Below are 57671 nucleotides of genomic sequence, written 5' to 3'. Positions count from 1 at the left end.
AACGGTTCGGCATATTTCCATACGTTCTCGACACCGATCATAAAATGGACAACCACGATGGCGTTCTTTTAATGGTGGAACCCTTCCTGGAATCGTATATAGGGGTTCACCTCGTTTGGCACGGTCTGGTATGGAGCGGATAAGCCCTTTCGTATAAGGGTGAAGTGGCTGTTGGACCAGACGAGAAATCGGCCCCGCTTCAACAAGTTGTCCTGCGTATAGGACAAGGACGCGATCACATACTTGACTTAAAACACCCCAATCATGCGAGATAAATAGCATTGACGCTTTTTTCTCTTGTTTCAACTCACGAAACAACTGAAGAATTTGTGATTGTATCGTCACATCCAAGGCAGTCGTCGGCTCATCAGCAATAATTAAGTCTGGTTCACCAATTAGAGCCATCGCAATGACAATCCGTTGTCTCATACCTCCTGATAATTGATGTGGATATGAATGGTACAACGCTTCCGCTCGTGGCAAACCAACCTGCTTCATTAATTGAATCGTCTGTTCTTTGATCGCTTTCCGTGATTGTTTCGTATGTTTAATCAAAACTTCAGAAATTTGTCTTCCCACTGGATAAAGTGGGTTTAAAGCCGTCATTGGTTCTTGAAAAATCATTGAAATTGCTCTTCCGCGAATGCTTTGCCATTCCCTTTCAGAAAGATCGACAAGATTACGCTGGTGACGAAAGCGAATCGAGCCATTCGTGACAGAGGCATTGTCTGGCAACATACCCATGATAGCTAGAGAAGTAAGTGTTTTACCACAACCAGATTCACCTACGATTCCGACCACTTCATTTGGGTAAACCGTAAAAGATAGTGAATCAATCGCTTTATATTGACCGTCCGGAAAAGTAAATGAGACATCTAAATCCTGAATATGTAAAATCGGCTCTACCATCACACGTACCTCCTAGCTCTTTTTATCTTGCTGATCACGTATACCATCACCTAGTAAATTAAAACCGAGTACCATTAATGTAATCATTGTTCCAGTGATAATGACATACCATGGAGCAGTAGCAATATAAGGTTGGGCTTCTTTTAGCATCCGACCCCAACTCGGATCTGGCGGTTGCACACCTAATCCTAAATAACTTAAACCAGCTTCTGCTAAAATCGTTCCCGAAAAACTTAATGTCGCTGCAACAAGAATCGGTGACATCACATTCGGTAAAATATGTTGAAAAATAACATGGGTCGATCCAGCACCCTTCGCTTTACTTGCTTTGACATAATCGAACTGTTTTGTTTGCATAAAACTACTACGAATAATTCGCGCAAATGTTGGAATACTCATGATGCCAAGTGCAAAGATTGTATTTTTCATCCCAGGTTCAAAAACTGTAATAAGCATGATGGCTAATAAAATGCCCGGAAAAGCCATTAAAGCATCAATAAAACGCATGCATAACTCATCAATCCAGCCACCAAAATAACCCGCACATGCCCCGATCATAAAGCCAAAAAATAAGCCAACTGAAACAGATGATAAACCGATGATAAAAGCAGTCTGTGATCCTTGCATGATTCGACTTAATATATCTCTTCCGAAATTATCCGTACCGAATGGATGCTCCAAAGATGGTTTAATGAGTCGAGCGTCGGTTTGCATCATATTCGGATCATATGGTGTATAAAATAGACTTGTAATCATTATGACAAACATCAGTAGGACTAAGCTGATACCAATCAGAAAGGGGATGCTTCTTTTATTCTTCATCTCCATCACCCCTTCAGTCGAATGCGTGGATCAATTACATTATAGAGCAAGTCCACCATAAAATTAATAAAAACAACAAGTACAGCAATATACAACACCATGGACTGAACGAGTGGGAAATCTCTTGAAGAAATCGATTGAATTAATAGACTACCTAATCCTGGAAGACTAAAGACATTTTCAATGATGATACTTCCCCCTAATGTATCAGCAATAATCATGCCGATAATCGTTAAAATCGGAATAAATGCGTTTCGTAAAATATGTCGATAAACAATCCATCGTTCACTTAATCCCTTACATTTTGCTGTACGGACATAATCCATTTTTGTTTGATCAAGTATCGTATTTCGTAAATAACGAATCATTATCGCGATATTAGATAATGCTAACGCTAATGAAGGTAAAAAGAATGACCTTAACGCTCCAAAAAAATCCTCCGACCACGGAACATAACTATACGATGGAAATAATTTAAACGTGACCGAGAACAAGAGAATAAGTATGAAGCCAAACCAAAAAGATGGAATCGCAATTCCTAGTTGAGTAAGCATTGATAAAATGGTCGACACCCATTTTCCATCTGTTCGAGCGATAAAAATCCCTAGAGGAATTCCAATTAAAGCCGTTAAAACAATCGAAACGAAAGCGAGTGAAAACGTGACTGGAATTCGGTCTAATAATATATCCAATACAGGCTGTTGATACTTGAGAGACTGACCTAAATCACCAGATAAAAGACCCGATATCCAGCTTATATACTGTTCCCACAATGATTGATCTAAACCGAGTTCTTTTTCTAGTTGAGCAATTTGCTGTTCATCGGCATCCAGCCCGAGAATAATTTGGGCTGGATTGCCTGGAAGTACTTGAAAAACACTAAAGACAATGAGAGACACAAGGGTAATGGTGACAATAAACGTAAATACTTTATAGCTGAAATATCGCAATGGGAATTCCCCTTCATTTACTCTTTAAAAAGAAGATCTTCTAAATTGAATTTTTGTATCGGATACATTTTAAATCCTTCAAGGTTCTCTCTCATTGCAATCGTTCGATCAGGGTCCATAATAAATACCGCTGCAGCTTCTTCTGTTAAGATTGTTTGTGCTTCTTTATATAACGTCGCCATTTCAGCCTCATCGGTTTCTGCAATCGCTTGTTTAATTAACGCATCGAATTGATCATTTTTAAAGTTCATAAAGTTTTTATGGTAATCACTAACATAGCGACCGAGCACTTCAAATGGGTCGAGTTTTCCAGTAAAACCAACAATCGTAGTTTCGTATTTTCTGTTATTATAAACATCTTCCAACCATGTACTAAATTCAATTTGTTTAATTTCTGTTTGAATATTAATTTGATTTAGTTGTTCAACAATCACTTGTGCCGTATCAACATGAAATTGATAGTCGGATGGAACGGTTAATTCCATTGTAAACCCATCTTCATAACCAGCTTCTTTTAGTAAGGCCTTTGCCTTTTCAACATCAGGATTGTAATAATCCTCTAAACCTTCTTCATAATAAAGTGCCATCGCCGGACTCATATTCGAACCTAATTTCGTCCCTTTTCCTTCTGCTACTGTTTCAATGATGACATCTTTATCAATGGCATAATTTATCGCCTGACGTACACGGACATCATTTAGTGGTTTGACTTCATGATTCATCGCCATTAACTGAACCATGTTCTGTGGACCGCTTACCGTTTCAACGGAATCACCTAATTGATTAAGCCCTTGTGCCGTGACACCAGGAATAACATCGATATCCCCCGCTTGCATTGCTAAAATAGAAGATTCTTGGTCTGGCATGATTTTAAACTGAACTTCATCAATTTTAGGCATTTTATCTTTTTGGTAATAATCCTCATTCTTAACTAAAATAAGTTCTTGACCAACTTTGTACTCTTTAAATTTAAATGGACCTGTCCCAATTGGTTCCGTACTTTGTTCCTCATAGTCTTGCGGTACGATAGCAGCAATGTTTCGCGCTAAAAAGGCAGAATCTCTTTCCTTTAATGTGACCACAACTTCATAATCCGATGTTGCCTCGACTGTCTCGACAATTTCAAATTTAGAAGAATGGGGCTCATTTCCATTTAATCCCGCTAACTTCGAATACGAATAAACGACATCTTCAGCTGTTAATTCAGAACCATCGTGAAAAAGGACCCCCTCATTTAACTGGAATGTATATGTTAACCCATCATCAGAGATCTTATATTCTTTAGCAAGTGCTGGAATTAACTGACCTGATTCATCTGTATCAAGTAGTCCATCAAATACATTATCCATCATGGATGACGTATCTGTTGCAGCCGATAAATAAGGATCTAAATTATCCACTTCCGTACTCATCGCTATTCGAACCGTACCGCCCTTTTTGGCCACCTCTTCTTTTGAACCTGTTTTAGATTTAGAATCATTAGAGCAACCTACCATAACAAGAGAAGCAAACACAGTGAGTAAGATAATGTTTACAATATTTCTCATTGATCAAATCCCCCTATTATTATAATGTAATGGTTAGACCTTCTTTTGCATAAGTGATTTTTTTCTTATAAAACAGCCTAACTTCTTCTCTTAAACGATTTAAGTGACCGTAATGCGGAAAGTGAGTTAAAACAACGTGTTTCACATTTGCTTGCTGTGCTATTTTTCCGACTTCATTACTTGCAAGATGCCCTTTAATAAGACCCTGTTGTTTCATATATAAACTGCATTCAATAAGCAATACATCTACTCCTTTAGCAAATTGAATGAGAGTGTCGGTATAACCTGTATCCCCTGAGTAAACAAGTGTTTGTCCCGTTCGGTTCGTAACTTTCATAGAACAACATGGAATATCGTGCACATTTTCCGAAAAAGTAACCGATAATGAACCAACTTGAATTCTATCAGTTACGTGAAGTTGTTGTATATTCAATGCTTCTGGAAAAGTAAATGGTAATGTCCTTAACTCATCAGTATAAATATAAACATCTAACGGCGTCTTTCTATTTCCTAATTGTCTTTGGACTAACATCGCATATTCTAAACAATAAATATCAGCTATATGGTCTGCATGTGTGTGACTAATAAACACCGCATCTAACTCGTTAAGTTGTACATAGTTTTGTAAACGTGACAATGCACCACTGCCGCAATCTAATACAATACGTGTATCTTCATCTTGTACTAAATAACAAGATGTCGCTTCGTTAGCACGGGGGAATGCACCCCAAAAACCGACCGTAGTTAATTTCACGTATTAACATCCCCTTATTGTTCATTCATTGAAAACGCTTAAAATATTTATTTGTCAAACATTCGTTTATTTGTGAATAGCTCTATAATAAAATGTACAACTTATTTAATTTCCCCCTATCATTCGGATTAAGCGCTTTTGATGAAATAAGAGCAAAGATATAAAATAAAATGCATATAACGTTATTATATATTGTTTTTGTTGTTTTTGTGTAAATCTCCTATATAGTCTCTGTTAAGAATAATCATTCATATATAATAAAGTATGATAACGAACGATATCCATAAAGACCTCTAATGCCTTTGTCTGAAAAGGTGATTTCGTAATCATTGAAAAAACACGTCTAAATGGTAAACCTTGTACTGGAATGATTTTTAAGTCACCATACTTTAGCTCTTTCTGTACAGCCCATTTTGATAATAATGTCAAACCTAGTCCTGCTTCAACAGCGTGTTTAATGGACTGTGTGCTACTAAAATAAACATGGTGTTTTGGTTTCACACCTATTTGTTCTAACATCATTAATGTTGCCTCACGTGTTCCTGATCCAGGTTCCCTTATGACCCAAATTTCATCTTGTAGATCCTTTTTTGTAATGGTTCTACCGGACTTGGCGAATCGATGGCTCGATGAAGAAACAATATACATATCGTCTTTAGCAAATTTCTCTTCTTGGAGTGATTGATCTTTAAAACGACCTTCAACAATTCCAACATCTAATTGATGACGATTAACCAAATCAGCAATTGTCGCTGTATTACCGATCATAATCGACGGTTCAATATCGGGATATGCTCCTTTTAATTGAGCAATAAGTTTTGGCAACACATATTCCCCAAATGTATAGCTAGCACCAATCGATAACAAGCCTTTTGTTTGATGAATTAAATCATCAATCAGATGTTGCATATTCGTATATAAGCCAAGAATTTCCTTTGCATGATGGTAAACGATATCACCTGCTTTATTTAGACGAACATATTTATTCGTCCTCTCCAATAATCGCGTTCCTATATCATTTTCAAATTGACGAATATATTGACTAACTGCTGGTTGTGTCATATGCAATTTTTCTGCTGCGCGGGTAAAGTTCTGTTCTTCAACAACAGTAACAAATACTTCTAATCGCTGATCCACACTTTCACTCTTCCTTATTTTTCTTTATTATATCATTTTACTTATTGTTATTATAACAATGATTTATTTCATTTATCTATAAAACTCCTTTATCGTATGAATGGGAGGATGGCATCAATGACACACAAAGAACAAATAAAAAAACACCCTTTATCATCAGCAACTAGTAGGTGGATAGGTGGTGTTTTGTTTACATTTTTAATTGCCCTTTTAGGCTATTTACTAACCTATATCCCTGGATTCTCTTATGTTGGTCAACTTGCATCAGCTATAATCATTGCTTTTATTTATAATCTTTTATTCGGATATCCAGAACGACTCCGAACGGGCATTACCTTTTCTTCAAAAGTACTTCTCAGACTGGCAATTATTTTGTATGGATTGCGATTAAATATTCATACTGTGCTTGGCGAAGGAGTTGGATTACTCGCTAAAGATGCGTTAGTCATTGCTTTTAGTATTTTTGTTATGATGTTTTTATCTAAACGATTAAAGGCCGATCCAACCATTTCATTACTTGCCGGTGTCGGTACAGGTGTGTGTGGAGCAGCTGCGATTGCAGCCATTGCACCTATAATTCAAGCAAAAGATAATGATACAGCTATAAGTGTTGGCATGATTGCTCTTATTGGGACATTGTTCTCGATTATTTATGTTATAATCCGACCATTTTTATCTTTATCGTCGGTCGATTATGGTATTTGGTCAGGCCTAAGTTTGCATGAATTAGCACATGTTGCTTTAGCGGCAGAACGAGCTGGGCAAGATGCTTTAGCGATGGCTCTCTTAGCAAAACTCGGACGCGTGTTTCTGCTCATCCCGCTTTCGATTATTATAATGATGCTGATAAAACGTAAAAAACAATCCCAATCTACTGATGCACAGATTACTTTTCCATTGTTTTTACTTGGGTTTATCATGATGAGTTTATTAGGAAGTTATGTTTTGGGTCATTCGATTCCTGTCAGTGATTCAATGATGAGCTTTATATATTCTGTCACAACATGGCTTTTAACAGCTGCCATGGTTGGATTAGGTTTAGGTGTTAACATGAGAGATTTACGCCATAAGGCCCTTCGCCCATTAATGGCAATGATTGTAACGAGCATTCTCTTATCAGGTTTAACGTATCTTATCGTATTTCCTTAATATTTTTGATAAGGGCTGTCTAAAGAAGACTAGTCAAAAAACATAAGGGCATGGCACCAAACAGAAGAAAACGATATTTTAGTATCAGAAACAACATATACAAATGGCATTAACATTTCAAAATTTACAGATGAAGTAAAAGGCTGGTTTCCTTCTAACACAGTAGAAGAGTTAAATATTAATGGACAAGTTGCTATTTTACATCAATCAGAATCAGGAATTTGCGAGTTACAAATCATTACAGAGAAAAAATTATTTACAGTTGCTGGGGCAGATCGAGAAACCGTTTTAAATATTGCAAAAAAGATAAACTATTAATTTTATCATCTTCCTTATAAAACAAACATAATTTGGAAAAAAAGATTGATTTAACTAAGTTGTTGAGTAAGAACATAAGTGTAAAAAATTAATAAACACATACGTTTAATAAATGCCCCTTGCAAAAAATCCTATGACATTATATAATATAAATCGATTGCATTAAATCAGATATGGGGCATTAGCTCAGTTGGGAGAGTGCCTGCATGGCATGCAGGAGGTCATCGGTTCAAGCCCGATATGCTCCATCTTAGAAGAACGCTTATACATTAATGTGTATAGGCGTTTTTTTATTTTCTCATTTGTTACTAGGAGTGTTCATTTTGAATCAAAAGCTCATGTTATAAACATCTAATAATGATTAAAAAATAGGACTTTATTCTCTTGAGTTATTTAAAATTTTAGTATATTATACAATTATCGTTCTACTTTTGATAATTCCGCCATACATATTTATTTTGAGGAGAAATATCCCCCTAACACTTGATTGCAAATGTTGTCTTGTTATTTACTTAAATGATATACATGATTCAAAAACATTTGGTATATCAATTTTCATCCTTAATATAAATAATGGTAGAGTGTAATAAAGAAGGAGGTCATCATAATGATTATTTGTTCCAATTGTAATCATCAACAACAAGCTGGATCAAATTGTGAAAATTGTGGTCAGCCGATTCAGGGAATAAGTCACACCCAAGAACAACATACACAAGCCCCGAATGAGAATACCCACACCAACAAACCTAACGAAGTTGCAGCAACAGTCACCAATCAAAAAACAGACTCATCTTCTAATGAAACATTAGATAATATTAAGAAGGGCCTAGGATCCTATTGGAAGTTCTTTGTAGAACTACTAAAAAATCCAACGAAATCCCTTCAACTACATGACAAACATCTCGTATTTAGTATTGTAAGTATCTCCCTTTTTGTTCTAACTCTTTCATTAGGATATTACTTTACAATGAATACGACTATGGGAGGACTTTTTGGAGAATTAGAAGACATGCTAGGAAGCTTTGGCGGCTATGATTATGGATATTCTGGAGCTGGAGAGTTTTTTAATATTGTCCTTAAAATGATTCTCGTTGGTGCTATCGCATTTGGTATCTCTTATGGAAGTTTACTCATCGTATTTAAGGTCGCTAAACTGGAATTAAATCCTAAACAGTTGTTTATCCAGTTTAGTAGTTTATCGATACCGTTTCTCGTGTTAAATATTGTTGTTATTCTTCTAGGTGCTTTATCTGTAGGTATGCTTGCTAATTCATTATTAGGCGGAACCGTGCAATTATATTTATCATTAGTACCTGCCTTATTAGTTTACGACAAACTAACCAGTCATCCGCAACGAATCTATTATGGTGTTGGAACAGCGTTTTTAATTGGTACCATTAACATTCTTATCAATAGTTTGTTACTTAGTCAATTAGGATTATCGACAAGCCTTTTCTAAAATATTAAAAAAACCACCATCCTTTAAAAAGAATGGTGGTTTTTTTCTTTGACGGATATCATGTTAAATTCTAAGCATCGATTTCTTTCTTTTTAAAGACAACAATGGTGATAAATGCAGTAACAAGAAACCAAATTGTCATGATACCTAGATGCGGCCATACATCTGCTAAACCAGACCCCGCTTGTACTTTTGAAGCTAAGTCAATGAGTTGCATGTTCGGTAGGTATTCCGCTACGCTTAAAAATGGATATTTATCAATAAGTGATTCGATCAAAGAGCCGAATCCAAACAAGAACACGACAGGCATAATAATCACAGATGCTTCTACAACGGTCCTTGCTAATAAACCAAACAATGTCCCTAATGCGAGATAAAATAAAGTAGAAACAATCATTCCAACAGCAACTAAGACAATATTTTCCGGATTGTACTCCATAAATAAGCAGGATACAATAATCGTCACTGCAGTTAATGAGAAAGCAACTAAACTTTTTCCACTAAAAATTTCCACAACTGTGGCAGGTGATAACATCAATCCACGTAATGTGTTCTTCTCTTTCTCCTCAGCAATTATGGCACATTGAATAAATGTAGCTGTCATTGTAAAAGCAAGATTAATAACAAGATAATAGGCATCTATGGAAAGTTCATCAGCCATTCTTCCATATATCGCTGCCAACACTAACGGCATTAGAATCGATGTGGAAACATACATATTCTTCGATAAATCCTTCAAATCCTTATTAAATATAGCCATCACACGCTTCATTGAAAAAGTCATACAAGTTCCCTCCCTGTCATTTCAACAAAAATATCTCCTAATGTTGGTTCATTCGTATGGATAGACACTACTTGATCCGCCTGCATATAATCATATAATGTCTGTGCTCCTTCAGGCCCTCCTGGTAATAATAGCTCGCGTCCATCCTTTAGTAAGACTTGTAAGGAAGCATCTGAAAACTGATGACGCAGTTTTTTTGGTTCGTCAAGTAGCTGGATTTTACCTTTATGCAGAAATGCTACACGATCACATAATATCTCCGCTTCATGCATATCATGAGTTGTTAAAAAGATGGTTGTACCTTTCTTCGTCAACTCACGAAGGCCATCATGAATATGCTTAGAATTTGCTGGATCTAGTGCGGATGTTGGTTCATCTAAAAACAGTAGCTCTGGTTCATGTAAGAATGCTCTTGCTAACTGTACCCTTTGTTTCATCCCTTTAGACAGTTTTGAAACAACCTTTTTCTGCTCATTCCCTAAGTTCACCATTTCTAACACTTCATTTATTCGTTTTGCAGGTACATCATAAAGGTCACAAAATAATTTTAAGTTATCATAAATCGATAAACGATCATAAAGGCCACTATTATCTGTTACAACACCAAATTTCTTCCGATATTGTGGTTTATTTAATAGAGCAGCAGGCTGATCAAATACATATGCTTCTCCTGAAGTAGCTATTAATTGCCCGGTTAGAATTTTAATCGTTGTCGTTTTTCCGGAACCACTTGGTCCTAAAAATCCAAATGTTTCCCCTTTGTTTACTTCAAAATGAACATCTTCTAATGCGGGTTGATTGCCAAAAATTTTTGCTAATGACTTCACTTTAATCATTTGTTCCACCATTTTTCCTCCTCGTGATTTCCATCTGCTTGTAAATCTAGAATAGAGGAAAAACGTTGATTTGGCAGCATGTTTTCCATGAATGGAGCATTTTCCAGGATGATTGGAGCTTATTTTAGGCCCAACATTTCTTTTAATTGAGCCATTTTTGCCTTTGATAACGGTATAGAAGATTTCGCTTGATCATCTAAAATTAAATTAAAACTATTTCTCGTCCACGTGATCACTTCACGAACTTTTTGCAAATTAATAATGTATGAACGATGACATCGGAAAAAACCAAAATATTTTAACCGTTCCTCTAATTCATTTAACGTAAACGTCGTTGGAAAAGCTTCTCCTTTTATAAATAAATGTGCCTGTCCATCTTTACTCTCTATATAATCAATTTCAGGAGGGTCAAATAAAACAATTTTGTCATTCACTTTTGTCGGAATCTTATTAAATTCAAATGCTTGTTCAAGACTTTCTTCTGGTTCAGTTACTTCTTTTTCTGTTTCTTCAGTTTCATCCTTACCTATTTCTATTTGATGGAGACCATTCTCATCTAAACGATACACGTTATCTGCCACCGTGATGGCATTTTCCATATTCCCAGTCAAAATTATAATTGCCTTTTGATTTTGTTTTAATGTGTCAGTGATGGTAGAGAAAACACGCTTCGTCTCTAAGTCAACATTTAAATCAGCTTCTTCAAATATATAAAGTGCGGCATCTTGAAGCAACATCCGCGCAAATTGAATGCGTCTTCGTTCAGAAAAAGTTAATTTACTAATCTTTTTATACTTTTTCTCTTCTAACTGGGTCAATTGTAAAATATAATCAAACGTTTGTTTAGATTGATAAAGATCTCGATAAAACTTCATACAATCAATTACAGTCAACCGTTCATAGATCCCTTCATCAAAAAAACAAACAGCAATTTGTGATAAATAATGACGTTTATTTGCCACTATACTTTCATGATTGACAAAAATCTTCCCAGGTGCAACCGAAGTTTTGCCAATCAACATTTTTATTAGCGCATGACGGACATTTAAACTTGAATAAATGGCTGTGATATGTTGCTTATATATTTTTAGATCAAATGGAGGAAACAATGTTGTATCCTTATCATGTTTCGCTACATTTTCAATCGATAATACTTCCATAAAATCACCTTTCTAATGAAACTTTTCTCTTATTTCATCTTACTTGAATATACATCACTTTGTAATAAATATCTTGATTAACTTTTTGTTAAACGATGTCTAATAAAGGCTGAATGATGTATTTTTGACGTTCAATTAAGTTTTTATTTCGTCTATATCACTCACTGTTTTATACCCTTACACTGATACATTTGTTAATTAAGCATAGATATATGAAAATAAGAAAATGACAAAAGCGCTTTCATATGGTACGCTAAAAGTAATTGAATAAAAATATTAAATGCTACTAGGGGTGCCCTAATATTTGGGGGCTGAGAGGAAAACCGTTGTTTTCTAACTCTTATGGACCTGATCTGGTTAATACCAGCGGAGGGAAGTAGTCAGACAGCCTATGTCTATCTATTTCGACATTCGTATTATATCAGCCAGGTTCATGACGATGAATCCTGGCTTTTTTGTTATTCACAATGAAAGGAGTGATATTATGCATCAGCGTACAAGATTAATTACAATGATGGCGATTTTGATAGCTATTGGCGTTCTAGGTTCGCAATTTCTTTGGTTTCCGGCAGGGATTGCTAAAGCATACCCTGTTCAACATGCCGTAAACGTGATAGCAGCAGTTATGTTAGGTCCTATACCAGCAATAACAATTGCCTTTATGATTGGCCTTATCAGAAATTTATTTGGTCTTGGGACATTACTTGCCTTTCCAGGCGGTATGATTGGGGCACTGCTAGCAGGGTATTTCTATCAAAAAACAAACAAAATAAGCTGGGCTGCTTTCGGTGAAGCATTCGGTACAGGTATCATTGCTTCACTGTTTGCTATTCCGTTTGCCAAATTATTTATGGGAGCGGCTTTTGGAGCACTCTTCTTTTTCCCATCTTTCTTAACGAGTAGTATATCTGGAGCGTTGATTGGTTTATTTATTGTTTCACGTATGAAATCTACTCAGCAATTGAAATCATTTCATTTAAAATAACATTATCTTAGGAGGCATCAATCTATGAAACAAGTTAAATGTGCATTGACGATCGCTGGGACAGATCCAAGTGGTGGAGCAGGCATTCACGCCGATTTAAAAACATTCCAAGAACTTAAAGCATATGGGATGTCAGTGATCACATCTGTTGTGGCACAAAATACAACCGGAGTTCAAGCCGTTCACCATATTCCATTAGATATGATTGAAAAACAACTCGATTCAGTTATTAATGATATGCCAATCCACGCCTTCAAAACAGGTATGATTGCTCATATTGATATGATGCAAGTCATTAAGAAAAAGATAGAGTCGCTAAATGTACCATATGTCATGGACCCTGTCATGGTTGCGGCTAGTGGTGATCCATTAATTGCTAGAGAATCACAGCAATATTTACGAGATGAATTATTACCATTAACTTATGTTGTTACACCTAATATACCAGAAGCAGAAGTGATAACAGGAATGGCCATTCAAACTGAAGATGATATGAAACAAGCAGCAAAGTTGATTGTAAACACATATGGTGCACATGCAGCTCTCGTTAAGGGAGGACATTTTTCCGGTGATGCAACGGATTTCTTATATGATGGTGAACAAATCCATCGATTGACGACGAAGCGAATCGATACGAAAAATTCACACGGCACAGGCTGTACGTTATCAGCCGCCATTACCGCTTATTTAGCGCAAGGAGAAAATCTTGTCAATGCAGTTATCAAAGCGAAAGATTATATTACACAAGCTATTCGATATTCCTTTGATTTAGGAAGTGGAAGTGGCCCAACGAATCACTGGGCACCAAGAATGAATGAGGTGACACAAATTGAATCCAAAAATCATTGACAAAGTACGTGAAAAAAATCCATTAGTTCATAATCTCATTAATTATGTCGTTATGAATTTTGCGGCTAACGGCATTCTTGCTTTTGGTGGGAGTCCTGTCATGGCTATGGCTGAAAAAGAAGCTGAAGATATGGCTAAATCAGCCGGTGCTGTACTCCTTAATGTTGGTACATTATCAAGTGAAGATATATCTAGTATGATCCTCGCTGGACGGACTGCTAATAAGCACCATATTCCAGTTGTCCTCGATCCAGTCGGCGTAGCGGCTACACCCTATCGAAGTCATGTGATTACAAATATGTTAAAGAAAGTTAAACCAACAGTCATTAAAGGTAATGCCGGAGAAATTGCTCATCTTGTTGATATTCCCTGGGAAGTCAAAGGGGTCGATTCAGTTGGCGATGGGGATTTAGAAGAAGTCGCTATAAAAGCTGCACAAAAATATCAAACAAATATTGTGATTACAGGTGAGACAGATGTTATTTGTACTGGCAAAAAAGTCATTCAAAATACAACAGGACATCCTTATTTAGCACAAGTAACTGGGGGCGGATGTTTATTAGGCTCAATTATTGCTTGTTGTCTAGCGACAGATGATGCTATTGAAGATCAATTAGCCACGGCTGTTACATTTTACGGATTAGCAGCTGAATATGCTGCTTCCCAAAAAGCTGTCACTGGGCCTGGAACGTTTAAAGCGCACTTTATTGATGCACTCTCATTTCCGGTACAGAAATTGAAAGGATGATAATTGATGATATTAAAACAATGTCTACGTAAATATTTCATCATGGGGAGTCAGGATTGTGGCAAACGAAAGCCAGAAAATATTTTAATTGAAGCGATTAATAGTGGTATCACCATTTTTCAATATCGTGAAAAAGGTAAAGGAAGCTTATCGGAAAAAGAACAATTAGAACTAGGTAAACGATTGCGCGATATTTGCTTACAACATGACATTCCTTTTATCGTCAATGATAACGTAACACTAGTCGAACCACTTAATGCAGATGGCGTTCATGTCGGACAAAATGATACACCTGTTAGTATCGTCCGTGACATGTTTCCAGACAAAATAATCGGTCTATCCATATCAAATCAAGCTGAACTTGAACAGAGTTCCTTGGAATATGTTGATTATGTTGGAGCTGGGCCTGTTTTTCAAACAATGACAAAGCCCGATAAAACTCCTGTAGGCCTTAAATGGATTGAAACACTTCGGCATCAGCATCCAGAATTACCTTTCGTTGGAATCGGTGGTATTACGTCTAGTAATGCAACAAAGGTATTACAAGCTGGAGCCGATGGTGTTGCCGTCATTTCAGCAATTACTAAAGCAAATGACATTAAATCTGTCATTAATAAATTGTAATTTTCATGAAAACGTATATGTCAAACTAAGACATATACGTTTTTTCATTGTTTTGCGTTATATTTTGATGAATATTCGAAAAAATATACCTTGTAGTGATAATAGGTGGCGTATACGACCGTTTATGAACGTATACATGAGATTAGTACGTCATCCACCATTTGTAAGTAAAAATGGCTCATTATACGATTAATATAGGCCACAATTAAGGAGGTCTCGAGATCTATATTCTATTTTTCTGTGCACCGTATGAATAGCAATCCTATACATTTTTTTCAACTAAACAAAATCATGGAGGTTATCATTTTATGAAGAGTTTTAACAAATTGTTATTCATGGTGCTTTCTATTAGTCTTACAATTTTTATTGGAGCATGTAGTTCTGAAAGTGAACAAAACAAAGAAATGATTGTTTTTGCTGATAATGGTTGGGACAGTTTAAAATTCCATAATGAAGTAGCAGGCTTTATTATCGAACATGGTTATGGTTACCCGACCGAGAACCGTACAGGTTCAACAGCAGCCGTCCTAACTGGTATTGAAAAAGAAGAAATAGATGTGCATATGGAAATATGGACAACAAATCTAGGTGATATGTATGATGATCGCATTGAGAGCGGCGATTTTATAAAGCTTTCAGTGAACTTTGATGATAATTTTCAAGGATTATACGTTCCAACATATGTCATTGAAGGCGATGCTGAGCGTGGTATTGAACCAATGGCACCCGACCTTAAATATATTACTGACCTACCTGATTACTGGGGGATATTTCAAGATCCTGAAGATAAAGGAAAGGGGCGAATTATTGGCTCAATTTCCGGTTGGACAGTCGATGAAATACTATATGATGGATTAAAAGAATATGGAGTGGATGAAACATATAACTATTTTCGCCCCGGTTCAGAATCAGGAATAAATATTTCTTTAGCTGATGCTTACGAAAATGGTGAACCGTGGATCGGCTATAATTACGAACCTAATTGGGTGATGGGGAAATATGATATGACTCCAATTATAGAAAAAGATGACAATGGACCCCTAGCAAGTATTGGTCCACAGGATATCGATATTATCTCAAATAAAAGTTTACCCGAACGTGCGCCCGAAGTCGTCGAATTTCTAAAAAACTATCAAACATCTAGTGAAATCGCTAATGACGCGCTCCGTTATATACAAGATGAAAAGGCTTCTGCTGAAGAAGCGGCGATCAAATTTTTAGAAGAACGGGAAGATGTGTGGTTAGATTGGGTTCCTAAGGATATTGCTGAAAAAGTAATAGAGGCACTCTAAACATGCTGCTTTATGACCAATACCGGGAATAGCGCCCATTTCTCCGCAAATGAGTCCCTTCCTAGACGCTTTACCCATATATTAAAGCGAGAGACTCATGAGGAGGGCGTAAAACATGAATCATTATTTTAACCAACCACCATATGAAATGAATGACGATGAAAGGACATTTCCAGGATTTGGTCCCCCAGGAAGACCACCTATGTTCCCTGGTGGTGGGCCACCATTTTTTGGACCAGGAGGACCACCATCCTTTGGACCAGGAGGGCCACCACAAGCAGGAGGACCGCCGAGTACACCACCACCGTCATTTCAGCCTGAACAACCACAGTTTCAACTATTTGCCGTTGATCCTGGAGCCATTCAACGGTGCTTGTTCCGCTTCACCTTTATTTGGTTAGACAATGGGCGTTCATTCTGGTACTTCCCTACCTTCGTAGGACGTCGTTCAGTCGCAGGATTTCGTTGGTCGGGCTTTAGGTGGGTTTATTTTGGTATTGATTTAAACCGTATTGATTCATTCCAATGTTTTTAAAGTAAAATGTGCTCGGTTTCATACGATACCGAGCACATTTTCATTCATAATTATTCAATTTTTTTTAACTGGAGAACGTATTACATATTCATTCATACCTATAGTGAATGTCCGTATTTATAAAATTATTCATTGATAATTTGATCAACGGTTGCTTCAACTTCTTGGCGTGTCATCTTCTCATGACCACTTTTTAATGCTTTGAGTGTCTTTTTCGCTAATGCAAGTGGGATTTTACAGAAAAGGAGAATGTTTTTCGTTTGAATATCTTTCATATACATATCTGCTTTTTTTAGATTTTCCCCAGCATATTGAAACATGTCTTCCTTTGTCCAATTATCAGGGAAAAACTGAACGCCACGCTCGGCATCTTCATCAATATTACGTAAGACGTTCACTGCTTGTAGGCCTCTTCCATAGCCAATCGCAAGATCACGATTCGTTTGTGTACCGTCATATCGTTTCCAAATATCAGATAACATGACTCCAACTAAACCCGCAACATAATACGTATATTCATCCAAATCTTCTGCTGTTTGCACATGCCAGTCTTTCTGTACCCATTTTGCCATTCCAGTTGCCATTTCACTTGTGTATGCTTTAACAAGATCGACCATATCTTCAGGGCAAAAGTCAAGCCAATCACCTAGCCTTATCGTGACTTCTGGCAACATTTCAGCATGTGGGGCTATTAAGGATTCATATGCTTTTTTATTAAATGATGGTTCTGCTAATAACCGGCTTATTTCTCGTAATAATTGCTGTTTCGTCATAGTTTCTAATTGCACGTGATCTTCAATTTCGTCTATGGCGCGCATGCATAAATAAGCAGATCCAACTGTTTTCCTTAGTTTTGTTTTCAATAATTTTATTGGGATATAAAACGTTCGGCTTGTCTCTTTTAAAACACGCATTGCATCTCGATTTAATTGCTTTGCTTCCATCACCAATGAGGTTCCTCCTTTAATATATAACGAGGTATCTCAAGTATAACAGAAGTGAAAAGGTTTTTCTTATACAATCCATTACATGCACTTACATTTTAATTGTTTATTGTATTAGACTACAGAAACGCATTATGATAATGTTACATAACGGACGTATTAATCAAGCAGTCTGTGGATGGGAACTTTGGAAGTGAAAAACCCTTTCTACTTACCGATATCTTTCGGACTATTTGTCTCATCTCAACACCTGACATAGCGTTCATTGATTTTAGAAATAGTATACAGAAAGGAATGAGACAATGGATAAACGTGTTTACTTCTTAATGATTGTATCGTTCATCATTGGTATGGTTGAATTGATTATCGGTGGAATCTTAGACTTAATTGCTACTGATTTACAAGTAAGTTTAGGAAAAGCCGGTTTTTTAATTACTATATTTTCATTAATTTTTGCTATTGCGGGGCCTATTTTACTCATCGTTACTGCAAATATTGAGCGAAAGCGGTTAACACTCATTTCTTTATACATCTTTTTGATTGGAAATATTGTTACGGTCGTTAGTTCTTCCTACTCAATCGTTTTTCTTGGAAGAGTGATTACAGCAACAAGTGGTGCATTATTAATCATTTTATGTTTAGTTATGGCTCCACGATTAGTCGAAGAAAAGTATCGTGGGCGTGCAATTGGCCTTGTATCGATGGGAGTAAGTGCTTCTCTCGTATTAGGTGTGCCGCTTGGAATGACTCTTGGGCATTCACTCGGTTGGCGAGCCCCTTTTGTATTAGTATGCCTTTTAACAGCATTATCAATTATCGGTGTGCATTTCTTTATGAATCGCGTACAACCAAAGCCGTCCATTCCGCTAAAACAACAACTCGCTACTTTAAAAAACAAAAAAATCCTATTCGCTCACTTTACAACATTTTTATTCTTAGCAGGACATACAACCATTTATGCCTATTTAAATCCATTTCTACAGGAGACAATGGGTATAGGAGGTAATTGGATTAGTATCATATACTTTATCTTTGGAATAGCAGCTGTAAGTGGTGGTGGTTTGGGAGGAACATTATCTGATCTGTTCGGAACAAAAAAGACTATTTTATCCGTTATTGTTATCTTTGCAGCAGCTATCTTTTTAATTCCAGCTTCAACATCTTGGATGCCCGTTTTTCTAGTCATTTTAATTACTTGGGGAGTCATGAGTTGGGCCATTTCGCCAGCAATGCAAAGTTACTTGATTGAAACATCACCCGAAACATCAGATATACAACAAAGTCTGAATAACTCTTCACTGCATTTCGGAATTGCTTTCGGTTCCTTTATTGGCGGAGTCGTAATAGAGAACACTTCAGTGGTACACAATGCGACTGTCGGTGGCATTTTAGTTATTGTTTCGCTCTTAACTGCGATTATTTCCATGTCAACTCAAGCAGCACTTAACAAATAACATTCGCTCTTTTAATCGCTAGCAATTTCTTTTATAATGAAAGGAATATGGTATTAATTTGGAGGGATTCCGATGAAATATTCTAGTCGCTTTATGAAATTTATTGGTGGCCGTGATTTAGTGTTTGGGCTCATTATTTTGATCCTAATCGGAATCACAATTTTCGTCTATCAACACGTTTCTTTTATTTTTAACCCGATTGTAACCATTTTCTCAACATTATTGCCACCGATAATTTTAGCGTTTATCGCATATTACCTGTTAAATCCAATCGTTAATCTTCTGGAACGTTTACGGATTAAACGAATTTGGGGGATCATTATTTTGATTCTTGGAATAAGTGGTATTTTAACGGGGATTATCTTAATTACAGCACCCATTATCGAAACACAGATAAAAGATTTAATTAAGTTCTTTCCTGCTTATTTAAAACAAATGGGTGAAGGAATCCAATCGTGGCTACAATCATCTATATTCGGGGTTTACTATGATGAAGGATATAAATGGGTCGTTGACAACTTAAGTGACTTACCAAGCCAAATTGGGGCCTATATTGGCGGTGCTTATGAAGGCGTTCGCAACTTTGCGACCACCGTTACGAATGTTATTGTCGCTTTAGTCACATTTCCAATTATTTTATTCTTTTTATTAAAAGATGGTACACGATTTAAAAGCTATTGTTTACAATTATTACCACCAAAATTTAGAAACGATGCTAATTACATCTTGAAAAACATGGACGAACAAGTCGGTTCTTATATTCAAGGTCAGATCATTGTCGCCTCTTGTATCGGAATTCTGCTTTATATAGGTTACTTAATTATTGGTTTAGATTATGCAATTATCCTAGCGCTTATTGCTGCTGTGACAAGCGTTGTTCCTTACTTAGGTCCAACAATCGCCATTTCACCAGCAATTATCATTGCTCTTGTTCATTCACCGTTTATGTTATTAAAGCTAGCCATTGTTTGGATAGCTGTACAGTTTTTAGAAGGTAATTTCATTTCACCGAATATCATGGGAAAAACAATGAAAATTCATCCCCTTACAATCATTATTGTTTTATTAGTAGCTGGAAATTTATTTGGCTTAATTGGGGTCATTTTAGGTATTCCAGGGTATGCGATTTTAAAAGTCGTCGTGCAATACTTATACGAAAAATTCAAACGGCGTTATAACCGTTTTTACGGTGAAGAATACGGTGCCTATGATATTGAACAACATAATAATAAATCAGAGTAAGACTAAAAAAACGAGACTAAGACATAACTACCATTAAATAATACTTATAGATTGGTACATCAGATTTTGTTCACTAGAATGAAAGCCAGTATTTGGAAGATGGTTTGTATAGTTTGTTATAAAGAAAAATAATAATCCACTCCTTTTCTTTAGGGGTGGATCTCTTTTTTAATAATATCAAAGTTATCATTACGCCTCGAAGCGCGAACTCCCAATACGATATAACTTTAATTAACATCAACTTACATGACATTGAGCACTCCAATGGGAGATAACTTCAACTAATATCAATGACTTACATACCATTGAGCGCTCCAATGGGAGATAACTTCAACTAACATCAATGGCTTACATGACATTGAGCGCTCCAATGGGAGATAACTTCAACTAACATCAATGACTTACATGACATTGAGCGCTCCAATGGGAGATAACTTCAACTAACATCAATGACTTACATACCATTGAGCGCTCCAATGGGAGATAACTTCAACTAACATCAATGACTTACATGACATTGAGCACTCCAATGATATTACATAAAAAATGACACGATAAAAACTACAAATCTTCAGTACATTGCCAGAGATTCCTCAAAGTCAATTGAGAAATCTATCATTATAAAAGGTATCAAGAAAAAAACAGCTTGTGCCCTTTTGAATACAGAGCTTAAACTGCTTAAATCAATTTTTATTATCTCCTCTGTGTATTCCTTTGTCTACTTAACGAGGGAAAGTCCAGTTCATTTTGTCCCGCCCCGTTTCTTTATTTCTATAACTTGACTAGGGTTTATTCACGACTTTTTCAATCACTGTCATGAGGTGATCAGGTTTATGAAACTCGATCGGTGAGAAACTTTTGTCAAATTGAATATTTTCTGCTTCAATAATCAAAACGTAGCGTCCATTCACTTTTGCCAAATGAATGGTATCACCGAAGTCAGCTAGTAAGGCCTTTAAAGACACATGATCTAATTTCATTTTCAGTTCCACTTCAGGAGCATGTTCTGTAATTTGCGATGTTGCTTCAACGATTTGCTCTGTTGAAAGACGTTCTTGTAATTCTCGTTTTGGTGTCACCGCCCACTCTTCTAACTCCTCTTCCAATGCCACCTTTTCATCATTCGTTTCTGGATATACTTCTTCAATATGTTCTTGCACGATATCAACAACTTGTTTTCTAACAATTTCAGGAAGTGATTTCTCATATGCGACATATGGTAAAAAGTCCTCAAAATATCGCGCATGTGAAGCCTGATGCACTTTTACTTCAGCTTCATCAAGCATCCCCTCTTCTGGCATATACGGGTATTGAATTGATTTCATATTTTTCGTCGTAATGGCCATCTCTACCTGATGGATTAATGTTGACGCATCGGTAATGGTTGCTACTTTCGGTTCGAAGTCACATTTAATAATAAACAGGAAAGGATCATCGAAATACTTCGCTAATTTAGCCGTGGCCACGATCAATGCGCCACCACGTACAGCACTCGTTTCAGCATACATTTCTGCTATTTGATGTGTCTTTTCTTGGAAAATCTCTTTATTTTCGGCATATCTTAAGTGATGAAATATATTATAATTGGGGTTGGAAGTTAAATCATGTCCCTCTTCGACAATAAATCTACCAATTTTTGTAGGGCTGTTTTCGGATTTTGCGTGACGTTCTACTTTACGTTTAGCAATTTTAGTAAATTCACCATCCAAAAAGTTTTGTAACTGGCTCTCGTCATAATCTGTTTGATCCAATGTTTGATAATGTGATACACGTTTTGATTCATCTTCTATTTCTATAACATAAAAAGACAAATATTGTATATTAAACTCCATTTCATTCACCTTCTATCCTTTTAAAGTATAGAAAAGAGGTCCCTATCAGTCAATCATTGTAAACTAAATGTGAAACAGTGAAAACTTCTGAATTTTAGACTTTTTCACCTTTTTACTGTATAATAGTTAATAATTCCATTTTGGCTTCATGCGTTACATCATCTCTAAAGCGATTCTCTCTCATATAACAAAATTGTCTGAATTGAAGGAGTGTGACGTATTTGTCAAGACCAAAGCTATGGACGAGGGACTTTCTTGGAATCTCGTTATCAAGCTTTTTTTTATTTTTGCCATTTTATATTTTAATGATTACATTACCAATCTATACGTTAGAAGATTTAGATGGTAACAAAACACAGGTCGGTTTAATAGTTACCTTATTTTTAATTGCGGCTGTTATTATACGGCCATTTACAGGGAAGTTGTTGGATGCTTTTGGAAAGCGTGAAATGCTCTACTTTTCGCTCGGTCTTTATCTCGCTGCTAATTTAGGTTATCTAATCGTTGGTCATTTTACAACCTTATTATTTCTCCGTGCCATTCACGGTATCGGCTTTGGAATCGCCACAATCGCTTTAGGTACCATTGTAGCTGATATTATTCCGAAAGAAAGGCGTGGTGAAGGAATGGGTTATTACTCATTATTTATGAACCTCGCCATGGTTGTAGGGCCTTTTCTCGGATTGACAATGATTCAATTCACTTCATTTAACATATTATTTCTTGTCACATCCCTATTCTCATTATGCGCCTTCATCTCTGCACTCGTCCCAAAGTTGCCGCAGAAAACAACTAAAGCACACGTTAAAACAAGACTAAAACTAGATGACTTGTTCGAAAGAAAGGTATTATCAATCACTATAATGGCTGGACTCCTCTCTTTCACTTATGCTAGTTTACTGTCATTTTTATCCCTTTATGCGATTGAATTACAAATGGAGAAAACGGCAAGCTTTTTCTTTGTTGCCTATGCCGTCTTACTCATATTATCGCGTCCGTTTACAGGTAGATGGTTTGACCAGTACGGTGAGAATGTGATTCTTTACCCTGCTATTTTCATTTACGGACTAGGGATGCTCTTGTTAAGCCAGACTACACATTCTTTCACCTTTCTATTAGCAGGTGGATTAATCGGTCTTGGGTATGGGACAATCGTTCCATCGATTCAAACGATGGCGATTAACAATGTAGCACCACATCGTCGTGGGATTGCTACAGGGACTTTCTTTACCTTTCTTGATACAGGGATTGGTACGGGTTCATTCATATTAGGAATTGTTGCCCAGTTATCGGGATTGCGCCATCTCTATCTCTATTCTAGCATCATGGTTTTCCTGTGCATTGGCATCTACTACATCGTTCATGGTAGGAAACATAAGCGGGTTAAAAATAATTGATATTATTATATTTTCCTAGTCTAAAATTTATCTCGTCCTCGAGTCCTATATCTCTGTTAATAATGGTAATATATATGTTATGATATGAGCAGAAATATATCGATAAGAGAGGGTCCTTATGGCAAATAAACAAGCACTTATCAAATTTACAACAAATCGAAATATCCATCCCCATTATTACGATTATGCGACCGCTGTCCAACATGTTAAAGATATCTTAAAACATAAGATTGGTGCAGAGTTAAACCTCTATCATGCTGGGGAAGATGTGCATACATTGTTCGAAACGATGCATGACATTATTAGCGAAAATGAAATTGAGGTCGAGATACTATCAAGTGTATATGACAATGTTAGTGCCAACGCCATTAAATATACAGTAGAGAAAAACTATCACGTGATTCCATCCATATCAAACAATATATTTTATTTCGCAACATATGATGTTGCCATGGTAAGAATGCCAATCTATCAAAATCACGAAGACTTTGAGGAAGACTTCATATTTGCCAAAAATGATGAAAGTGTTATTCGCTTTATTAATGAGATGATTGAAAAGCAACGCCAATCCATGATGGAAGGCATTACGGTTTTCACCGACACGGATGAAGGAGTTGTACGTCATCGTGAAAAAATTACCCAACAAATCCCTCGTGAAGAGGTTTTACTTAGTGACAGTATTAAAAGGGATATCTTTCGGGCCATTGATGAATTCTTCCTAAAGAGTGGTGTATTCTTTAAGCAATACAATATCCCATATAAACGAGGCATACTACTTTATGGGAATCCAGGAAACGGTAAAACAACACTTGTTAAATCAATTGCTGGAAGTGTCACGGCACCAATTGTTTACTGGCAAATTACCGAAAACACATCTAGCTATTCGATTCAAGAAGTATTTGAAACCGTAACTAAAATGGCGCCAATGGTACTTGTCATCGAAGATATTGAATCCATGCCTGATTATGCACGTTCTGCCTTTCTTAATGCCTTAGATGGAGCGACATCGAAAGAAGGAATTTTTCTTATTGGTACAACGAACTATCCCGAACGCATTGACCCAGCACTTATTAATCGAGCTGGTAGATTTGACCGTGCTTATGAAATTAAACAACCTGATGAATCGTTGCGCCGTCTCTATTTAGAGAAAAAGGGCTTGAAACAGTTCCTTGATGAAGAGTGCTTCCTATACTTGGTAGGAAAAACGGAAGGACTATCCATCGCGCAGCTCAATGAAGTATATATGTCTATTGCTCTTCAGTGGCACTATGAGGAACCGATTGATGTCGATCAGATTGTTGACGATTTATTAGAAAACCACAGACGGACGATTAAGCAAGAATGGGATTCTGATGACTATATAGGAAAGGTCGGCTTTTGAGACTCATCCGAACTTGAATGATGTTAAAACTAAACATCATTCAAGTTCTTTTTTGTCTTTGAGATTGATCATATTTGGTTTAAGATTGTTTGAATATGTTATTTATGAACAAACGTTCACAAAATGTTAATAATTAGACACGTTTTATAGCCCTTAAGAGTCATGGAAGGAGTAAAACTCCATGCTATGATGAATTTGTACCCAATTCGCGAATGGTAAAGGGGATCTAGATGAGGAAATTCCTGGCAATTTTTATTACTTTATTATTTATCGGATTTAACCAAACGATTGCAGCTAAAACAGAACCAATTCCACTACAACCATTGATTGATCAAACAAAACCTGGTGCCATATTAAACTTACCGCCAGGAGAATATATTGGTGGAACCGTCGTTAATAAACCGATTCATATTAAGGGGAACGATCAAGTCGTTATTCTATCGAGTAATAAAGGGCCCGTTCTTCAAGTCAATGCAGATCAAGTTATATTAGAAAATCTTTCTATTATTGATCAAAGAAGTGCTAGTGATGAAACGGTTTATATCGCGGGAGATCATAATGAATTAAAACAACTAAATATAGAAACAAATGGCATCGGAATTCAACTATTTGAAGCCAATCATAACAAATTGCATCATATTCATGTTACTGGAAACAAAAAAGTCTCATTGGCACAACGTGGGAATGGCATTGATTTATGGGATTCGGATAATAATACAATTCATTCATCACAGATTGCTGATGTCCAAGATGGGATTTATCTCGAAAAGAGTAGAAAAAATGAGATCTACGATAATATCGTAACCCATTCTCGTTATGGCTATCATTTAATGTTTACTAACAAGACAAATCTTTCGAGAAATGAATCCTATTACAATATAAGTGGCATGATGGTTATGGGGACGAGTGGAACGATTGTAAAACATAACCAATTAAAACATAATCTAAAAAGCGTGCAATCATTAGGGCTTCTTCTCTTTGATGTTGAAGATGCTCAAGTTTCTCATAATGTTATATCTAATAATAAGGTCGGTCTATTTATTGAAAGCGCACATCAAAATAACATCACATTAAATGAATTAAAGCAGAATTTTATCGGTGTTCAGTTTTTAAAATCAACTGAAAATAACGTGACAGAAAATGCCTTTCTAGCCAATGTAATTCAAGGCCAAGCCGAAAGAAGTTCCGACAACCATACGGAATCTAATTTTTGGGGAGATCATGTCGGACTTGATACAGATGGGGATGGCTTTAGTAATTTATCTTATCAAGTTGACCCATTCTATCTGACATTAACAAAAGAGTACCCGCCTTTTCAAATTTACTTTCAGGCACCGGGGATGCAGTTTTTAGAGCAGTTATTTCATGCGCCTACTGACCAATGGTTATCTGATGGTTCACCCTTAATGGAGAACCCGATTCAATCTGATACCAAAGCAAAGACATATTCTTTTTATGTCCTATGCTTTAGTATAATACTATTCATTTTTAGTACAACAATCATATATATGGGGGCAAAAAGAAGATGAAAAGATCTCGATTATTTTTAATGATTTTACTCGCATTAACATTAGTGATTTCTGCTTGTGGTTCAAAGGAATACAATGCAGAGGATATTGATGAGGAAACAGATACTTGTGATGTATGTAGTATGGTTGTTCCAGATAATCAACATGCGACACAAATTGTTCTTGAAGATGGTAAAGTGTTAAAATTCGACGATATTGGTTGCCTACACAACTGGAAAGATGAAAATGGTGAAGATGATATCGGTGCAGAATTTGTGCGCGACTACAATACTGAAGAATGGATTGAGTTAAAAGACGCTACATTTACTTATCATGAGGAATTTGAAACACCGATGGCATACGGGGTGTACAGTTTTAAAGATAAAAGTGATGCAGAAAAGGTAATTGAAGAGGAAGGTAAAGGCGAATTATTGACGGCAGATGACTTAGCCAAACATAAATGGGAAATGAATATGGATATGATGGAACATGGTGATCACGATGAGCACGAAGATCATGATGAACATGGTGACCATGACGAAGAAGATGGCAAATAAGAAGGTAATTAAATATCACGATCATTTACCCCTATGTTAACATAGGGGTAAATCCATTAGAATAGAAGGACTGGTGAATGGTGCATATTTTAACGATTGCAAAACGTGAAATCAAGCTCGGTTTTCGTAATTCCTGGACATATTCTTTTCTCATTTTATTTACATTATTTACAATCGCTATCTTACTACTACAGTCTGGAGTCCAGTCAACAGAAGGATATACAGACATAACCGGAACGATGATGAATATGACCCTTTACTTACTCCCTTTACTAACACTTCTCTTAGGAAGTGTCTCGGTTGCTGTAGAAAAAGAAAATGGACATTGGGAATTATTATCTACATACGCCTTAACGAGAATGTCTTTTTTATGGGGAAAATGGATCGGCCTTTCCGTTATTTTATTAACCGTGCTTGCGTTTAGTTTCGGAGTAGCAGGATGTATTACTTTCCTATTTGGGAAAAGTCTATCATTAGGCACACTCGTATTCTTTTGGATCTTCTCAAGTATCCTAACCATTATATACCTAGGTATTTCTATAGCGATCGGTGCATTGGCTAAAAGTCGCTGGCAAGCATTAATTGGCAGTATAGGTGTTTGGTTTATAACTATCGTCATTTGGCCACTCTTATTAATTAGTATATTAAGTTTACTGCCTTATTCAATGTTATATACCATTCTTGAGGTCAGTACATTTCTTAACCCTGCTGAGCTCGTTCGTATCTTTTCAATGATGAAGATCGGCGCGGGGTCTGTTTTTGGACCGGAATATAACCAATGGGTCACTTGGGCGAACGGGCCGTTTGGAACACCTGTATTTATTGGTGTCGTTATTATTTGGATTATCATGACAATTGGTTTCAGTGCATTTATTTGGGAAAGAAGGGATCAACGTGAGTAATGACTTGCTTCATGTCGAACAAGTAGAGAAAACAATTCAAGGAAAAAGTATTTTACAGCCTCTTTCTTTCACACTGAAAAAGGGTCGTGCGCTTGCACTTTGTGGTGGGAATGGTGCAGGAAAAAGTACATTGATTCGTATGATTGTAGGTCTTACTCAATTGACAAATGGCTCCATAACCCTAAACGGTATGACAAAAAAATCACATCCAAAACAATACGTGAAGTCAATCGGCTATATGCCAGATGACTTTCAGTTTCAACAAGCCGTGACAGCTAAAGAAACGATTCAATTTTATGCTGCATTAAAAGGTGTTGATCAAAGTCGAATCGAAAAAATTATGAAACAAGTTGGATTAACAGAACATCTTGCTAAATCAATGGGAGCATTTTCAAAAGGTATGCGACAACGCATGCTTCTTGCACAGGCATTGCTTACCGAACCGCCACTCATTGTGCTTGATGAGCCGACAAATGGCCTTGATCCCTATTGGGTCAAATCATTTGGAAGCATGATCTTAGATGCTAAGGAACGTGGTCAATCGGTTGTATTTTCGACACATGATTTACATGTTGCTGAAGAGGTGGCTGATGACATCATCTTTTTATATGACGGCGAAGTGATTAGTTCTGGTCCTATTGAGGATTATCAAGAAACAGGACTTTATGCCACGTTCCAAGATTTAATACTTCAATCCCAATAACCATCACTCTACCTTTTTGGTAGAATGATGGTTATTTTTTCCCCTTAACATAGCCTTTTTCATAAGCATATTTTGCCAATTGTACACGATTATTTAAGTGTAGTTTTTGGAATAAGTTTTTTAGGTGGTTTTTTACCGTATACTCGGAAATTTCTAGCCCAATGGCAATATCCTTATTTGTGTAACCTTGTGCAACCCATGTTAATATTTCTCGTTCTCTATTTGAAAGGGTATCACCTTCAACTTCGTAACGTTCCTGATGACTGGTAAACTCTTGGAGCATTTGCTCAGCTAAACGTTTAGATACAGGAGCTTGGTCTCTAGCAACTGCTTTTAAATAGTTAACCCATGATTCATTGTTAACGGTTTTCAATAAGTAACCTTGTGCTCCACTTTTAATCGCTTCAAATAAATGGGTAAAATCATCGGAAACCGTTACAACTACAATTTTAACATATGGGTAATGACTCTTAATCAGGTGTGTCACTTCTAAACCACTCATTCCTGGTAGATGAATATCCATCAAGATGAGATCTGGCATAAGCTCCGCTACAAATTCAATTGCCTCTTCACCCGTTTGAGCTTCTCCTACAATATTGAACACGGCATCTGTTTTTAATATTTCGCGAATACCTTGTCTTGCCATCGGATGGTCATCAACAATGAGGACGCGAATTTGCTCTCCCATTTTACTCACCCCCTTGATTTAAGCCCGGAAAATGAGAGCTGTCTTATTTCCTAATCGTTTTAAATCCATTGTCCAATTGATTCGCTTGCAACGGTCATGCATCATCTGAAGACCATAGCCACCTTGTTTATCTACATCATCTTTTTTAAAACCTTTTCCGTTATCGCGAATAATGAGTGACTTCTCTTCTGAATTAACGATGAACGTCACTTCAACTTCTGTCGCTTGAGCGTGTTTATGGATATTCATTAATGCCTCACCAATACAGGAGGTGAGTTCGATTTTTTCACGTGTTGATAAATAGTCTTCTTTGATTACAATATGCTTTGTAACAGGGATAGACGTATCTTTTTCAAATTTATGAATCTGTTTGTGAACAGTTTCGACCCACGGTTCTTCTAATGCCTGTGTTGGTACTTTTAAATGATGAATCCCTTGTCTAACGTAGTCATGAATATGATGGATCGTTTGTTTTAACTCTTCAAACATAACCTGATCATCATCCTTTACATCAAGTTGATCGAGTTGTTGAATCTTAATAGATAATAGAAATAATGATTGCGCCAATCCATCATGAAGTTCACTAGCAATTCTTTCGCGCTCTTCTAGCATCGCCTTTTCAGCGCGCTCAGCCCTTAATTGTTCTTGAATGCACTCCATTTTTTTAAAAAAACGTGTTAGTAATGTAAAGGTGACAAACAGAACGATAATAGGTGTTAACCAATTTCCTAATTCCATCGAAATATAAGGTAGTAAATATTCATGACGAATGTATTCCCATAAACCAACTGTTACAGTTGGAATAATTAATATAAGTGCCTTTATTTGTTTGTATGTTAATTTACTGTCTCCTCTTTTTTCGTCCACTGAATTTTCTCTCCTTATTAATATAATGTTCTAATTTCATTATAATCGATAGAAGTGAATTTAGCAGACATACAAATAAAAAAGCACCCTTTCCATTTCATGTCAGGCTGCTTTCTTAACAATATGTTGTTATTTTCCTAATGTCCATACGTTCATAACCTTCTCAATTAGTCTGTTATCTTTTTCTTCCATTCGGTAAAGGCAATACATTAATGTCAGAAATGAGGGGGCTGCAAATGGAGAGTCAATATGTTGTAATACATTGATTTGTACATCATATGAGCCCTTATCATAACGAATGACGGCGAACGGTTCATCTTGCAACTTACATGTCAGCTCTTCCTGCAAATTACCTTCCGCAACTTCGAAAGAATTACCGTTTATATGACCCTTTACACGGAAAGTTAAGGACATCTTCTGTTCTTGAAAACAAAACATCTCGGAATTTTTATGATCCTGAAAAAGATATTGAGTTACTTTTAAGCCTAAACCGGTTTGCTTTTTCATTCCGACAGATGAAATCATTTCACCTGCTACATTTTGAAAGGTGTAGATGCTATTTTTCGCTATCTCATGATGTAATAAATCAATCGGGTCATGTGTCCGGATAATATATCCAATTAAATGACCATCTTGATTAAAAACGGATAAATTATCACTCTTCCTAAAAAAGAGCTTGTCCTTAAATAAATAAGATTGATGTGTGTCATTTTGCTCGGTACGTTTGAGTTTGTCTATAAATCGCTTCATCATAATCTCCCCCATGAGCGTCCTAGTATTATATACGATTATTCACACAAAATGTTTCAGTATTTTTAAAAACAAATAAAAAACGGTGTATCAGTTGATATTTCAAACTGCACACCGTTTTATAATTTATAATTCTGCTTTTAATTGTTTTAGTAAGGTAACGACTTCTTGTGACGCTTCCTGCAAACGCTCAAAGGCTTGTTGAGCTCCGGATAAATTCCCGTTTGCATAACATTCTGCTGCCTTCCGGGCACAATTATGAACAGCCATATGTGGCGTTTCAAGTGCTTTATATGATGCTTTATCCTTCATTTGCAATGGCAAATCACTGTAATACCATCGTCCTAAATGACACGCTTCATGTGAACCCACTTGTTCTGCTTTCAAATCCTCGATTCCTAAAAGCATGTTATAAATGCGCCATTTCCACAAAAGATGGTCCGTAATAGCAGACTCAATAATATCCTTAGACTCCAATTCAATATTTGTTTCAAAGAAGCTTCTCCGATTCGCATCCATCTGCTTACTTAGTTCCAAAATCGTTTCGGCTGTTTCTATTGCGATTACTTGTGACTCATCGCTTTGTTCAGAAATGACTGCATTTCGGTCAGAAATTTCTTGGATTGCTGCTGTTTGTTCTTCGCTCATGGCAGCAATTTGCGATATTTCATGGCTAATTCCTTGAATCGCTTCTACAATTTTAACAAGTTCATCACCAGCTGTCGTTGCACCGACAACACTTTGATTAACCATTTTTTCCGTTTCCTTAATCTCTTGAGTTACAGCATTAGATACCTCTAATAAAGACTCCATATTAGACGTTATCTGGGTAATCTGTTCTTTTGTATGTTCCGATAATTTACGAACCTCAGAAGCAACGACTGCAAATCCTCTACCATGCTCACCTGCTCTCGCCGCTTCAATACTAGCATTCAAAGCTAGTAAATTCGTTTGTTCGGCAATTTCTCGAACGACATTGACAACATTCTTTGTATGTTCAATCTCTTGGTCAAGTTTACTTACTCTATGAACAACCTGCTCGTATACCTGACCAACTTGTTGAATCCCGTCCAATGATTCATCAATGACATGCTTACTTCGATTTGCTGATTGTACCGCATCATCGGTTCCTTCAGATACAGTAACAGCATGATTAGCCACTTCCTGAATCGAAGCCGTCATTTCCTCAGTTGCCGCAGTCACACTATATGCTTCTTCTTTTTGCTTGTTCATGCTACTAATGAGTTCACGTGATGTATCTAATTGGGTTGTATAATTTAACAAATCGGATATCCCGAATAAGAATTGTTTGACAGTTGATTGTGTGTAGACTTCAACAATGAGCTGAACATCAAAGGCAGCTAACTTTTGAATCGCAAGTACCATTTGGATCATCTTCTCAGAACGATTATACATTTTCTCCATGATGATAGATGTCATCATTTGGACTAGTAGCTGATACGCAGCTGTAAAATGTTGCGATGTTAAATGTATGTCGCTATGTACCTTACCAATAATTTGACGTGCCTTTATATAATCATTATTGATTTCCGCTCGAAAAAACTGTTCTAAATATGTGGTCATTGTCTTTTTTAGACGTTCAACACTCGAATGCTCATTAATCAAGTGTTGTAACTCTTCATAAGATGTAATTGTCTCATAAAATGTATCAACTATTTCAGTTAAATAAGGCGAAATGATTTCCGCTGCATCCCTGACATGTTGCAATGTCTTGTCATTTATACCCAAAAAACTCAATCTCTTACTTACGTCATCATTAACTTGCTTGATATTTGTTTTCTGCGAGAAATTCAAGTAATCATGCCAAACGTTTTTTGGTCGTTTTGTAAAAATAGCCATATGTGTTGTGTCCCCCAATGTTTAGATGTTTAACTGTCTTCGTTCAGATTCATCCTTCATCGATTAATAGATAAACATGTAATTCACCAACACCCGAAAATGAGACTGTCACTTGTAGTCCATTTCGATACCCTGTTAATGTTGTATTTCCTTCCATAATCGTAGGTGCCGTAATATCGGTTTTTACACCTTTTGTTATAATATCGGTCGATAAATTACCCGCAATCATATTACCGAGTTCCCCACTAAATGAATGTAACATCTCCTGCTCCACTTTCATCCCGAACATCGCTTCACCTATCGAAGCAAACACAGATTTATCTCCAGCTAAAATGAGCTTTCCTTTCATTTGTCCGGTAATTCCAATTAAAACTCCAAAATGCAAATGAAAGGATTGTTTTAATGCTTCTGTATTTAAAATTTTATAGGGGAGAGAAACAACTTTTTCTAGGGAAGCCATTGTACCATTTAATAATTCTTTAATGAGAACATTTCTTTCAATCGTTCGTGTCATGCATTCGTCTCCTTAAATCTCTATACTTAATCAACTGTTGAACAGAGCATATCTTGATCAAATACATGATATTGCGCCTTACCTTTTGCTTTTGACTGGTATAATGCAATATCTGCTTTTTTATATAAAGTTTGAATATCTGTACCATGTTCAGGTCTGATGGCAATACCTATACTTGCAGTGACATGGTCAGCTGCTAATGAATTCGTGTTATTAATGGATAGTTGGATAGCGGAAATCAATTCTTTCGCCACATCATTTACCAATCGCCTATCACTAATATACAAGACGACGATAAATTCATCCCCACCGTAGCGATAAACCTCCCCTATTTTATCGACAGCTTTTTCAATTGTTTTAGCAACATTTTTTAATAGTTGGTCACCGGAGTCATGACCTAGACAATCATTTACTGTTTTAAAATGATCTAAATCAATCATAAATAAGGCAAGCTTTGCACGATTATTGAACGTATCGAGTGCCATTTCATCAAAAGCGGCTCTGTTTTTCAAGCCAGTTAAACTATCGTGGAATGCTAAGTACATCGGTCTGGAAACCCATTTAGCAATAATAAACGAAATAACGATTGTAACGGCAAAGATAATAAAAAGCTGAATATAAAATATTTGTTTATTGCGATCCAAAATCGCTTGGATTGTATTTTGATTATAAATAATTTCAATGACCTTTTGCTGGGTTGTTCCATAATCATATTCTGATTTGTAAGGGACATAGCGGTAAATGACCTGCTGATCCTCAATATGCCCTTCTAGTTCTACTTTCTCACCAGAAGTGAGTGCTTTATTAAATGCCTCTCTTCTCTCAACTGTTAACCACTTTTCTCTAGGGTTTTTTCCAAATGGTTTGCCAGCGATGTTTAATATATTTATCTCGTTAATTGGTGGATATTTCTGAGCCAAATAATGATTCGCTTTAATGAAATCAAAATCTTGAAAAACAGCTTTATCCTCCAACAAAACGCCAAGTTGAATTAAATATTTTTTATCTCTCGTTGCCATATAACTATATTTCTTAACATGGCCTGTTTCCTGTTCTAGATCAATCCCATCGTGATGAAATTCACCTGATTTAAGTCTGTTTTCCAATACTTTAGCAATTTTTTTGCAGCAACGATTAAAGTCAAGGCCAATATCTGGCAAGAAACTACTGTGAGTGATTACATTTTCCTGGTTAATAATGTAAATATCTGCATCATATTTTTCTTTTAATAATTGAAAATCCCATGTGGAAAAATCCGGGTTTTCTTCATATTTTTCAATTAATTCTACCGATGCTTTCTTCATTTGCTCAGCTATTTCATTATTAAAATAATGATTAACCTTTTCAACAGTCTGTAATGTTTGCTCAACCATATCTTCAATCGAGTTAACTTGTTTTATATTACTTTCAACTGTATCTGTCCGTATCCGCTTATAATCAATGATCGATATCGTAAATGACAGAGAGCAAGCAAATAATATCATCATTGCGAATAGCTTCTTCCTAAAATTATTACGCACTTTTTCACCCCTTTATCGATGAAGGGTTACATTTAACTAGGGCCACTATAAAAACGTATGTTCCATAACTTTTTACCTAATATAGTTATATTATCTCAGACTTATGAAAAAAATGCCATTTATCGTACACAATTTCTCGCTTTGTTCAAAGGTTGTTCACAATTTAAAAAACACAGCCTGAGCTGTGTTTTTTAGACCCTATTTTTTGTTATCTTTATTATCAACGATGTCCTGAACATCTGTTTCTTCGGCAAATTCGACACGTAAGTTTTGTAACGACTTTATATCGCGTGACTCTGTTTGATATGTTTTTGCAAACAAATGCGCTAAATATCCGTGAATAAAAAACTCACTACATAAGAAGAAAAACGCTGCAAAAAAAGCAAGTGGAACAATAGCATATTCAACACCGATAAAGAGATTACCCATATACCAAAATAAAGCAAATGCAAAAGCAAAGTCCAAAATTAGCGCGATGATATTGCCGAAGTAACGGTAGAAGATCATATCCCCTACGATATACGTTAAAGCAGTTATAAGAAGTGACATCCACAATAAATTAACAATCGGCATATGATCATAAATCCCAAATAATGATAAAACAATCACAATCATCACAATGAGTTTGATTCCGAAAACCTTGATATGTTTCATCTAACGCACCTCATTCCATTGAGTTACCATTAGTATGAAACATATTGGTCAAATTTATAACTCGGAGTCTACTGGTTCTCCATCATACTCGGTTATATTTACTTTAGGTGGTAATTTAATATAGAGTAAACTTTCACCTATACCTATACTGTTCCGTTCATCATCCTGCCCAAGTTGACTTTGAAATTGTAGAAATGGTAATTCAGCTTGCAACCGAGAAAATCTTACATCCCTTTCTATTCCTCCAATTAATAATTCATTCTGTCTCAATTCAACAATCGGAGTCACGTGATCATTAAGCTCATAATAAAAACCGTCTACTTTAATCGGTGATTCGTAATAGGTGATTTCAATCATGCCTTCCTTTTCGGAATGACCGTGGTCGATTGGTATATCTATATAATCATTATCGATTGAATTTATTTTGATTGTCGGATTATCATAAGGAAATTCCCATGTTCGTCTAATAAATGATTTACCCTTCGTTTCTAACGTCCCTTCTTCAATATATTGCCATAACATCGGTAATTCATCAATGTCTTCTTTTTTAATCGCTTGACTAGTCTGCTGTTGTGGTAAGAACAAATAAACAACTAGCCCAATAAGCAATAAGATGAAGTAACCATTTAAAAACCAGTGGCTTTTAAAGTCGAGCCTTAACTTCTTAGGAATAAAAAATGTTAAATAAACAATACCTAATACGGGAAGTAAAGTAGCAATCACAAATATCATATCATTCATCATGTTATCTAACCTCCTTCTGATTAGATATCCAGAAAGCACATAAAATAGCGACCGTGATTGTCGTTAGCGTCTTTAACAAAAAGATTGGAAAGGAGCTTTCAAAAAAGTAAAAGTGATTCACTTTATATAATAGATCTATATTCATCGTATTTAACATCACAATTGTACCGATGATAACAGTTGGAATTAAAAAAGCGAATGAATAATGAACCTGCACAAGACATCCAATCAGATATCCGATGATACTAAAGAAAAAAATATAAATAATCGTGCCCATAACCCCATAGACATAACCTTGTAAATCCGCAATTGCAGATAAAGATATCACCTCTTCTAATCCAACAAATAAAGTGTGTAAACTTATTATCAAGTAACGTGACATGATAGTTGTTAAACCTGCTAAAACACTTATAGATGCTAAAAACAATATATTTGCGACATTGCTATTAATGCGTGTTGTCACAAAATGGTAGTCTTTTTCACGATATGATTTCGTTGTTATTAAAATTCCGGTGACGAATGCCCAAAGTAACGTTAAGATGATGACGATGTTTGCATTAATATTCTTAAGCTGGATAGAAATAAATCCATTCCCCGTCTCTGATACGCTTGACCCCCCTAGCGAAAAAAGAATGGCAATCAATTGCAGTAAAACTAAAGTCGTTAATGTACTTCGATAGGCTTTCCATTTATATTGAAAAAGCGTGAAGATGTTGTTTTTTGGATTAATTGTAATGAAGGACATGATCAATTCCTCCTTGTTTTTGTTCTGTTAAATAAAGACATAAATCAGAAGGTGTCACCCCAGATAGCGTAAGCCCTAGTTGCTTTGCTTGATTCCATTTAGCTGTAGATAAATTATTTTCAACAACGACAAAGGCAAAATCATCATATTGGTGTTCTTGATGGATGATATTGACGTCCTGTGCCCATTGCATGACAAGCGCTGTATTCCCAGAAACTTGACGGGCATATGTTTTTAATTCATCAATTGAACGATGTAACATGTCCTTTCCTCGATCTACCAGTAGTACATTTTCTAGGATATTTTCAATTTCGTTGAGATGATGACTTGAAATAATGATTGTACGGGGATAAGCCATATAATCTCGTAATAAGACGCGGTAAATATCTTTCCTGGTGGCTAAGTCCATTCCTGTTGTCGGTTCATCGAATAATGTAATCGGACTACGAGATGCTAGACCGAAAATCATATTGAACGTGCTTTTTCTACCTTTGGATAAATGTTCATGAATATCTCGGGGATCAAATTGAAAATAATCAAATAATCGCTGGGCAAACGCCATATCCCATTGGCGATAAAAGCGTTTACCTTGCTCTAATATTTCTTTTAATCTTAATGTATTTGGAAATCCTAATTGGTCATCGACATAGATTATATTTGCTGATACGAACAAGTTGTTAAACGGATCTTTATCTAGTACACGAACATCACCTGCAGTTTTTTTCCAAAATCCAGCCATGATTTTTAAAAGGGTCGTTTTTCCTGCCCCATTTCGACCAATTAAACCGGTCATCGTATTCTCTTCAATAGACAAATTTAAACCATTCAATGCTTTCTTACGCCCGTGAGTTTTCGTTAATTGATGACATGTAATCACGTTCATTCTCTTTCCCCCTCAATTTGTTGAGTCATGCTTCTTATCAAATCAATCAATTCCTCTTCACTAACTTGAAGTTGTCTTGCTTCTACAACGACATCTCGGACTAAACGAGTCAATGTCTCATTGCGACGTTTATCTAAAATAATCTGCTTCGCATCTTTGGTTACAAATTTCCCCAATCCACGTTTCGTATATAAAATGTTCTCGTCTGAAAGCATCTTTAAACCTTTTGCAGCTGTAGCAGGATTAATATTAAACATTTCTGCTAACGTATATTGTGAGTGAACTTTCTCATCAACGGAAAATGTCCCATTAAGAATTTCGTTTTCCATCCATTCGGCAATTTGTATATAAATCGGTGTCATGCCATCTGAATCTAACAATAAATAAACACCTCCCTGCAACTAACCCGGTGCATTAGTCTTGTAATGTAGTATATTACACATACAAAATAAATGTCAATTAGTTTTCAAAAATTGTCAAAAGTGATGTCTGCTAAACTCAATCAAACGTTTGATTGAATATTTATTAGTAAAGAAAGCGCTTTAATAAATTTAACATTCAATTCTATTGATTTTTACCATCATTTAACGCTATAATGTCCACTATACATAAACATATGTCGTTTTACAGAGAACACTAAAGGGAGATGGTCAAAGAAATGGATAGAAAAATAGGGATTGGAATATTAGGGCTTGGTGTTGTCGGGTCTGGCATCATTCATATCATTAAGGAAAATAAAGAAATGTTATATAAAAAAATCGGCTCCAACTTATCCATTGAACGTGTGTTGGTTCAAGATATTGAAAAGGATCGTAATGTAACCTTACCTAAGAAGTTATTAACGACAAATCCTGATGATGTGTTAAAAAATCCAGATATCGACATTGTAATTGAAGTAATCGGTGGGACAGACGATGCTTACATTTTTATTGAAGAAGCATTAAATAACAGAAAACATGTCGTTACAGCAAATAAAGATTTAATTGCCCTCTATGGTAGTGAGTTACACGACCTAGCTGAACAACAGGGCTGCGATTTATTTTATGAGGCGAGTGTCGGTGGGGGTATCCCAGTTCTCCGCGGATTGACAGACGGGCTAGTATCAGATGAAATCCAAGAAGTAATGGGTATTATTAACGGGACAACGAATTATATTTTGACAAAAATGGATGAAGAAGGTGTTCCATTTGAAGAGGCTCTTCAAGATGCTCAGAAACTTGGTTTTGCTGAAGCAGACCCTACTGCGGATATTAAGGGGCTTGATGCAGCAAGGAAAATGGCGATTCTTGCACGCTTGGCATTCCATATGAATGTCGCATTAGATGATATTGAGACACGTGGTATTACGAACATATCATTAACTGATTTAGAATATGGGAAGCAGCTGGGGCTTACAATGAAGTTAATCGGTATGGCTAAAACACATAATGACACAGTAGAAGTGAGTGTTCAACCGACGTTTATTGCGAATGTTCATCCGTTATCAGCTGTAAAAAATGAGTATAATGCTGTTTATGTTAAAGGAAAAGCTGTTGGTGAAACGATGTTCTACGGCCCAGGGGCTGGAAGTCTTCCAACAGCAACAGCGATTATGGCTGATGTCATCCATGTCGCTAAAAATATCCAACTAGGAATCACAGGTAAATCAGGACCGATTATCGAACGTTCAGCTCGATTGTCCCCACCTCATTTGCGAACAAGTTCATTTTATATTCGGCTTCACGTACATGATCGGGTCGGGTCCTTTGCTCATATTTCGCAATTATTCCAAGACATGGATATGAGCTTTAAACGCATCGTACAAACACCAATGAAAAAACAACAAACCGCAGAAATCATTCTTGTTACCCATCAAACATCTTTAGAGTCTTTTACCAATGCCATGAATAAGTTACAACAGATGGATGTTGTTAAAAGTATTGAGAGCTACTATCAGATAGAGGGAGAGACTGTATAATGCATTCACCTGGACTATTACACTCATACCGCGAGTTCTTACCGGTCAATAAGCAAACACCACAACTCACATTACATGAAGGGGATACACCTTTAGTCTATTTCCCTAATCTATCTAAAAAGTTAGGGATAAAATTATATGGAAAAATCGAAGGTCTTAATCCAACTGGTTCATTTAAAGACCGTGGAATGGTACTTGCTGTTGCTAAAGCAATGGAAGAAGGCAGCCAAACAATTATCTGTGCTTCAACTGGAAACACATCAGCATCAGCGGCTGCTTATGCTGCCAAAGCAGGTCTTGATGCATGGATTGTCATTCCAAAAGGAAAAGTCGCACTCGGAAAATTAGCACAAGCGATTATGTACGGAGCAAAAATTGTCGAAATTGATGGGAATTTCGATGATGCATTAAACATGGTACAAAAGATAAGTGAAACAGCCCCGATTACACTCGTTAACTCGATTAATCCATATCGAATTGAAGGGCAGAAAACAGCCGCTTTTGAAATATGTGATGAGCTAGGTGATGCGCCGGATATTTTGGCTGTTCCAGTCGGTAATGCTGGTAATATTAGTGCCTTTTGGAAAGGGTTTAAACAATACCATCAGGTGAAACAAACAGGTCTTCCTAAAATTTACGGCTTTGAAGCAGAAGGTGCTGCAGCGATTACAAAAAACAAAGTTATTGAACAACCTGAAACGTTTGCTACAGCTATTCGTATTGGTCATCCTGCTAGTTGGCAACTTGCTGTAAAAGCGCGTGATGAATCAAATGGCTTAATCGAAGCTGTGACAGATGATGATATTCTAAGAGCTTTTAAACTGCTTCCGAAACTTGAAGGCGTATTTGCTGAACCAGGGTCTTGTGCTTCAATTGCCGGGGTCATTCAACAATGTAAACGGGGAAATATTCCGAGTGGCAGTACCGTCGTTGCAGTATTGACTGGAAATGGGCTTAAAGATCCACAAACAGCAATTGATTCACTACAATTCGATAAGACATCATTACCTAATGATGAAGAAATAGTGAATCAATTTATTAAGAAAGAGGTTATTGGATGACTCATTTTCGAATACGTGTTCCTGCTACATCAGCAAATATAGGACCTGGCTTTGATTCGATAGGAGTAGCACTTAATCGATATCTGACATTATATGTTGAAGAAAGTGCACAATGGCAAATTGAACATCGCTCAACACTGCTTCCTGAAAATGTGGATGTACACTCCCATTTTATTATTAAGATCGCTCATAAAGTAAGTCAATTCTATAAAGAAAAGCTTTCACCTTGTCATATTACAATAGATAGTGACATACCACTTGCAAGAGGACTCGGTAGTAGTGCAGCTGCGGTACTTGCAGGGATTGAACTAGCTAACCAGCTATGTCTCCTACAATTAAGTCAACAAGAAAAATTAAAATTGGCAACAAGGTTTGAAGGCCATCCCGATAATGTTGCACCTGCACTATATGGTAACTTTGTTTTAAGCTTCTATCACGAAACGAACGAAACAATCGATATCATCACTTTAGACAATATTAATATACAAGCGGTAGCTTATATACCACCATTTGAATTATCTACGGAAGCAGCACGTAAAATTTTACCAGAAAAGCTTTCATTAAAGACTGCTACACAAGGAAGTGCCTTAAGTAATTTAATGATTGCTGCACTATTAAAAGGAAACTATGAACGAGCAGGATATTTCATAGAAAAAGATGTTTTTCATGAACCGTATCGCAAACCATTACTACCCCATTATGAATTGATTCGTCATGAAGCCAAACGAGAAAGCGCCTATGGAACATTCATTAGTGGGGCAGGCCCGACAATGATTTCCTTTGTTTCAAAAGCAAACAAACAACCATTAATAAAGCATATGAAAAAAGTCATACCGACCTATGACGTCGTACCACTTAATATTGACCGACATGGCTTACAAGTCCAAACATAACAAAGAAGAACGAAAGTATCATAGAAAAAGGAAACAAAGTTACTTCGCTTTGAAAATACACGTTGCTTTTAAGCAAAAAGCTGGTGAATCGTCACATAACATAGACGAAATGACACCAGCTTTTTCTTGGAAAACAAAACCTATAACTGTTAGTTAGTAGTCACTAGATGTGACAGTAGTTAACAAGAAGTTTTCGCATACTTTCTTTGCCGAACCCCTAAGAGTTGAAACATATTACTGTATAGAGAATATGCGTCTAACACCTTTAACGATTTCATTTAAAACAACTGGAAGGACAGATAAACCGAGAATAAATAACCAATCATCCCATGTTAATGGAATAACATGGAACCAATCATTGAAGATTGGGGTGTAAACAATGGCAACTTGAATAAGAATGCCGAAAACAAATGAAGCCATTAATAAACGATTTGTAAAAATCCCTACTTGGAACAATGATTTCCTTTCACTTCTTAAATTAAATGCATGAAACAGTTGTGAAATACTCAGTGTCATGAACGCCATTGTTTGTGCATGAATTAATGCTTCACTCGGAATATGTTTTAAATCTAATGTCCATAGAGCACTAGCCCCTGTATACACCTTTAACCCTTCCATAAAAGCAAACAAAGTTAATATACCAATAAGTAAACCATTTCCTATACTAAATGCAATATTTTCTCCAGTGAAAATTTTCTCAGTTGCTGAACGCGGCTTCTCTTTCATGACATCAGGATCATCTGGATCAACACCGAGTGCAATCGCAGGCATCGTATCCGTAATTAAATTCACCCACAAAATATGAATTGCCGTAAGTGGTGCTGGCCAACCGAGTAATATACCAATAAATAAAGCAGCTAATTCACCTAAATTACATGATAATAAAAATAGAATGGATTTTTTTATGTTTTTATAAATATTACGCCCACGTTCAACGGCATGTGTAATCGTAGCAAAGTTATCATCTGTTAAAACAACATCTGATGCCCCTTTTGCGACATCTGTACCTGTAATCCCCATTGCAACCCCGACATCAGCTTCTTGTAATGACGGAGCATCATTCACACCATCACCGGTCATCGATACGATATGTCCCTGGCTTTTCAATGCTTTCACAATTCTTACCTTATGTTCAGGGGAAACTCTTGCAAACACACGAATCGTTCCGACCTTTTCTGCTAATTTTTGATCGCTCATTCCATTTAATTCGACCCCTGTCATCGTTTGATCCTCATGATCGGCAATATGGAGTTCTTTTGCTATAGCAAGTGCTGTTTTTTGGTGATCACCTGTAATCATGATGACAGCAATGCCAGCTTCATGACATTCGGCAATGGCTGGTTTCACTTCTTCGCGAGGTGGATCGATCATGCCTGTTAAGCCTAAAAATACTAAATCTGTTTCATAATCTTTCTGATCAATTTGCCCTGTCACTCGCTTATAAGCTATACCTAAAACACGAAGGGCGTTTTCTGACATTTGATCGACTTGTTTTTCTATCGCTAATTTATCTTCTGTTGTCATCGGACGTGTAGCACCGTTTTTTTCTATTTTAGTTAACTTTGGAAGTAAACGCTCTACTGCCCCTTTAACATAAACAATATGATGTTCTCCTAATTGATGAAGTGTTGACATCATTTTACGCTCCGAGTCAAAGGCCCTTTCATTAAGGCGTGGATATTCATTTTCCAATTGTTTTTTTGAAAGACCAAATTTATCGGCAGCTGCAACCAATGCCATTTCTGTTGGATCGCCCGTATCAAGGGTGGCATCGTTACATAAACTGAACGCATGAATAAACCGCTCAACTGTTTCGTTCTCAATAGAGGTATCTTCTAAACGGTCATATGCACCATTTATATACACATGTGTAACTGTCATTTTATTTTGCGTTAATGTTCCAGTCTTATCTGAGCAAATGACACTAACAGATCCAAGTGTTTCAACGGCAGGCAACTTCCGAATCACAGCATGTTGCTTAATCATTCGCTGAACACCTAGAGCTAACACAATCGTAACAATCGCTGGCAAACCTTCTGGAATAGCTGCTACAGCTAAACTAACCGCTATTAAGAACATATCTAATATTTCCCGACCTTGTAAAAAACCGATTAGAAATATGACGGCTGAAATCGCTAATGCTCCTATACCTAAGATCTTCCCTACTTCATCTAATTTCTTCTGAAGCGGTGTCATTTCTTTTTCTTTATTAGCGAGCATTTTGGCAATTTTACCAATCTCTGTATCCATTCCTGTCTCAAGGACAACACCTGTACCACGGCCATATGTAACTAGTGTGGACATAAACGCTCGATTTTTTTGATCACCTAATTGAACATCTTTTTCAATACTTGTCCAATGCGCATCTTTTTCAACCGCTATGGACTCTCCTGTCAATGAAGATTCTTCAATCTTTAAGTTAGCTGTTTCTACTAAATGAAGATCAGCTGGCACAAATCTTCCAGCATCTAGAATGACAACATCACCGACTACGACTTCCTCTGATGAGATTTCTTGAACAATACCATCACGTTTAACAATGGCATGTGGTGTCGATATTTTCTTTAATTCCTCTAAAGCTTTTTCTGCCTTTGCCTCTTGAATGACACCAATAACCGCATTTAACACAACGACGAGTAAAATGATAATCGTATCTGCTACTTCACCTACAAAAGCCGAAATCAAGGCAGCAATCACTAAAATATAAATCAACATACTGTTCATCTGACGCCATAATAGCGTCAAAACAGATTCCTTCTTCTGTTCATCAAATCGGTTTGGGCCATTTTTTATTAACCGTCTCTTCGCTTCTTCAGTTGACAATCCAGTCTCTACATGGTTCCATTCATTCGTTTCCATTAGGACATCCACCTACTTTTTTTTGTTGATCCGTGCATCTTTTTCATTCCTAATTCCATTTTAACAAGTTTCCCCACATATTGACAAAACGAACCCATTCGTTAAGATGAAAGAAATACCGTTTGAGGTGATCCTGATGAAAATCTTAGTTGATTCAGATGCTTGTCCAGTCATTGATACCATTATAGCTACTGCCAAAACATGTGATACACCAGTCATTCTTGTTAAAAGCCATGACCATTATTCAAATGACATACTTCCTTCTCATGTGAAAACCATTTATGTTGATCCCGGTTTTGATGCGAGTGATTATAAAATCATTAAATTAGCAAATACCAATGATATTGTCGTCACCCAGGATTATGGCTTGGCTTCCCTTCTACTTACAAAAAAATGTCATGTCATTCATCATAATGGTTTTTTGTTTACTGAAGATAATATCGACCGTTTTTTATTAACGCGTCATCTTAGTGCACAAGCGAGAAGGGCAGGGCAAAGAACAAAAGGCCCTAAGCCGTATACGAATGAAAATCGTAACACATTCAAATCGTTGTTAAATCAACTGATCTGTTCACAAAAATAAAATCCCATCTAAACTCTTATTTCAGATGGGATATATAAGGCAGGGCTAGCTTCTTTTAATAACGTGAAAATTATTTTGCAACACCGGCCAGTTTTGTGGAAATGGTTGACCGAGTACCCAATAACTAATGCCACGTAACCCATAGTCCTTGACAACATCATATTTAGCCTGCATGCTCCGCGCATCTTCAAACCAGACTTCATGCCGCTGACCCGTTTCATCAACATAGCGAAAAAATGGTGCCTCATACGTTTCATTGTATTGGATATTCACTCTATGCTCCTTCGCCAACTGTAATGCCCTTTTCGGACTAATTGTTCGAGCAAAAGTCCCTTCTTGCCAAGGTATTCTCCAATCCCTCCCATAAAGTGGTGTTCCTAAAAGAATTTTCTCAGGTGGGATATCTGTTACGGCATAATCTAAGACATCCTTCACTTTATTGATTGGCGCAATCGCCCACGGTGGTCCACCTGCCCAGCCCCATTCATAAGTCATCAATACAACAAAATCAACAATCTCACCATGTGCTTCATAATCATGTGCTTCATAAAGAAGTCCTGGCTGATCAGCTCTTTCTTTAGGGGCTAAAGCGGTTGAAACTAAATAACCTTCTGGATGAAGCCGGGCGACAACCCTCCTAAGAAATGCATTATAATTTTCCCGGTCCTGTGGGTACACATATTCGAAATCAATATTCAACCCTTGATAACCTTTTTCACGCATCGTTTCTAAAATATTCGTAATTAATGTTTCTTGTAATGTTGGATTTCTAAGAATACTTGCTGCTAAATCGGAGTCAAAGCGAGAATTTCTAAAATTTGTAATGACTAATAAGGGCACTGTATTTGTTTCTTCTGCAGCTTCTAATAATAAAGTGTCTTGCATGGTATCCAGTGTACCGTTCGCTTGAACAGCATACATAAACGGAGATAAATATGTGAAATGTCTCCCTAATACGAGAACCTCACCCCTTCCCCCTTCAGTTGTGTCGGTGCTGTAGGCATTCACCTCAGTTGTTGGCCGATTATCAAGTGGAATATTTAGCACTTGACCAACTGCTATTTGTGAAGGATTAGCAATTTGGTTCGCTGCTACGATTTGTTCAACCGATACACCATAGCGCTGTGCAATGGCCCAAATTGTCTCCCCCCTCCTTACAGTATGACGCACTTGTGGGATAACGAGTAAGTCACCTACAAAAATAAGCTCTGGATTCGTTATATTATTCGCCTCACGTAATTGTTGTAATGTCACACCATATTGTGCTGCAATGGCCGATAAACTGTCACCAGGCTTCACAACATATTCCCGATTCGTCTCAGGTATAACGAGTGTTTGCCCAACAACTAATACGTCTGGCTCATCGATGTCATTAACAAGAACGATGTCATCTAGACTAACACCATATCGTTGTGCAAGTGCCGATAATGTGTCACCACGGTTTACGACATGAATTCGCATGATTAATTCCCCCATTTACATTCTCTCCTACCTATGATATTCACCTATTGTTCGTCCAAGTGACAATCATTTTAAGTCTGTCATCTGCTGTTCATATTGCGTTCATATTCCATTCATTCTGTATTCACAATGTCGTTTTAATATGAACATAACGATTGAATGTAGGAGATGATTAAACATGCTGAAACCAATTAGACAGCTTGTTCGTTATACAACGAGTAAAAGAGGGGCAAAAATAACCCTTCTCATATGGCTTATTGCGGCGGTTGTTTTTATAGCCTTTGCTCCGTCAGCAAAAGATTTTCAAGAGAGTAGTTCAGGTGGGAGTATAACCGAAGATATGCCTTCTGAAGTTGCTTTAGACATAGAGAAGGACATGTTTCCATCAAAGGAAGGGCTCACAGCATTGCTCGTTTTTCATGAAGATGACGAAATATCTAAAGCAAATCGTGAGCAAATTAGTCAATTAAGTGAATGGCTCGCTTCAGATAACAAACCCAAAAATGTACAATCAGCTCTGCCTTATCATGAATTTCCAGAACCTGTACAGAAGCAGATGTTTTCTGACGATCAAACGACATTATTATTTAATGTTACGTTAGAAGAAAATTTAGAATCAGATGAGATCCATAAGACATTAGATGACATTTCTAATGAAATAAAGGCGATGGATTTTAAAAACATCCAACTTGAAATAACAGGACCTGCTGGCATATCAGCAGATACGATTACACTGTTTAAAAATGGTGATTTCGTATTAATGATTGCCACGGTGATTCTTATTTTCTTTATTCTTATTCTCATCTACCGTTCACCACTTCTTGCGATTACACCACTCATTATCGCGGGAATTGTCTATATCGTTGTGGATGGAATACTAGGTCTTTCAGGTCAATTCGAACTATTTGCTATAGATGGACAAGCTACTTCGATTATGCTCGTTCTACTATTTGCTGTGTTAACCGATTACAGCTTATTCGTTTTCTCTAGATATCGCGAAGAATTACAAAAGCACTCATCTAAATATACATCGATGTCCGAAGCAATGTATCACGTTTCAGAACCAATCTTCTTTAGCGGTGGAACGATTCTTCTAGCGATGCTAGCCTTATTTGCAACTATTTTTGAGCCATATCATCATTTTGCACCTGTATTTTCAATTGCCGTTCTCATTATAGCGATAGCAGGATTAACTTTAATCCCAAGTATCTTTGCTATTATGGGGCGCCGTGCGTTTTGGCCATTTATACCAGCAGTAAACAAACAAAAAAAGAAGAAAAATACATTTTGGAGTACTGTCGGACAGTTTGTTAAGAAACATCCGGCGACAATCGCTATCTCATTACTTGTAATATTATTTATCGGTGCGAGTCAAGTACCAACAATAAATTATTCATACAATCTACTAAAGACATTTCCTGAGGATATGTCTTCGCGTAAAGGATTTGAACTGTTAGAAGAGAGATATCCAGCTGGACTTCTAGCACCTGTGACAATTATATTAGAATCTGAAACAGAAATTGAAAAAGATGAATTGTTTCTACAACATATTAAGACATTGACAGAGCAGTTAAGCTCTTATGACAATGTAAGTGATGTAACAAACATCACTGATGAAATGGTAACTGGTAAAGAACCACTTCCTACAAATATGTTTTCTGAGACAGATAAGGCGATAAAATTAACACTTACATTAGAAAGTAATCCTTATGACATGGAGTCATTAAACGTCATACAAGCATTACGAGAAGACTCTGATAAACTATTATCTAAAAGCGGTCTATCTAGTAGCCACTATGAATTGCATTTTAGTGGACAAACAGCTGAACAACTTGATATAAAGCAAATGAATCAACGTGATATGATGGTATTATTTCCACTTGTTATTGTATTGATTACGATTGTACTTGCATTCCAAACACGTAAACTCTCATTATCAATTCTAATGGTCGGTACCATTCTATTATCATATGTTGCTTCTTTAGGTTTTAGTTGGACGATCTTCCACTATTTATTAGATTATGATGCGATTGGATATCGTTTACCAGTCTATACGTTCGTCTTTATGGTTGCACTTGGCATTGACTACAATATTATGCTTGTATCAAGGGTACGAGAATTAGCTAAAGAAAAACCGTGGCAAGAAGCGGTTGCATCTGGTGTTGCTATGACAGGTGGAGTTATCTCGTCAGCGGGATTAATTTTAGCAGCAACTTTTGCAGTCTTAATGACTCAACCGCTGGAAGAACTCTTCCTATTTGGCTTTACAATGGCATTTGGTATTTTATTAGACACCTTTGTTATTCGTGGATTTCTCTTACCAGCAATTTTAATTTGGACACACCGTAACAAAGATAAGCAACAGAAATATGTATAAGATTTGATGGAGGTACACTTTCCTGGTAAAGTGTGCCTTTTCTTTATACATGACTTTTTTAGTCATTCTAGTAAAATATGAATAGGTCATAACATTTGTAAATGAGGGAAAAAGATGGACAAGCGAAATCTTAGTTTAAAGCCTTTCTTTTCATTAATTCTATCAACAAATATTCCTAAAGCGATGCTAATTGGCGGATTAATCGGGAGTATTATCACAACATTAACCGGTCTTGTTATCCCATTATTAACGAAAAACTTGATTGACAATTTTTCAATGGAAATGCTCAGTGTTAATATCATTATCGCGATTAGTGTTGTCTTTATTATTCAAGCACTGATTAATGGTATATCCATGTATTTATTAGCCGCTGTCGGACAGAAAATTGTCGCTCACCTTAGAGAAAAAATGTGGAATAAGTTGATTCGGCTCCCTGTAAAATACTTTGATACGACATCAAGTGGTAAGACGGTTAGCCGTGTCGTCAATGACACAGGTGTCGTTAAGGATTTAATCTCTGACCAATTTCCACAGTTTATTTCAGGGATTATTTCAATTATTGGAGCCATTATCATTTTGTTTATTTTAGATTGGAAGATGACACTGATTATGTTTATTTCTGTCCCACTTATGATTTTATTTATGATGCCCCTTGGACGTCGCATGGGGAAAATTTCACGTAAAATGCAAGATGAAACAGCAGTATTTACAGGTGATGTCCAACAAACACTTGGAGAAATTCGCCTAATGAAGGCATCAAACGCTGAACAGACAGAAAAGAAAAAAGGACAACAAGGTATTGAAAGCCTGTTAAAACTCGGATTAAGAGAAGCGAAGGTTTATGCCTTAATTGGTCCACTCATGTATTTAATTATGATGGTTGTTATCGTGACCATTATTTCATATGGTGGGATGCGTGTTGCGAGTCAAACGATGACAACTGGAGAGCTCATTGCCTTTTTATTATATTTATTTCAAATCATTATGCCGATGACATCTTTTGCCATGTTCTTTACACATTTACAAAAAGCAAAAGGGGCCACGGAACGCATTATTGAAATCCTGGACTCCCCTCTTGAAAGCGGACAAAAAGGTCTAGACGTTGATCTAGGCAATAAACCACTTTACGTAAAAAACGTATCTTTTTCATATAAAGAGGAAGAACCCGTATTACAAGACATATCTTTTGAAGCTCATCCTGGCGACATGATTGCTTTTGCTGGTCCAAGTGGTAGCGGGAAAACAACAATGTTCGCTTTAATCGAGCGATATTACGAACCAGATTCGGGTGATATTTTCATCGGTGACATATCGATTAAAGACATCTCTTTACTATCGTGGCGCAGCCAAATAGGGTATGTATCTCAAGATAGCCCAATGATGGCAGGGACCATTCGGGAAAATTTATGCTATGGTTTAGAAGATCAATCGATTTCTGATGAAAAACTATGGAAAGTGACGAAAATGGCCTATGCCGATGAATTTATTCAATCATTTCCAGATGGCTTGGATACTGAGGTCGGTGAACGTGGTGTCAAACTATCAGGTGGACAAAGACAACGCATTGCGATTGCTCGTGCTTTCTTAAGAGATCCAAAAATTTTAATGATGGATGAAGCGACAGCTAGTCTTGATAGTCAATCAGAGGGAATTGTACAGCAAGCTTTATCACGTTTAATGGAAGGACGCACAACATTTGTTATCGCTCACCGTTTATCAACCATTGTCGATGCGGATCAAATTATCTTTATTGACCAAGGTAAAATCACTGGTATGGGGGCACATCATGAACTATTGGAAACACACCCACTATATCGTGAGTTTGCTGAGCAACAGTTAACGTAATCTTTAGGACTCCCCAGAATATCCATAAACCAAAATAAGCAGAGAGACAAGTACTTGTTTCTCGCTTATTTGATTTATTAAAGGATGCAAGAACTATTTTGGTGTTTATTGATTGCAAGTGAGGAGTAAGAATTCAAGTTATAGCACATTGAACACCTCAATGCGAGGCAAGTACTCCGAGAATGAATGAGTTACTAAACATTGAACGACTCAATGCGAAGCAAGTACTCAGAGAATGAATAAGTTACTAAACATTGAATGTCCTTTGAGAGAAATACAAGTAAGTGAAACGCAAAAAAGAGCGTCTTTATGACGCCCAAACGGTGAAGTATTTAAGTGTTTTCGTTATTTACCAATCCTTCCATCATTTTGAGAACCTTTTTAGCACGCTGTTATGACCATAAATGTGGCCATAGATTCCATGGATACACATTTGGTGGTGTCGATGTAAATTGGCGCGTATCTTTTTTTGTTGGATGTTGGAAGGCTATCGCCGAAGACCATAAAGCAATTTGTTCCCCTGGTTGATTGACATGCTGACCATATTTCTGATCGCCGTATAATGGACAACCAATATTTGCAAATTGCACACGAATTTGATGTGACCGTCCCGTATGAAGCTGAATTTGAACGAGACTTAAGTCATTTTTTGTACCGATTACACGGTAATCCAATACCGCTTTCTTCGCCTCTTTATGATTTGATTGCGTGACATAGACGATATTTTTCTGGCGATTTTTTACTAAATAGTCAGTTAATCTACCTTCTGCTTTAGCAGGTCTTCCACGAACAATCGCCAAATAGCTTTTTTCAAATACGCGTCTTCGTACCATATCTGATAGACGTGATGCAGCTTTAGATGTTTTGGCAAAGACCATGACCCCACCGACTGGTCGGTCCAAACGGTGCACTAGTCCTAAATAAACATTCCCTGGCTTTTGATAACGAATCTTAATATCTTGTTTTAATAAAGATAGCAAATCTTTATCTTGAGATCGGTCTTCTTGAACAGGTATATTAACTGGTTTCTCAACGACTAATAAATGATTATCTTCATATATGATTGGTATATCCATAAAAATAGAACTCCCTATTCATGATATCTACATCATAACATACCTTGTCAGCTTTGTTTTCTTTTGGCATAAATATCCTTGACGAAAGCTTCTTTATGATTGGTATATTGAGTGATACCTGTTGAAGATTGCGCCGTATAGTCGCATTTTAATTTTTCATAAGCTGCTTTTACATGAGGATGTTGATTCAAATAATCTCTAAAGAAAATCAGGTCTTCCCATAATTCTCCTTTATAATCGGTCAAATGAATATAATGTGTCTTTACTTCATACGTATCATCTGTGAACTTAGCTAAAACAATACTCTCTGGCCGTTCAACACGTAATCGTAAAAAACCAATGTTCCGAAAAGCAGTGAACAACTCTTCTGTCACTCTTCTAAAATCATCTACCCCGACAACGATATCAATGATTGGTTTAGCTTTTATACCAACGATTGCTGTACTGCCAATATGCTCGATTCGCTCATCGCTCATACCTGTTTCGTGCATCATTTCTTCTTTTACTCTTGCGAATTCCGTCCGCCACTCTGGAAGATACTGAACAAGCCGTACTTCATCACGTTTTAAACCAAGCTTCATCTCATCAGCTCCCTTACTCGATGTACAGACTATCATAGCACCGTCCAAAATAAAGAAACAGTCTATTAATTATATGAATATTATGATATAATAGATATAAGAAAAAGGCGGATATCCGCCTCTTTTTTATTACTTCAGATAAACTGGAACCCACTTTCTTACACTATTAATGAGCCACATACGACTACATCGCTCAAGATCTTCTTTATGAATGACTTTTTCTTTAATTTCCTTTTCCTTTAATAATGAAGAGCGAAATGTGCCTGGTAATAATCCACATTCAACAGGCGGCGTATATTGTGCACCATCCCATTCTACGACCAGATTACCATTCGTAAACTCCGTCAGTTCACCTGCTTCATTCCATAGTAATGTATCATATACATCGCTTACCTTATGCTCTTCATAAACTTTTCGATTCGTTGTTTTATGATAAAGAAAGATATTATCTTTATGAATCGGTGAAGAGGCAATAACAACTCGCTTGCTTTCTTCTGTATCTTTAATCGACTGTCCTTCAACATGAATATCACCTGTTTGTGAAACGAGCAGACGTACTTTCTGAACACCAATCGAGTGCTTTCTTGCGTAATCCTGTAAAGCGCTCTTCACATCACCGATATTGACTTTAACATGAAAATATTCGCTTGATTGTTTAAGACGTAATAGATGTTCTTGTAGAAGGAAAAAGGTCCCTTCCTCTAACCGAAGACTTTCTAGCATGTGAAATTTTGTCTGACTCCGTGTTAAAACGGCTGCTTTCGTAAAAATTTCATCATATTCGTCATCTGCCGTGGAATTAATCGTAATTCCACCACCGACACCATACTCCGCCATACCGTTATCTTTATCTATGACAACTGTTCGAATCGGCACATTAAATACAGCTTCTCCATCTGGTGTCATATAGCCAATCGCACCACTATATACACCACGTGGACTATCTTCTGTATCAGAAATAATGGCCATCGTCGCCTCTTTTGGATCTCCTGTCATCGAAGCGGAGGGAAATAGCGCTTTAAATACATCTGTCATTGTTTTCTCAGCTTGTAATTTAGCCGTTACCGTTGATGTCATTTGAAAAACAGTTGGGTACTTCTCTATATCATATAAACTTGATATTTCAACCGTTCCAGGCTCACTAACACATTCTAAATCTTTACAGAGAAGATCAACAATCATTTTGTTTTCTTGTTTGTTTTTATCAGATTGCTTTAAAGCTTCCAGCTGATATTGGTCTTCCTCAGGTGACCTCCCACGCTTTGCCGTTCCCGCCATGGGCCGAGTGACAATGATATCATTGTTGACACGGAAAAATAGTTCTGGCGATGCAGACAAAATCTGTTGCTCTTCTGTTTCAATATAGCATGTATAATGAGCCGATTGTGCTTTTGTTAATTCATGATAAAAGGAAAGAGCATTTCCCTGGAATGGTGCACGCATGCGAACCGTATAATTCACCTGATTCGTTTCACCTGCGGCTATAGAGCGCTGAATATGCATAAATTTTTTAGCATAATCGTCACGTGTCAAATCAATTTCCCATTGACTACAAGAATATGGTTGTGTCGAGTCCTCTACTTCATTCATCTGTTCCTTTTTTACGAACACACCGAACCAAACAAACGGCTTATGATTCGTCGTTTCAACAACTTTGTACTGTTTATGAAAAGCTGGGGCTGCTTCATACGAAACATAACCTGCAACATAATAACCTGCTTTAAGTGCGGCTTCTACTTGCCTCATAGCTAATAGAACATCTTCCAATTTTTCCGCTATAATCACTTGTTTCGGATGTTTGAATAAGATTGGTTCAGCGGTATGTTGATTCATAAATTCAAAGTAGGCAAACGGTTCTCGTTGTTTCTTTGTCATCGGACCACCTTCTACATATCTATTTTAAAATGAGCTACAAAAAACGTACCACATCTCATCAGCATTGTCGATAACAGAAATAAAAAAACTGGTCGATATGACCAGTTTTCTTAATTGGACGTTGTTTGTGCAGAAGGCGTAGCTACACGAGCAATAACTCCTGTAATAACTAAGACAGTTAATGCTGGAACAAGCCAGCCGAGTCCATCGCCATAAAGAGGTAAGACACTTTTGTAAAAATCAAGAATGGGCTTCATCCAAGCAAATGGCTCAATATCCAACTGAGTACATAATGCTGATAACCCATCAAAAACACTAATTAAAAACGTAACCGCAATCGTTGAAACATAGACAAAGCGAGCATGATGAAATAACGATGATGCAAATGCTAAGATCATAATAACAATTGCTAACGGATATAAGAACATTAAAACTGGAATAGAATATTTAATAATATTCGCTAAACCAAAATTAGCAATGACAAAAGAAAGAGTCGTAAAGAATGTAACAAATGCTTTATAGCTAATTTTCGGAATTAAACGATTAAAATATTCCCCTACTGCCGTCATTAACCCGATACTTGTCGTTAAACAAGCTAGTGTAATTAATGCAGCTAATAAGGCCATCCCTGTTTTACCGAAATAATAAGATGCACCACTACTTAGAACAGCACCGCCTGTGTCAAATAAACCAAATTCACCTGTACTTGTTGCACCTAGATAGGCAATTCCTGTATAAATAACCCCTAAAAGAATAATCGCAAAGAGCCCGGATTTTGCAGTTGCAGCTAATACCCCACGTGTTGATGTAACACCCATTCTCCTGACAGCATCGATAATAATAATCGCAAACACAAGAGAGGCAAGTGCATCCATCGTATTATATCCTTCTTTAAAACCTGTTACAAATGGATTACTAGCATAGTCTCCTTGCGGCTCACCGAAACCACCCATAGGATTGATCGCTGCCATTGTTAATAAAACCAACAATAAAATGATCAGTGCCGGTGCTAAAATCTTTCCAACTCTTTCAACAAGCTTTGCAGGATTTAAGGAGAGCCATAATGTGACACCAAAGAAAACAAGTGAGAACAAGAAAAGTCCCAGTTGAGCATTCTCCTCACCAATAAACGGAGCAAATCCGACATCATAAGCGACAGCTCCAGTACGAGGTGCAGCGAAAAATGGCCCAATTGTCAAATAAAGCAAAGATGTAAACATGATGCCATAGACTGGATGCACACGACTCGAAAGATCCTGCAAGTCTCGACTACCCGAATAACCAATTGCTAAGACACCTAATAACGGGAGTCCGACACCTGTAATTGCAAAGCCAATTACGGCTGGCCATAAATTCTCACCGGCGTATTGCCCTAACTCTGCTGGAAAAATGAGGTTCCCAGCCCCAAAAAACAGTGCAAACAATGTTGTACCTAAAACAAGATAAGAAGAAAACGACATTTTCGAATCCATTATTAGTCCCTCCAAGATGTGTAATTGTTTTTTAGCTCGAAATATTCAGTCTATTTTCTCGAAAGTATGTTTATGACAATTAATATTACTACCTTTTTCGACAAAATACAACGTTTTTGGCATGAAATATTTAATTAATTTAGAAATACTTAAATTTTTGTTATATGTAAAAAATATCCAAAATGCCGAACCACGTGATGCAATAATATTGTTAGGGCTTACATTTTTTTGCGAGATTCCGTCACAATTTAGACACAAATAACCAACAAAAAAGAGAGACTTTTCTAATCCTCTCTTAAATAAAGATCCTATGCGAAAAATAAAAAAACATTTTTGTATAAATGATCTCTCATAGATATTTCAAAGCATTTTTCGTTGTTAGAGTCAATTTTTCTGGCAAGGCTGATAAGCGAAACCATTGAACATCACTAAGTGCATGTGGTTCGTTATTCATCACATGGCCTTTATCGATTGAAGTAAGGAAGGTTGGGGCAACCCAATGTGCCTTTTCTTCTGGTAAAATATGATTTGTCACACAAAGCAGTTTCTCAATAATAATATCTACATTAAGTTCTTCTTTAATCTCGCGAATAATCGCTGCTTCAATCGTCTCCATATAGTCAACTTTGCCACCAGGTAAACTCCAATATCCTGCTTCAGGCGCTTTTTTACGTTTGACTAGTAAGATTGATTGATGATCTTCTGATAAAATAACGGCTCCTACACCTACTCGCGGAATATTGTTTTCCATTTCGCATGCCTCCAAACAATGCTAATTACCTAACTACTTCATCATACAAGAAAAACATAAAAAAGACCTAATACGGGGACTTTCAGTTTAATGAATAACCAATGTGAACTCTTATTGCGAAAAATACGAGACTATGCGTTGAAGACTCAATACAGCCTCTCGCGGGAATAAAACGATACGAGACAACGTATTGGAGCTTCAATACAGCCTCTTATGACAATGAAACGATACGAGACAGTGTATTGGAGCTTCAATACAGCCTCTCATGACAATAAAACGATACGAGACAACGTATTGGAGCTTCAATACAGCCTCTCATGACAATAAAACGATACGAGACAACGCATTGGAGCTTCAATACAGCCTCTCATGACAATAAAACGATACGAGACAACGTATTGGAGCTTCAATACAGCCTCTTATGACAATGAAACGATACGAGACAACGCATTGGAGCTTCAATACAGCCTCTCATGACAATAAAACGATACGAGACAACGTATTGGAGCTTCAATACAGCCTCTCATGGATTAAGTCTATATAATTGTGTAAAAAGAGAATGAGCCATCACAATTCCTGGAACAATGTTTATAACCCAAAAAACATTCAAGGAGGAATTTATGATGACTCAAATTAATTTTACACTAGACTTCGAAAAAATAAAAGACCAAGTGGTTGAATCCAGTTTAAATGAGGTGATTAAATCTGCGATTGTCCTTATTTTGAACGAATACATGGAAAAAGAACCCGATGATTATATGAATAATCAACGCTATGATCGAACTAAAAACAGGCACGACTATAGGAATGGGTACTATGAAAGAGAACTCATCCTTAATATAGGAACAATAAATTTAATGGTCCCACGAACGCGAAG

52 protein-coding genes, 1 tRNA gene and 1 riboswitch (1 of these 54 running past the window's edge) are annotated in these 57671 nt (G+C 36.7%); of the genes, 24 read left to right on the top strand and 29 right to left on the bottom strand.

Annotated features, from left to right (window positions below; translation table 11 throughout):
• The 6 genes from VIG73_RS06365 to VIG73_RS06340 all read right to left on the bottom strand — a co-directional run.
• Positions 1-909: the 5' portion of an ABC transporter ATP-binding protein gene (locus VIG73_RS06365; RefSeq protein WP_331640124.1), read on the bottom strand. 81 nt of this gene lie to the left of the window's left edge; 909 of the gene's 990 nt are visible here — the first part of the coding sequence; the start codon lies at positions 907-909; its stop codon lies beyond the left edge, outside the window.
• Between the two features lie 12 nt (positions 910-921).
• Positions 922-1731 carry an ABC transporter permease gene (locus VIG73_RS06360; protein WP_331640122.1) on the bottom strand — a complete coding sequence of 270 codons (810 nt, stop codon included), beginning with the start codon at positions 1729-1731 and terminating at the stop codon, positions 922-924.
• Between the two features lie 5 nt (positions 1732-1736).
• On the bottom strand, positions 1737-2681 hold the full coding sequence (locus tag VIG73_RS06355; protein ID WP_331640120.1) for an ABC transporter permease: 945 nt from the start codon (positions 2679-2681) through the stop codon (positions 1737-1739).
• Positions 2682-2698: 17 nt separating this feature from the next.
• A complete protein-coding gene (locus tag VIG73_RS06350) occupies positions 2699-4228 on the bottom strand; it encodes an ABC transporter substrate-binding protein (RefSeq protein ID WP_331640118.1) in 1530 nt (509 codons plus the stop codon).
• 19 nt (positions 4229-4247) lie between these two features.
• Positions 4248-4982, bottom strand: a complete 735-nt coding sequence (locus VIG73_RS06345; RefSeq protein ID WP_331640116.1) for an MBL fold metallo-hydrolase — start codon at positions 4980-4982, stop codon at positions 4248-4250.
• A gap of 234 nt (positions 4983-5216) precedes the next feature.
• Positions 5217-6119, bottom strand: a complete 903-nt coding sequence (locus tag VIG73_RS06340; protein WP_331640114.1) for a LysR family transcriptional regulator — start codon at positions 6117-6119, stop codon at positions 5217-5219.
• 117 nt (positions 6120-6236) lie between these two features.
• Here VIG73_RS06340 and VIG73_RS06335 point away from each other — a divergent pair, with 117 nt between their 5' ends.
• The 3 genes from VIG73_RS06335 to VIG73_RS06325 all read left to right on the top strand — a co-directional run bounded on the left by VIG73_RS06335 (position 6237) and on the right by VIG73_RS06325 (position 9045).
• Entirely contained in the window at positions 6237-7268 is a 1032-nt protein-coding gene (locus VIG73_RS06335) for a YeiH family protein (protein WP_331640112.1), read from the top strand.
• A 493-nt stretch (positions 7269-7761) separates the two neighbouring features.
• Positions 7762-7834: transfer RNA gene (locus tag VIG73_RS06330), tRNA-Ala, on the top strand.
• A 359-nt stretch (positions 7835-8193) separates the two neighbouring features.
• Positions 8194-9045 (top strand): hypothetical protein, encoded by an 852-nt coding sequence (locus VIG73_RS06325; protein WP_331640110.1) that lies wholly within the window; start codon positions 8194-8196, stop codon positions 9043-9045.
• A 70-nt stretch (positions 9046-9115) separates the two neighbouring features.
• Here VIG73_RS06325 and VIG73_RS06320 read toward each other — a convergent pair whose 3' ends face one another.
• The 3 genes from VIG73_RS06320 to VIG73_RS06310 all read right to left on the bottom strand — a co-directional run bounded on the left by VIG73_RS06320 (position 9116) and on the right by VIG73_RS06310 (position 11825).
• Positions 9116-9829, bottom strand: a complete 714-nt coding sequence (locus VIG73_RS06320) for an ABC transporter permease (protein ID WP_331640108.1) — start codon at positions 9827-9829, stop codon at positions 9116-9118.
• Positions 9826-10674, bottom strand: coding sequence for an ABC transporter ATP-binding protein (locus tag VIG73_RS06315; RefSeq protein ID WP_331640106.1), 849 nt, complete (start codon positions 10672-10674; stop codon positions 9826-9828). The genes VIG73_RS06320 and VIG73_RS06315 overlap by 4 nt, the downstream gene beginning before the upstream one ends.
• Before the next feature lie 110 nt (positions 10675-10784).
• A complete protein-coding gene (locus VIG73_RS06310; RefSeq protein ID WP_331640104.1) occupies positions 10785-11825 on the bottom strand; it encodes a LytTR family transcriptional regulator DNA-binding domain-containing protein in 1041 nt (346 codons plus the stop codon).
• Between the two features lie 278 nt (positions 11826-12103).
• Positions 12104-12217: riboswitch (TPP riboswitch) on the top strand.
• A 92-nt stretch (positions 12218-12309) separates the two neighbouring features.
• On the opposite strand from VIG73_RS06310, the gene thiW reads away from it, so the two are divergent.
• The 6 genes from thiW to VIG73_RS06280 all read left to right on the top strand — a co-directional run bounded on the left by thiW (position 12310) and on the right by VIG73_RS06280 (position 16858).
• Complete coding sequence (gene thiW, locus VIG73_RS06305; RefSeq protein ID WP_331640102.1) at positions 12310-12810, top strand: energy coupling factor transporter S component ThiW; 501 nt, start codon at positions 12310-12312, stop codon at positions 12808-12810.
• 24 nt (positions 12811-12834) lie between these two features.
• Complete coding sequence (gene thiD / locus VIG73_RS06300; RefSeq protein ID WP_331640100.1) at positions 12835-13659, top strand: bifunctional hydroxymethylpyrimidine kinase/phosphomethylpyrimidine kinase; 825 nt, start codon at positions 12835-12837, stop codon at positions 13657-13659.
• Positions 13640-14407 (top strand): hydroxyethylthiazole kinase, encoded by a 768-nt coding sequence (thiM, locus tag VIG73_RS06295; RefSeq protein WP_331640098.1) that lies wholly within the window; start codon positions 13640-13642, stop codon positions 14405-14407. The genes thiD and thiM overlap by 20 nt, the downstream gene beginning before the upstream one ends.
• A 6-nt stretch (positions 14408-14413) precedes the next feature.
• Positions 14414-15031, top strand: a complete 618-nt coding sequence (gene thiE / locus VIG73_RS06290; protein WP_331640096.1) for a thiamine phosphate synthase — start codon at positions 14414-14416, stop codon at positions 15029-15031.
• Positions 15032-15339: 308 nt separating this feature from the next.
• On the top strand, positions 15340-16323 hold the full coding sequence (locus tag VIG73_RS06285; protein ID WP_331640094.1) for an ABC transporter substrate-binding protein: 984 nt from the start codon (positions 15340-15342) through the stop codon (positions 16321-16323).
• 115 nt (positions 16324-16438) lie between these two features.
• Positions 16439-16858 (top strand): transporter, encoded by a 420-nt coding sequence (locus VIG73_RS06280; RefSeq protein WP_331640092.1) that lies wholly within the window; start codon positions 16439-16441, stop codon positions 16856-16858.
• Between the two features lie 125 nt (positions 16859-16983).
• Here the strand turns inward: VIG73_RS06280 and VIG73_RS06275 are convergent, their stop codons facing one another.
• Entirely contained in the window at positions 16984-17802 is an 819-nt protein-coding gene (locus VIG73_RS06275; protein WP_331640391.1) for a phytoene/squalene synthase family protein, read from the bottom strand.
• Positions 17803-18104: 302 nt separating this feature from the next.
• On the opposite strand from VIG73_RS06275, the gene VIG73_RS06270 reads away from it, so the two are divergent.
• Entirely contained in the window at positions 18105-19256 is a 1152-nt protein-coding gene (locus VIG73_RS06270) for an MFS transporter (protein WP_331640090.1), read from the top strand.
• A gap of 72 nt (positions 19257-19328) precedes the next feature.
• On the top strand, positions 19329-20498 hold the full coding sequence (locus tag VIG73_RS06265; RefSeq protein WP_331640087.1) for an AI-2E family transporter: 1170 nt from the start codon (positions 19329-19331) through the stop codon (positions 20496-20498).
• Positions 20499-21280: 782 nt separating this feature from the next.
• Here the strand turns inward: VIG73_RS06265 and VIG73_RS06260 are convergent.
• Positions 21281-22330 (bottom strand): DUF3900 domain-containing protein, encoded by a 1050-nt coding sequence (locus VIG73_RS06260; RefSeq protein ID WP_331640085.1) that lies wholly within the window; start codon positions 22328-22330, stop codon positions 21281-21283.
• Between the two features lie 221 nt (positions 22331-22551).
• Here VIG73_RS06260 and VIG73_RS06255 point away from each other — a divergent pair, with 221 nt between their 5' ends.
• From VIG73_RS06255 to VIG73_RS06230, 6 genes are all read left to right on the top strand, one after another.
• Complete coding sequence (locus VIG73_RS06255) at positions 22552-23727, top strand: MFS transporter (RefSeq protein ID WP_331640083.1); 1176 nt, start codon at positions 22552-22554, stop codon at positions 23725-23727.
• Between the two features lie 118 nt (positions 23728-23845).
• Positions 23846-25108 carry an ATP-binding protein gene (locus VIG73_RS06250; RefSeq protein ID WP_331640081.1) on the top strand — a complete coding sequence of 421 codons (1263 nt, stop codon included), beginning with the start codon at positions 23846-23848 and terminating at the stop codon, positions 25106-25108.
• 230 nt (positions 25109-25338) lie between these two features.
• Positions 25339-26637 (top strand): right-handed parallel beta-helix repeat-containing protein, encoded by a 1299-nt coding sequence (locus VIG73_RS06245; RefSeq protein ID WP_331640079.1) that lies wholly within the window; start codon positions 25339-25341, stop codon positions 26635-26637.
• Complete coding sequence (locus tag VIG73_RS06240; protein ID WP_331640076.1) at positions 26634-27173, top strand: nitrous oxide reductase accessory protein NosL; 540 nt, start codon at positions 26634-26636, stop codon at positions 27171-27173. Before VIG73_RS06245 ends, VIG73_RS06240 begins: the two co-directional genes overlap by 4 nt.
• Positions 27174-27250: 77 nt before the next feature.
• On the top strand, positions 27251-28075 hold the full coding sequence (locus VIG73_RS06235) for an ABC transporter permease (RefSeq protein ID WP_331640074.1): 825 nt from the start codon (positions 27251-27253) through the stop codon (positions 28073-28075).
• On the top strand, positions 28068-28778 hold the full coding sequence (locus VIG73_RS06230; RefSeq protein WP_331640072.1) for an ABC transporter ATP-binding protein: 711 nt from the start codon (positions 28068-28070) through the stop codon (positions 28776-28778). The genes VIG73_RS06235 and VIG73_RS06230 overlap by 8 nt, the downstream gene beginning before the upstream one ends.
• Positions 28779-28809: 31 nt before the next feature.
• On the opposite strand, the gene VIG73_RS06225 is transcribed toward VIG73_RS06230, so the two are convergent.
• The 11 genes from VIG73_RS06225 to VIG73_RS06175 form a co-directional block, all read right to left on the bottom strand.
• On the bottom strand, positions 28810-29466 hold the full coding sequence (locus VIG73_RS06225) for a response regulator transcription factor (RefSeq protein ID WP_331640070.1): 657 nt from the start codon (positions 29464-29466) through the stop codon (positions 28810-28812).
• 18 nt (positions 29467-29484) lie between these two features.
• Positions 29485-30333 (bottom strand): sensor histidine kinase, encoded by an 849-nt coding sequence (locus VIG73_RS06220; protein WP_331640068.1) that lies wholly within the window; start codon positions 30331-30333, stop codon positions 29485-29487.
• Between the two features lie 129 nt (positions 30334-30462).
• The gene (locus VIG73_RS06215; protein WP_331640066.1) at positions 30463-31083 is read right to left on the bottom strand and encodes a hypothetical protein; all 621 of its coding nucleotides are present in this window, start codon (positions 31081-31083) and stop codon (positions 30463-30465) included.
• 126 nt (positions 31084-31209) lie between these two features.
• Positions 31210-32943, bottom strand: coding sequence for a methyl-accepting chemotaxis protein (locus VIG73_RS06210; protein WP_331640064.1), 1734 nt, complete (start codon positions 32941-32943; stop codon positions 31210-31212).
• Between the two features lie 49 nt (positions 32944-32992).
• Positions 32993-33457 carry a chemotaxis protein CheX gene (locus VIG73_RS06205; RefSeq protein ID WP_331640062.1) on the bottom strand — a complete coding sequence of 155 codons (465 nt, stop codon included), beginning with the start codon at positions 33455-33457 and terminating at the stop codon, positions 32993-32995.
• Positions 33458-33483: 26 nt separating this feature from the next.
• On the bottom strand, positions 33484-34977 hold the full coding sequence (locus tag VIG73_RS06200; RefSeq protein ID WP_331640060.1) for a GGDEF domain-containing protein: 1494 nt from the start codon (positions 34975-34977) through the stop codon (positions 33484-33486).
• A 198-nt stretch (positions 34978-35175) separates the two neighbouring features.
• Positions 35176-35631: a DUF2512 family protein gene (locus VIG73_RS06195; protein ID WP_331640058.1), complete on the bottom strand. Its 456-nt coding sequence runs from the start codon at positions 35629-35631 to the stop codon at positions 35176-35178.
• 54 nt (positions 35632-35685) lie between these two features.
• Complete coding sequence (locus tag VIG73_RS06190) at positions 35686-36375, bottom strand: hypothetical protein (protein WP_331640055.1); 690 nt, start codon at positions 36373-36375, stop codon at positions 35686-35688.
• Between the two features lies 1 nt (position 36376).
• Entirely contained in the window at positions 36377-37120 is a 744-nt protein-coding gene (locus VIG73_RS06185; protein WP_331640053.1) for a hypothetical protein, read from the bottom strand.
• Positions 37101-38003 (bottom strand): ABC transporter ATP-binding protein, encoded by a 903-nt coding sequence (locus VIG73_RS06180; RefSeq protein WP_331640051.1) that lies wholly within the window; start codon positions 38001-38003, stop codon positions 37101-37103. The genes VIG73_RS06185 and VIG73_RS06180 overlap by 20 nt, the downstream gene beginning before the upstream one ends.
• Complete coding sequence (locus VIG73_RS06175) at positions 38000-38383, bottom strand: GntR family transcriptional regulator (protein ID WP_414648377.1); 384 nt, start codon at positions 38381-38383, stop codon at positions 38000-38002. The genes VIG73_RS06180 and VIG73_RS06175 overlap by 4 nt, the downstream gene beginning before the upstream one ends.
• A 278-nt stretch (positions 38384-38661) precedes the next feature.
• Here VIG73_RS06175 and VIG73_RS06170 point away from each other — a divergent pair, with 278 nt between their 5' ends.
• From VIG73_RS06170 to thrB, 3 genes are read left to right on the top strand one after another with little or no spacing between them, the layout of a single operon-like run.
• On the top strand, positions 38662-39960 hold the full coding sequence (locus VIG73_RS06170; protein WP_331640049.1) for a homoserine dehydrogenase: 1299 nt from the start codon (positions 38662-38664) through the stop codon (positions 39958-39960).
• A complete protein-coding gene (gene thrC / locus VIG73_RS06165; RefSeq protein WP_331640047.1) occupies positions 39960-41021 on the top strand; it encodes a threonine synthase in 1062 nt (353 codons plus the stop codon). The genes VIG73_RS06170 and thrC overlap by 1 nt, the downstream gene beginning before the upstream one ends.
• Positions 41018-41914 (top strand): homoserine kinase, encoded by an 897-nt coding sequence (thrB, locus tag VIG73_RS06160; RefSeq protein WP_331640045.1) that lies wholly within the window; start codon positions 41018-41020, stop codon positions 41912-41914. The genes thrC and thrB overlap by 4 nt, the downstream gene beginning before the upstream one ends.
• A gap of 234 nt (positions 41915-42148) precedes the next feature.
• On the opposite strand, the gene VIG73_RS06155 is transcribed toward thrB, so the two are convergent.
• Complete coding sequence (locus tag VIG73_RS06155; RefSeq protein ID WP_331640043.1) at positions 42149-44773, bottom strand: cation-translocating P-type ATPase; 2625 nt, start codon at positions 44771-44773, stop codon at positions 42149-42151.
• A gap of 136 nt (positions 44774-44909) precedes the next feature.
• On the opposite strand from VIG73_RS06155, the gene VIG73_RS06150 reads away from it, so the two are divergent.
• Positions 44910-45356 carry a YaiI/YqxD family protein gene (locus VIG73_RS06150; RefSeq protein ID WP_331640041.1) on the top strand — a complete coding sequence of 149 codons (447 nt, stop codon included), beginning with the start codon at positions 44910-44912 and terminating at the stop codon, positions 45354-45356.
• A 45-nt stretch (positions 45357-45401) separates the two neighbouring features.
• Here VIG73_RS06150 and VIG73_RS06145 read toward each other — a convergent pair whose 3' ends face one another.
• Positions 45402-46817: a LysM peptidoglycan-binding domain-containing protein gene (locus tag VIG73_RS06145; protein ID WP_331640387.1), complete on the bottom strand. Its 1416-nt coding sequence runs from the start codon at positions 46815-46817 to the stop codon at positions 45402-45404.
• Positions 46818-46995: 178 nt separating this feature from the next.
• Here VIG73_RS06145 and VIG73_RS06140 point away from each other — a divergent pair, with 178 nt between their 5' ends.
• Together VIG73_RS06140 and VIG73_RS06135 are read left to right on the top strand one after the other, a co-directional pair.
• Positions 46996-49194: an MMPL family transporter gene (locus VIG73_RS06140; RefSeq protein WP_331640039.1), complete on the top strand. Its 2199-nt coding sequence runs from the start codon at positions 46996-46998 to the stop codon at positions 49192-49194.
• A gap of 114 nt (positions 49195-49308) precedes the next feature.
• Positions 49309-51039, top strand: coding sequence for an ABC transporter ATP-binding protein (locus VIG73_RS06135; RefSeq protein WP_331640037.1), 1731 nt, complete (start codon positions 49309-49311; stop codon positions 51037-51039).
• A gap of 392 nt (positions 51040-51431) precedes the next feature.
• On the opposite strand, the gene VIG73_RS06130 is transcribed toward VIG73_RS06135, so the two are convergent.
• From VIG73_RS06130 to VIG73_RS06110, 5 genes are all read right to left on the bottom strand, one after another.
• The gene (locus tag VIG73_RS06130; RefSeq protein ID WP_331640035.1) at positions 51432-52115 is read right to left on the bottom strand and encodes an RNA pseudouridine synthase; all 684 of its coding nucleotides are present in this window, start codon (positions 52113-52115) and stop codon (positions 51432-51434) included.
• A 47-nt stretch (positions 52116-52162) separates the two neighbouring features.
• Positions 52163-52696, bottom strand: coding sequence for a GrpB family protein (locus tag VIG73_RS06125; protein WP_331640034.1), 534 nt, complete (start codon positions 52694-52696; stop codon positions 52163-52165).
• Between the two features lie 129 nt (positions 52697-52825).
• Complete coding sequence (pabB, locus tag VIG73_RS06120) at positions 52826-54571, bottom strand: aminodeoxychorismate synthase component I (protein ID WP_331640032.1); 1746 nt, start codon at positions 54569-54571, stop codon at positions 52826-52828.
• A gap of 110 nt (positions 54572-54681) precedes the next feature.
• Positions 54682-56043, bottom strand: a complete 1362-nt coding sequence (gene brnQ, locus VIG73_RS06115) for a branched-chain amino acid transport system II carrier protein (RefSeq protein ID WP_331640030.1) — start codon at positions 56041-56043, stop codon at positions 54682-54684.
• A gap of 349 nt (positions 56044-56392) precedes the next feature.
• Complete coding sequence (locus tag VIG73_RS06110) at positions 56393-56794, bottom strand: NUDIX domain-containing protein (protein ID WP_331640028.1); 402 nt, start codon at positions 56792-56794, stop codon at positions 56393-56395.
• A 623-nt stretch (positions 56795-57417) separates the two neighbouring features.
• On the opposite strand from VIG73_RS06110, the gene VIG73_RS06105 reads away from it, so the two are divergent.
• The coding region (locus VIG73_RS06105) for a transposase (protein WP_331640026.1) at positions 57418-57671 on the top strand (254 nt) is incomplete at its 3' end.

The sequence above is a fragment of the Cerasibacillus sp. genome, assembly GCF_036516575.1.
Taxonomy (GTDB): Bacteria; Bacillota; Bacilli; order Bacillales; family Amphibacillaceae; genus Cerasibacillus.
This window is presented reverse-complemented; position numbering and strand designations above follow the sequence as displayed.

What these genes read in the sequence shown, in the direction of transcription:
- VIG73_RS06245 (WP_331640079.1), top strand. Translation starts at nt 25,339, where the DNA reads ATGAGGAAATTCCTGGCAATTTTTATTACTTTATTATTTATCGGATTT.
- VIG73_RS06275 (WP_331640391.1), bottom strand. Translation starts at nt 17,802, where the DNA reads ATGGAAGCAAAGCAATTAAATCGAGATGCAATGCGTGTTTTAAAAGAG.
- VIG73_RS06235 (WP_331640074.1), top strand. Translation starts at nt 27,251, where the DNA reads ATGGTGCATATTTTAACGATTGCAAAACGTGAAATCAAGCTCGGTTTT.
- thrC (WP_331640047.1), top strand. Translation starts at nt 39,960, where the DNA reads ATGCATTCACCTGGACTATTACACTCATACCGCGAGTTCTTACCGGTC.
- VIG73_RS06205 (WP_331640062.1), bottom strand. Translation starts at nt 33,457, where the DNA reads ATGACACGAACGATTGAAAGAAATGTTCTCATTAAAGAATTATTAAAT.
- VIG73_RS06135 (WP_331640037.1), top strand. Translation starts at nt 49,309, where the DNA reads ATGGACAAGCGAAATCTTAGTTTAAAGCCTTTCTTTTCATTAATTCTA.
- VIG73_RS06265 (WP_331640087.1), top strand. Translation starts at nt 19,329, where the DNA reads ATGAAATATTCTAGTCGCTTTATGAAATTTATTGGTGGCCGTGATTTA.
- thiW (WP_331640102.1), top strand. Translation starts at nt 12,310, where the DNA reads ATGCATCAGCGTACAAGATTAATTACAATGATGGCGATTTTGATAGCT.
- VIG73_RS06125 (WP_331640034.1), bottom strand. Translation starts at nt 52,696, where the DNA reads ATGAAGCTTGGTTTAAAACGTGATGAAGTACGGCTTGTTCAGTATCTT.
- VIG73_RS06210 (WP_331640064.1), bottom strand. Translation starts at nt 32,943, where the DNA reads ATGGCTATTTTTACAAAACGACCAAAAAACGTTTGGCATGATTACTTG.
- VIG73_RS06320 (WP_331640108.1), bottom strand. Translation starts at nt 9,829, where the DNA reads ATGACTTTTTCAATGAAGCGTGTGATGGCTATATTTAATAAGGATTTG.
- brnQ (WP_331640030.1), bottom strand. Translation starts at nt 56,043, where the DNA reads ATGGATTCGAAAATGTCGTTTTCTTCTTATCTTGTTTTAGGTACAACA.
- VIG73_RS06130 (WP_331640035.1), bottom strand. Translation starts at nt 52,115, where the DNA reads ATGGATATACCAATCATATATGAAGATAATCATTTATTAGTCGTTGAG.
- VIG73_RS06260 (WP_331640085.1), bottom strand. Translation starts at nt 22,330, where the DNA reads ATGGAGTTTAATATACAATATTTGTCTTTTTATGTTATAGAAATAGAA.
- pabB (WP_331640032.1), bottom strand. Translation starts at nt 54,571, where the DNA reads ATGACAAAGAAACAACGAGAACCGTTTGCCTACTTTGAATTTATGAAT.
- VIG73_RS06250 (WP_331640081.1), top strand. Translation starts at nt 23,846, where the DNA reads ATGGCAAATAAACAAGCACTTATCAAATTTACAACAAATCGAAATATC.
- thrB (WP_331640045.1), top strand. Translation starts at nt 41,018, where the DNA reads ATGACTCATTTTCGAATACGTGTTCCTGCTACATCAGCAAATATAGGA.
- thiD (WP_331640100.1), top strand. Translation starts at nt 12,835, where the DNA reads ATGAAACAAGTTAAATGTGCATTGACGATCGCTGGGACAGATCCAAGT.
- VIG73_RS06185 (WP_331640053.1), bottom strand. Translation starts at nt 37,120, where the DNA reads ATGTCCTTCATTACAATTAATCCAAAAAACAACATCTTCACGCTTTTT.
- VIG73_RS06195 (WP_331640058.1), bottom strand. Translation starts at nt 35,631, where the DNA reads ATGAAACATATCAAGGTTTTCGGAATCAAACTCATTGTGATGATTGTG.
- VIG73_RS06155 (WP_331640043.1), bottom strand. Translation starts at nt 44,773, where the DNA reads ATGGAAACGAATGAATGGAACCATGTAGAGACTGGATTGTCAACTGAA.
- VIG73_RS06150 (WP_331640041.1), top strand. Translation starts at nt 44,910, where the DNA reads ATGAAAATCTTAGTTGATTCAGATGCTTGTCCAGTCATTGATACCATT.
- VIG73_RS06215 (WP_331640066.1), bottom strand. Translation starts at nt 31,083, where the DNA reads ATGAAGCGATTTATAGACAAACTCAAACGTACCGAGCAAAATGACACA.
- VIG73_RS06145 (WP_331640387.1), bottom strand. Translation starts at nt 46,817, where the DNA reads ATGCGAATTCATGTCGTAAACCGTGGTGACACATTATCGGCACTTGCA.
- VIG73_RS06350 (WP_331640118.1), bottom strand. Translation starts at nt 4,228, where the DNA reads ATGAGAAATATTGTAAACATTATCTTACTCACTGTGTTTGCTTCTCTT.
- VIG73_RS06280 (WP_331640092.1), top strand. Translation starts at nt 16,439, where the DNA reads ATGAATCATTATTTTAACCAACCACCATATGAAATGAATGACGATGAA.
- thiE (WP_331640096.1), top strand. Translation starts at nt 14,414, where the DNA reads ATGATATTAAAACAATGTCTACGTAAATATTTCATCATGGGGAGTCAG.
- VIG73_RS06225 (WP_331640070.1), bottom strand. Translation starts at nt 29,466, where the DNA reads ATGGGAGAGCAAATTCGCGTCCTCATTGTTGATGACCATCCGATGGCA.
- VIG73_RS06270 (WP_331640090.1), top strand. Translation starts at nt 18,105, where the DNA reads ATGGATAAACGTGTTTACTTCTTAATGATTGTATCGTTCATCATTGGT.
- VIG73_RS06140 (WP_331640039.1), top strand. Translation starts at nt 46,996, where the DNA reads ATGCTGAAACCAATTAGACAGCTTGTTCGTTATACAACGAGTAAAAGA.
- VIG73_RS06335 (WP_331640112.1), top strand. Translation starts at nt 6,237, where the DNA reads ATGACACACAAAGAACAAATAAAAAAACACCCTTTATCATCAGCAACT.
- VIG73_RS06110 (WP_331640028.1), bottom strand. Translation starts at nt 56,794, where the DNA reads ATGGAAAACAATATTCCGCGAGTAGGTGTAGGAGCCGTTATTTTATCA.
- VIG73_RS06325 (WP_331640110.1), top strand. Translation starts at nt 8,194, where the DNA reads ATGATTATTTGTTCCAATTGTAATCATCAACAACAAGCTGGATCAAAT.
- VIG73_RS06360 (WP_331640122.1), bottom strand. Translation starts at nt 1,731, where the DNA reads ATGAAGAATAAAAGAAGCATCCCCTTTCTGATTGGTATCAGCTTAGTC.
- VIG73_RS06310 (WP_331640104.1), bottom strand. Translation starts at nt 11,825, where the DNA reads ATGGAAGTATTATCGATTGAAAATGTAGCGAAACATGATAAGGATACA.
- VIG73_RS06180 (WP_331640051.1), bottom strand. Translation starts at nt 38,003, where the DNA reads ATGAACGTGATTACATGTCATCAATTAACGAAAACTCACGGGCGTAAG.
- VIG73_RS06285 (WP_331640094.1), top strand. Translation starts at nt 15,340, where the DNA reads ATGAAGAGTTTTAACAAATTGTTATTCATGGTGCTTTCTATTAGTCTT.
- VIG73_RS06190 (WP_331640055.1), bottom strand. Translation starts at nt 36,375, where the DNA reads ATGATGAATGATATGATATTTGTGATTGCTACTTTACTTCCCGTATTA.
- VIG73_RS06170 (WP_331640049.1), top strand. Translation starts at nt 38,662, where the DNA reads ATGGATAGAAAAATAGGGATTGGAATATTAGGGCTTGGTGTTGTCGGG.
- VIG73_RS06240 (WP_331640076.1), top strand. Translation starts at nt 26,634, where the DNA reads ATGAAAAGATCTCGATTATTTTTAATGATTTTACTCGCATTAACATTA.